This window comes from Bacillus cereus group sp. BfR-BA-01311 (assembly GCF_022664295.1).
Lineage (GTDB): Bacteria > Bacillota > Bacilli > Bacillales > Bacillaceae_G > Bacillus_A > Bacillus_A cereus.
This window is the reverse complement of record NZ_JAKUHC010000012.1, coordinates 1-57,671: the sequence shown is the minus strand read 5'-3', so window position 1 is coordinate 57,671 and position 57,671 is coordinate 1. Positions and strand designations below refer to the sequence as shown.

Genomic DNA, 57,671 nt, shown 5'->3' with positions numbered 1-57,671 from the left:
ACTTCCTTGTACTTTTTCTGGATGATTTAACAAATAAAATAACGCTACAAAACTTCCCCATGAATGTGATAGAAAATAGAAGTATTCGATTCTCAATTCATTTATTATTTCATTTAACCAATTTGCTAAATTGTGCATCTCATAATCTTCTGTTCTTTCAAATGGGGGTGTTTTACCATGTCCAGGTGCATCAACGGAGATAAATCTATACTCTTCTTTTAATTCCTCAGCAATTTCTATAAAACTTAAACTCGTACTACCTAATCCATGTAAACAAAAGATAACGGGCTTCTCATTATTCCCCCATTCAGTAATATGTACATTTATTTTTTCATTGCTAATATAGTAACGTTTCAAAACATTTATCCTCTATATTTTGATTTTTTAATTTACACTTTATTTATTTCTATTATTTTCAAGTATTTCCTGTATTCTTTTCCACACAAAAAGCTGCTTTTCTTTAAATGAAAAGCAGCTTTTACACTAAAATACATTATAATTTAACAGCAATAATCATAAATCTTTTTGAATTCGTACGAATCCCTTTTTCAGAACTATACGTATCAATGAACTTTTGTAAAATAGTAAAATCCTCTTCCTGTTCTCCGAATCTAGGAATAATAGGGGTATGTTTTAATAAGAAAATGAGATCTTCAGACCTACTGTAATAATCAGTAACATCATATTCACGTACTTGCACGAGATCAAATCCTGCACTAATAAGTTCATTCATATAATTTTCTTTTAAAGTACCATCCCGTTCACCTAAGCATTGTCCTCTACCAAATGCTTCTTTCAGGTTTAATTTATCATTCTCACTTACTTGTTGTGTTAAGAAAAAGGCACCCTTTTTCATTACTTTCGCTAACTCAGATGCCAGAAACGGGGCATGACAACTTGAAGCAATATCAAAATGTGCATGTGGAAATGTTAAAGCTTCAGAACCCATTTGAAGAAACTCAACATTTTGTACACCTGATTTTTTCAAGTTAGAATGTGCCGTTGCAATCATGCCGTTAGAATTATCAATTCCAATCAACAATTTAACTGATGATGCTATGTTAAGTACATTTTCTCCTCCACCTGTACCAACATCAAGTAAAATATGTGATGGTTTACACCTTTCTTTTACCTCACTATAAAAGTCCCATGTATCTCCTACAGTTTCACATTTTATTTTGCTAAAATCCCATCCATTTAATCTTCCTACTTTATCATAGAAGCTTTTATACTCTAATTCGTTCATCTTATTACTTCCCCTTTGTAAAAATAAATTAAATATGTATAATAACCTACGACACTCCTTAATTATATATTATAAAATACAAATTATTAAAACAATATTTCCCTTCACACCACAATAAGTTTACATAACATTTTTATGGTTTATCTTTATCTATATATTCTAAATGCCCTCTTCCCCAACTACACATACTATCCAAAACAGTACTGACTGTTTTTCCATGTTCAGTTAAGCTATATTCTACTTTAGGTGGTATTTCTTGATAAATTTCGCGTTTTATTAGTTGATCTTGCTCTAATTCACGTAATTGCTTCGCTAACGTCCCTTGAGATATATCTGGTATCAATCGCTTTAATTCACCAAAACGTTTCATTCCATCTGTTAGCAAAATAAACAAAATGAGTGGCTTCCATTTCCCACCGATTATTTGTAATGTTGCTATTACCCCTTTTAACTTCGGTTCTTGTAAATCCATTTTTCTCACCTCTCCTCAGATATCATAAAATGAAACTTTAATCAGTGGGGGTTTTGTTCATCCCACACTGATTATTAGTTGAACCAATCGGGCTTTTACGGGCTATTGATCTCTTACCTAACTTCCTTGCATTTTCCTAACTTTGAGGTGAGAGTTTTACTGCCCGTTAATGCCGGATAAACCATATTTAGAAATTTTTCCTATTACTTATCCGCATGTATAGCGATTAGTACGAAATTTGCGACTATGTACATATAAAGTGCGTACTTTTCACTTGCTCCCTTTTAGCGAATAATAAAAGCATAGCACAGTTAGTTATATTCTAAATTTTTTATTAAAGGAGTGGCTAAAATATGTCTATTACTACATTAAAAAATAGCCGTATTGTTATCATTGGCGGGAGTTCTGGTATTGGATTAGCAACAGCAACACAAGCAATTAAACAAGGCGCACATGTTATTATTGCCGGACGCTCGGAAGAAAAATTAAAAGTTGCTCGAGAAGTAATAAATAACAATCATCTTCAAACTTATATATTGGATAATCAAAATAAAGAGCAATTACAAAATTTTTTCAAGATAGTTGGGAACTTTGATCATTTATTCACACCGGGAGCCTCTTACACACTTGGACCGATTACCTCTACAGAGGAAATTGCTGAAAGTAGCTTCATCGGAAAGTTTTGGCCTCAATATTATGCCGTAAAATATGCAATTCCTTTTCTTTCAAACTCTGGATCGATTGTGTTAATGTCTGGTGCATTTAGTCAAAGACCACTTAAAGGCGCACCTGCCTATGGAGCTTGCAATGGTGCTATTGAAAGTTTAGGGAAGGCTTTAGCTGTGGAATTAGCTCCTATTAGAGTTAATGTGGTTTCTCCTGGAACAATACAAAGAGAAAATGAACAAAACGAAAATAGACTAGTTGCTTACAAAGCTTATAAATCTCTTTCACTTGTACAACGAGCTGGATATAATGATGAAATTGCACATACTGTCCTATATTTAATGCAAAATAGTTTTACTACGGGTAATGTATTGTTTCCTGATGGAGGATACACATACCATTAATTATTAAAAATTTAATGCCTCCTTGTATTAACTAGTATTAAGGAGGCTATTATTAACTAAAAAAGGGATATATTAATGTAGGATCTTCTTTCAAAAGTTCTGCTAACAACAATAATTGCGGAAAAGGTCATAAGATTAACTCTTTATCCAGCAACCCCTTTTGTTCTCGAATCATTCCGCCTCCTCGCATAAAAACCGCCCTAATTTCTATTCCCTACAATTTCATATAAAATCAATATTATAAAGTAGGATTCAACAACTTCTTACAGAATTCTATATTTAATACATATTGGACGGATTATTTTCAAATTCCTCTATAAAAAAGGGAGGTCATACAATTGTGAAATTTGTACAAGAACGAAGATTAACTGTCAAGACAACTTTTTCAAAAGAATACAAGATTTTTATTTTTGGTTTACTCATTTCACGAATCGGGGATTCATTATATACTTTTGCACTGCCTTGGATTGCCTATCAATTAACTGGTTCAGCTGTAATTATGAGTTCTTTATTTGCTGTTAACGTATTGCCAATCGTTTTATTTGGTCCTTTAGTTGGTGTAATAATTGATCGTTATGATCGAAAAAGGTTACTTTTGGTAGCGGATATTAGCAATATTATTTTAGTAAGTCTTGTTCCAATACTACATTCATTACATCTATTAGAAATCTGGCATTTATGCATAATTACTTTTATGTTAGCAGTTATGTCCATGCTTTTTGATGTAACAACAGTTACAGTCATTCCACACATCGCAGGTGCATCATTAACGAAGGCTAATTCTTTATATCAAATGGTTAATCAATTGGCTAGTTTGTTTGGTCCAATCATAGCTGGGCTTTTCATATCTTTTATTGGCGGCTTTCAAGTACTTTGGATTAATGTTCTTTCATTTATTGCTACATTAATTGCTGTGATTATATTACCTTCTATGAAAAACTTAAATAAAAAGAATACTGATAAAAAAACATTGCAAAATGTACTAAATGATTTGTTTGATGGATTTAAATGGCTGAAAAATGATCGGTTAAATATAGCTTTGTCACTTCAAGCAATGGTAGGTAACTTTGGAGCAAGTGCTGTTTTAGGTATACTTATGTATTATTTATTGTCGACATTAAATCTTACCTCCACACAAAGTGGCTATAATTATACTTTAATAGGAATAGGTGGGCTTTTAGGAAGCTTAATTGCCGTTCCTTTAGAAAAGAAATTCCGACGTGGTGTACTTATTCCTTTACTCCTATTTTTGGGAGCGCTTGGATTAACATTTGCTTTGTGGAGTACATATTGGCTCGCTCCCGGAATTGCTTTCGGAATCGCGATGACATGTAACATCACATGGAATACGATTGTTACATCAATTCGGCAGGAAACTGTTCCATCCAATTTGCAAGGACGTGTTTTAGGTTTTTCTCGTGTACTTACACGATTATCTATGCCATTGGGGGCATTAGTAGGTGGAATTATTTCAGCCTACAATCCTGTATTTATATTTGCTTTAGCTGCTTTTACTAAAATAATTGAAGTATTTATTGCCTTATGTAGTCCGATACGAAAACTGTAAAGAGGAAAAATTATATATTTTGAGATATTAATAAAATAAAAAAGGCATAAAACATGCCTTTTTTATTACTTATTTGTTTATTGGATAACAAACTTCTGTAACCCACTTATTAGGATCCGATTCCATCGCTGGGCTCACATGATAAATATTAAACATCGGGCCTGCTAATTTGTAACCTTCTGTCTCAATCCATTTTGCCGCAGCCTCATTTACAGCTATCATCTGTTCATAACTTCCATTAACTGTTATAGAAGCTACATTAGTCGATTCCATATTTTTAAATGTAACGTCTTTTGTATTTTCGTGCTTACCTAGAATACTTAGCTGTATTTCTATATCTACATCATTTTCTTTGTATTCACGATCATGGAAAACCGCAATACTATAACTCGGTTGGGCAATACTAATATTTTTCATTTGAATTTCTTGCATTAATACACTCCATAAATTACCTTCGCAATTATACGATGGAATAATCTTTCTAACACTAGCTACAGTTCTTTCTGGAATTTCTTTTATTGAAACATGATAATTCATCTCAACAACATCCTCTCTCATCGTTTTCATTGAGTCTTCGAGGAGACGTAATTGTTTTTGGAGGTTATTCATGTCTTCTTTAATTTGAGCACTACGATTTAAAAATTGCTCTTTTATGGTATCTATATTATCGCATTCTATTATTTCTTTGATGGTAGCAATATTAAACCCCATAGCTTTTAACATTTGAATTTGATTTACTTTTTTTAATTGGTCTGCTGAATAAAATCGATATCCACTCTGCTCATCGACTTTTACTGGTTGTAGTAATTCCACTTTATCGTAGTGTCTCAACATTCGTATACTAATGGAAGATAGTTTTGAAAAATCCCCTATTTTAAACATGATTTCCTCCTATAAGTTACATCTACTTTGAAGCTCAACTTTATCTTAAACAATGACATTGTGTGAGGGTCAACTATTTTTAACGATTTAAATAACAATTTAACATGTTATATTTATATAATTAAAAACCTATATTCCTGTTTTTATGACTACTGCAATTGACAATCCATCACTAGTTATTTTTCTCAAGACATTCATAAACCGCTATCATATCTCGTTTATCCAACTCACGTATGCGATTAAAAATTGGTATTTGTCCAACAGCTTCTGTTAATAAGCTTTCATTCACAACATCACTTACTTTTCCAGTTAACCACGTTTGTACATCCACGCCCTCAACAACTTCTTTTAACCCTTCGTCATTAATACCACTTGCATTACAAGTTACACATGGAATTGTTAGTTTAAAGACACCATCATGTAGATTATCTTCGGTTATCACTTTCTTACCTTTACAAAATGGACATGGATTACTCTTTTTAATTTTATTAATTTGGGTAACTAATTTTTTGTATCCAAACGCTTCGTATACATACGTAAGTTTTTTATATTTACCATTTGTGAAATACTTATCTATAATGGTTTCTCTCGTTTCATAAACATTAGGGAAATCACAAACAGTTACTTGATTATTAACACTAATGGATTCGATATTTCCTTTTATTTCACTCCAGAATGGTAAGACATTTTGTAACACCATTTCATAGTTTGAAAAGCTTGCTTGTTCTAATTCAAACATTTTCAATGCAACTTGTGCTTTTCTTGGCAATAAAGAAACATCTTCCGTCAATACCATATCGCCACCAACAATAGACTTCAATTTAACAAGTGCCGGTAAATCACCAACTGTTTTCAATACTTTATTAATAGGCTGATTGATTATTTCACGAATATCTACGTTACCAAATTTAAGTGGCTTATGATGATTTAAAACCGTCCCCTCACAAATTGGACATTTCATCATTTTTTTTGAACTCTTAATTTCTTCTTTAATAGGTGCTTTTGAAATAACAATATATCCACCAATAATTGTATTAAACCCTACCCATGTTCTGCGTGTCTTTCCTTTTTTATCATAAAATGATTTTTCAAAATATCCGTACCAAAACGTATGCTTTTCTTCTTCTGACATATCATTATAGCTCTTTGACAAATCGTGACCAAGCTCATTTTTTATTTCTTCGAATAGAAATTCTATTTTTTCATGCTGATAAAACTTTAATACCTTCATGATTTCTGGATCGAATAGCCCATCCCAAAATGGAACACTTTTATCTTGAATGGCAATATCTTTATCAAAAACTTCAATTTGAAGACGTCCAGAACAAGATGGACAATGATTGTCCTGTGAATAGAAATCAAAACTTCTCGTATCTTTATTAATTGGATGAGCAGCTACAATATGATTAATTAATCCACCAATCTCATATAAGAAACTATATTGACTATATAAATGTCTTTCAAGATCAATAGCAATAACAGGTGCGATTGTATCAGATTCATATTCACCATAAATTAACCTAGCCATTGATGATAAACTTTTTAAAATACCGCCCTTATAAACATTTTCGGCATTTTTAAAATAGTTAATATGATTTTCTTCTAAATAGTGAACTCCTTTTTTCTGCTTAAGCATTGAAGAGATATTTATTTTCTCTGTGCTATTCACATTACTTTTTTGACGATAGTAATCCTCATGATTAACAACATCCAAATGCTCTACAGATTCATTCTGCCTTTTTCCAAAATCAACTATATAATCAGAGCTTTCTAACATGTAACGATTATGCTCAATCATAATGATAGAAACTGATTCATCTTGCAGAATACCTCTAATACTATCGATAAATTGATTTAAAATATTTTGTGATAAACCTTTTGAAGGCTCATCAAAAATGAATAATGTATGTGGATTTCTAGTGTTTGCAAATAATTCCGAAACTAAATGAACACATTGAAACTCACCTGTCGATAATGTTTGTGTTTTTCTCTCTAATGTTAAATAGCCAAGTCCTAATTTAATTAGTAGGCTCAAACGTTTATAAGCGATATCTTCATTTGGAAGTTCATCAATAATATCCTCAATCGAGCGCTCAAAAATATCATCAATGTCTTCACTATACTTTGTTAGTTTCTTTTTAATATCTAGGAAAGTTGCTACAGTTGATCGACTTGTAATTGATTGATTTCGGTCTTGTCCCACCATAACTAATTTATCTTTTGGATATCTTTTCAAGAAATCTGTAGCTAGACATTCATTGACAAGTGTAGATTTCCCACATCCTGATTCTCCTGTAACCGTTACAAGCCTGTTTTTAGGAATTTGAAACTCCTCCATTTGGATATTACGGCAATATAAATCATAGAATGTATAATATTCTGTTGGTATTTCTTTATTTCGATCCCACAGTATTGACTTTGGTCTTGGTGATTCTTTCACAATTTTCCCGCCATATTTTCCGCTACCAGGTCCAAAGAACAATTGCTCATCAGTTGTATCTAGTACCGTATCTGAATGATCAATAAGCCAAATTTGATTTTTACACCCTAATCGTTTTATCTCTTCTAAAATTTGTAATAATGTTTCATGATCAAGTCCAACTGAAATCTCATCAATAATAATTACAGCATTTTCACTTACTGCCATGAATTCAGCCAAATAAAGTCGTGTTAACTCTCCACCTGACAACGTACCCATAATTCGATTTAATGTTAAATAACCAATGTTCATATTAATAATATTTTGCAGTATATGCTGTTTTTCTTCACTAATATTTAATTCTTTTGCTAGTGAAAGAATAGATTCAACACTTAAATCATTAATATTTGAAATTGAATGTGGCTTGGCCAACAAATCAATTTCATGTTGTTCAATTTCTTCACTATAACGTTTTCCCTTACATTTTTTACACTCAACATTTTTTGTAGTACCACGGCCTTTACAACCAGTACACCAGCCTAATTGATTATTAAATGAAAAGACCTCTGGAGAAAGATTAAATACTTCAGCAAGTTTTTCCCGAACCTCTGTAAAAACACCAGTATGAGTACCAATCGTTGAACGCGGATTAGACGAAATCGATGATTTTCCTAGAAAAAGTACTAAAGGCATTTCTTCCATCTTAATGGCACTAAAATTTGTTTCCATAATGTTAGGAAATAAATATTGATATTCAGCCTTTGGTAATAAAGAAACTAATCGTTTTTTTGATTCTTCACCAATTGTTTGGCAAAAAGTTGTTTTACCCGATCCAGATAAACCAGCAATTCCAAACGATTTATTAAACGGTATAGTTGCATCTAATTTATTTATGTTATTAGCAATTAATTGATTTACTTTCATATTAACCTCTATTCTTATTTATTCACAAAAGCATTTTTACAATATAATAATTACATAATGAATATTACCTATTATGCAATTATCCTCTCACTTCATGAATCTTATCCTTGTATATTTCAAACCATTGTTGCCATTCATCTTTAGAAAATCCTTTCTCTTCTCCTTTTAAAACGTAAGAAAAAAGATTTAAACAAATATGCCAACCAGCTATATCTCTCGGTGTATGATCTGTTAATTCATGAATGTACTCTTTAAGAAGTAACAAAGTACCATTCTCCTCTTTATGTATTTCAAATCGGACACGGTCTTTATCCCAAGTAAATTCAAGTACTGAGTTTAGTTTACACTCTAAAATATCAATGTTTATGAATGAACCGTCCATCATGTCGAACTTTATTATTCCACCAGTTTTAAGGCTTTCAATCTGTAAATTGGACATCCATTTTTTCAGCTTACTGTTTTCTGTTAATACAGACCAAACTTCCTCTACCGTATATGGAAATTCGCGTTCAAATTTTACAATATATCCATCAGTTAGTTTCCCAATTTCAGCTATCATTTTGATTGCCTCCTTATATAGAATGTATGTTCTCACTTCATTTTACACGAATATAAATATAAAATAAATATTTATAACAACGAAGTGTTAATTTAAAGTGAATGGTGCTGAGAAAAACTTAAATATTTTCTAAATCGAGTTATATAATATTGAAAATTAAATATAGATTTACGTACAAATAAAAAAAGACGCATTTGCGACTTATGAAATCATAGGATTAACTCCTTTTTTTGTTGAATGATTAGCGCTTAATCGCATCGACAATTAGCGATGGAAAACCAAGTTTATCGCCTTTATTTCTAGAATCATACCTTTTCGAACGGAAAATAACACCGTCGTTTGCATCCCATTCGTTGTAATAAAACCGACCATTTTCATCACAATATTCAAGTAAAACTACCTCGAATCCAGCAGTTTCAAACATTTTCGTTAATGTTATATAATTATGAACGATTTTATGACTTGCTGCTGGATGATCTTTCGGACCGGGGCCCCCTATTTGAACTATATTTTGATATGCCTCATCCTGAAAGAATGCATCAGGGACTCCGCACCGAATATGACCAGATGGTTTTAAAAATTCATAACAAATTTCAGCTGCTCTTACACCTTCTTCAAAAGTAAGGTGTTCCCATACATGCTCAGCTAAAATAGCTGAAATAGAGTTGTATTCAAATCTTTCTTCCCACGTAGCTTTATCTAGTAAGTTAAGTTCATCTTCTTGCGTTTGAATCCAACCTGGATTATTATTAAACACTCCAGCTCCGACAACTACTTTAATTTCGTCTTGTTTTATTGCCACCATGTTCACCTCTTAAATATTTTAATTCATTAATATATTCTATGTTTACTATTATCCTTCCTCCTTTAACAAATTTAGTACCATGAGTCCAGTACAATACCGAACTCATGTCCTAAAAACTCTCTAACGTAACGATCTGTCTAACTCTATAAAATTAGTTCATAATATACGATTTTTCTTACAGAAATATAGCACAGCAAACATTAGCATAATACCAATTACGTAAAAAATTGTTGTTCCGCTCCCACCAGTATTAGGAATTACCCAATTATTCTTCGCATTTTTCACTGTTATTTTTTGTGTCTTTACTGCTTCTGTAATTTCTATTTCTATTGGATCCCTAAGTAACATGTATCCGTTCGGTGCTTTTATTTCTTTAATCGTATACTTTCCAATTGCTAATTGGTTGGAAATCACCTTTCCTTTTTCATCCGTTATTAATCTACTAACTTCTTTCCCTTCTTTATCTAACACTTGAAATACAGCGCCTTTTAGCTTTAATTCACTATCCATATCATCAACTTTCTCAATTTCAAATTGTCCAGTCGGATCTGGTAATTTCTTATTTCCTATTTTAATTTCTACTACTGCATCTTTTTCTACTTTTACAGTTATTTTTTCTTTTAATAATTCGTAACCTTTAGGTGCTTCTACTTCCACTAAGGTATAGTTTCCTATTGCTAAGTCTTTTGATATTACTTCTCCTTCTTCATTTGTTACTAGTTCTCCAACTATTTTTCCTTTTGAATCTTCTATATGAAACTTTGCCCCTGCTAGCTTTTTATTTTTATCACTTATGTCTACTTTCACAAGCTTCATTTTCCCCATTGGATCTGGCAATTTCTTATTTCCTATTTTAGTTTCTACTACTGCATCTTTTTCTATTTTTACAGTTATTTTTTCTTTTAATAATTCGTAACCTTTAGGTGCTTCTACTTCCACTAAGGTATAGTTTCCTATTGGTAAGTCTTTTGATATTACTTCTCCTTCTTTATTTGTTACTAGTTCTCCAACTATTTTTCCTTTTGAATCTTCTATATGAAACTTTGCTCCCACCAATTTTTTATTATCATTATTACTATCAACTTTTTTTATTTTTACTTTTCCAGTACTAGGCTTGTTCCAATGTTGCCAGTTAAATTTGAAATTGTGAAATTCAAATCCACCAGTTTGTTGTACAGCGCCGACAAATGCTTGTCCATTAATCGAGCCGCCTTTTGTTTCTAATACAGCATTTGGGGCAAACACACTCCCAACGACACCATATCCCTCTGTTGTAATTTTTTTCGCATTTGGAAAAACCCAAATCACTTTCCCGTATAGCTCAGTAAACGGGGAATTAGAAGAATATGGTTGTGATGTAGGAATTATATCCGTAGCCCTTCCAATATTGTTCGTGTCATATAGAATAGCCCCATTTTTAAATGTAACCTCTGTTGCATCCGAATACATAACAATAAAATCTTTGTCCTTAGCACTCGGTAAAAATACATCTCTTATATCTAAATTAATTTTCCCTGTCAATTCTGATGAAACATAAATATTAGGATTGTTTATATCTTTTCCGATTCCATGACTCATATTTGGAATTGGGGTATTTGTTTTATATTGACCTGCATTTTTACTGACTTGGTTCACTATATTGCGAAATTCATTAAATTTCGCATCAATTTCTAGTTTTTCTTTATAAACGATACGATCATAAGAGGATTGTATGATGCGATCTGGATCACTCTCTTTTGTCATTACGACTATTCCGTTTTGAATGATAAAAGATTCTTCTCTTGATTTCTTAAATTTTCCAGACAATAACAAGGACGGATATCCCTCATCAACCCATTTTTCACCTACTATATTAGATGTTCCCGCTGCAGCACCTACAATTGTATACCCCGATGCATCCATATCACCTTGAACTGCAATTGCTCCTTCAATGTCGCCACCTATTGCTTTATGGTTACCAAAGACAACAGCATTATAGCGCGATATATCACCTAGACCTTCTAAGTTTGTCGTGGATCCATATACTTCTTTTGGTACATATATGACAAAACTTACACTTAACATTAACAAAACAATAAAATGAATACTTACCAACTTTAATCGTAGCCTCAATTCCTTTGTTCCCACCTTTACCGTATTTTTTCTATAGTCGAATAAAATGAAATTTTTATTAATGATGATTTACTTCAATCCCCTATATACCTTCTTTACTTATCTCTGAATTTACGGTCCCACTTCCCATTAATGCAGGATAAATACATACATTCTATCGAGTAAACCTTTTCTTATAAATTACGACTAGAAACACACATAACAATAGGATTGGAACTATTACAGTCCACTTATTAAATATAAATATCTCTGTACTCACTTTTTGTTTTTCTTTCTCGTTTAACTCCACACGCACACCTCGAACTAGCAATCTATTGGTGTTTACTCCATAAGGCGTACACGTAATTAAAGTTGTATAATCTTTATTTTCTACAATTTGTAGATCGTCCGTTTCGTGTGGTAACACTACTTTAATTTGATCTACTTTATAAGCAAGAACTTTGTCTAAAGAATGAATATAAAAAAGATCTCCTTCGCTCAACTTATCTAAATCTGTAAATAATTTTGCTGATGGTAAACCACGATGCCCTGTTAAAATAGTGTGCGTATTTTCTCCACCTATCGGGAGCGAAGAAAAATCTAAATGACCTATCCCGCGGCTCAATACTTCCTCAGATGTCCCTTGATAGATTGGCAGTTTTATATTAATTTTGGATATTTCAATATACCCCATTACATCTCCTAAATTTAACGCATCAGCATATGCTTGATGATTACTTTTTTTTTCAGAAAATGGATCAGTAAATGTTTTCGTGGAAGTGTGAACTTGTTTATTATATTCGGCTGCTTCTTTTTCCCTACGTTCGACTTCTTTCTTTTGTAGCGCTTTGATCTTCTTATCGTAAGAGCTAATCTCAGAATAATGTGCACGAGTCGCCAACCAATTACTAATAGTAGGATATAAAAAAATACCTAATCCAAATAAGAAAATACCTCCCAAAACAAGATTTCGTTTCATATTTCCACCTCTGTATACGCTTAAATATCGAAAAGAGGAAAGCATTTTGCTTCTCCCCTTTTCATATGGTTACATGTTCCTAAAATCTTAATTTCTAGCAAACTTTTTTCTAAAGAAAACAAATGCCGCTGTAAGCATTAAAGTAAGGCCTATTACAGTAAAAAGAGTCGTTCCTATACCACCCGTTACCGGAAGAATCCATCCACTTTTATTATTTTCAATCGTCAATTTAACCGTTTGATTATTTTCACTAATCTTTACATCAATGGGGTCTTTTAATAATTGATAAGATGCTTTTGTACCATCTTCTTTTGTATATATTGGTGCTTTCGTTTCAAAAATTTGATAGTCTCCATATGGAATGTTAGACCATTTAATAACACCATTTTCATCTGATACACCTGTTACTTCTTTTCCTGCTACGACAACTATTTTTCCATTATTATCTTTAAGTACAAACTCTGCACCTTTTAATTTATTCTTATTAGCACCATCAATTTTTGTTAACTCAATTATTCCAGTTGTCGGAATAACAACTACGGGTTTAGATTCCTTTTCTCCAATTACATCATTTTTATTTGTAAAATGTATTTTTGCTGTATTTAAAATTTCCGAACCAGATGGTACTCCTTCTTTTACTTGAGATTTAATTTGCAAATGAAATTCTTTTTTACCATCTAATTTTGTGAAATCTTTTACTGTAGCTGTTACTTTTTGACCTTCTATAGCTACCTCTACAATGCTTGCATTTACTTCTGCTCCATCAATTTTCACGATTGGCTTTCCTTGAATCACTAAACGATTATCCAAAGTATCTGTTACCACATATTTTTTGTATTCCTTAATGTCTTCTGGAATTAATATTTTAATATCATAATTATAATTAGTTAACGGATTGATTGGTAACGCTTCCAATTTTCCGTTAATCTTTTTATCAATTATTGGTTCTTCATAGTTTTTCACTTCTAATTTAACTACTGTACCAGAAGTAATAGTTCCATCTTCATTAATTGTTCCGGAGTTCTTAACAAAAAACTCACGTTTAGTTGGATCTATTACATAGCCTTTCGGAGCTTTTGTTTCTTGGAAATAGTATTCTCCATACACCAATCCTTGCACGCGAATATGACCATTAGCATCTGTTGCTAACTCTTTTTTCACTTCTGTACCGTCTTTTTTAAATAAAGAGAATACTGCACCTGCTAATGCTTTTTCATTTAAACCAGTTTTTATTAAATCCACTGCACCACGTTTAATCTCATTTTTTGGATACATGTGAACATCATAGTTTAGCACCTTACCCTCTTTATTCGTTAATGGAATATCCACTGTATACGTATTGGGATTTAGATTCACATGTGGAGGTCCTGCCACTTCTTTCACCTCATAACGTCCTAGCGGAAGATCTTTTAATACAGCTTGTCCGTTATCATCTGTTACTACTTGATTTGGAGTGGCTCCCAATACAGGTTTCACGTCTTCTTTTACGATTTTCCCATCGTTTGAAATTTTTTCAAAAGAAGCAACCCTTTTTACTTCAAACGTTACACCTTTTAATGGTTTCGCATCTTTTGGCACCTCTTGATTTGCAGAACCGTCACCTTCTAGTCCCTGTGCTCCATCTTTTTCTTGTTCATACTTATGAATCGTTAAAGTACCTTTAGATGGTGAATCCGCCTTTACTAATACACTAGACCATGTAGAAAATGTTAAGAAAAACAATAAAAGCACACTAAATATTTTTTTCATTTCTCTTATCCCCTTTACTACTTCTATCATTTTAAAAATCTCTTTATTACTATTACCTTCTTAAAAGCAATAGTGTGCCAAGTATCAGATTTAAACGAATAACATAAAACATAGTCGTCCAACAATCCATTGTTTACAATCACTTATTCACTTTTCTTATCTTCTATTATTACGTTGTCTCTCCACATGATATATGTAATTTTCTCCCCTAAATTACACGTATATCCCTATTTCAAGAATCATTACATTTGTTACATAATAGCTTTCACCGCTAATTTCGACTATTCACTTACTGTCAATCTATTCATTTCTCACTTCCTATCCCTATTTAAAATCCAATCTTAATCATTTTTTAATACATATAAGTAATAACCAACAAATAAGTGTGACGATTCATATTTTACGTTACTGTCCAAAACTATTACCTGTATATTCAAATAATATGTGCTATTCATGTTAAATTATGGTATTATTCTTAGAAGTTTATAACTTTTATTTATATTTTTTATTGATAAAGGTTTTCCGTATCTACTTATGAAAAAGGAATATATGTTTATTTAACTATTACGCATAACTGTAAGGAGGAAGAATATGACTAAAAAACTCAGTCTAGTTGAGATAGAGTACATTTGCAATATGTTTTTTCAATCTTTCGAAATTCCAGTTTGTTTTTTAGATTGTAACAAAAATATTCTTTTAGAATTTAAATCAAAAAATGATTCACATTCGTTATATACATCAAAAATAGAAGAGTTACATATGCTTTTTCAGAGAAATGATACATATAATTCCCCCATCTTCAGAACTCACGAATATCTAGGGCACTTTATTTTAATTCACATAAAGAGCGATTATATGGTGAACGGTACTCTTATTATTGGGCCCTTGACACATGTGAATTCTTCTACAAGTAAAGCGGATAGTAACCTTAATTTTATTCCAAATTATAAAAGAACAAGAGACCATTATTTTTCATTGTCAGTCAAAGATCAAAATTTCTTTGTAAATATAGCGATATTGTTCTATAACATTCTCTATAAAAAAAATTCAGATGTAAGCACCTTTTCAAATAACAGTGACTCACTTCATATAAGTCATAGCAGCATCTTAAACGAAGATGTATATATTTCAATGCAAAAAGACGAATCCATTTATCATAATTTATATATAGAGCAGCAACTACTTAGTTCTATAGAACACGGGGATAAAGAAACCGTACTCAAATATTATTACGAATTCCAACAAGAGACTCTTTCATCTTTATCTTCATTCCATCAATTAAGACGTCATAAAAACATTTGTATTTCATCCATCACGCTCGCTACTAGATATGCGATAAAAGGGGGACTTCCATCTGGGATTGCTTACAAAATTTATGATTTACATATTCAAAGAACAGAAGATTTAAAAGACAAAGAATCTGTTTGGGATTTATTAAAAAATGCTTTTTGTACCTTTGCAGACCGTGTAAAGGCACAAAAAACACAGCAACATTCACAGACTATTGCTATTTGCAAAAACTACATTTTTAAAAATATTTACAATCCAATATCTGTTAAACAACTTGCTAAATTTGCAAATGTGAATTCAGATTATTTATCTATATTATTTAAAAAAGAAGTCGGTATTTCATTAATTGAGTACATTCAACGTGAACGAATCGAAGAAGCAAAGAAATTATTAACTTTCACCACCTATCCTTTATCAGACATATGCGCTTCGCTTAATTTTAGCGATCAAAGTTATTTCACTAAAATTTTTAAAAAATTCACCAATGAAACACCTGGTAAATATCGAAAATCTCATGTTGTCATTTAGAGTGAAACTTCCATTAAAACAAAATGTTTTCAGTAACTCATCAATGGCAGATTAGAAGCACTCCCAGATTCATGAACTATAGGATTTATGCTTTTCCAAACCAAAAAACACGTTACTATTCTTTTATTTTAATGAGAATAGTAACGTGTTTTTTATGTAATGTAATTTTGTAGACAGAACATGATCCAACTACAAATTTTTATAGAAGCCAAATGCACCGCTTAACTACTAAAATCTTATTAAGTAAAAAATCCATATTTTGTTTTACTTACTTTCTACTTTATTTCTTTTGAATAATGAACTCTTTTCTTCAAACGAATGATCCCTACTATTATTTTTGTATCTTTCTAAATTTGCGAACAAAAGTGAGTACTGTGCCTGTAATAATCATCAATATGCCGATTGCTGCACTGTTAGTTGTACTTACACCCGTCTTTGGAAGCTCCTTATATGTATATTCTTTTTTATCGCTATTACTGTTGTTTGAGATATTACTCTTATTTTCCTTATTAGCAAGGCCATTAGCTTTGCTAGTTTCTTTATCTTTCACTAATACTTTTTGTATTGCATTTACCTCATTACCCACGGAATCTCTAACACTATATATTATTTCATAAGTACCAGCTTTAGTTGTATCTATAGTTCCTTCATACGCTACTTTAGAAATAAGGTCACCGTCCTCTTTATCAGTAGCTGATACCCCTACCAATGGATCAAATTGATCACCCTCAGTAATTGAAGTTGTAGCAGGTACTTTTAGTATTGGTTTATCATTTTTTACTTCTTCTCTAACTTTGACCGTTACAGTTTGCTTCGCCGTTACTTCATGACCTTTAGAATCTGTAACCGTGTACGTTAATACGTAAGTACCGGCTTTAGTTGTATCTACTTCACCATCAACTTTGATTTTAGAAGTGAGATCACCGTCTTCTTTATCGATAGCTAATACTTCTGCCATTGGAACAAATGAATCTCCAACATGAATTGTCGCTCCAACAGGCACTATTAATTTAGGTTCTAAATCTGATGTTTCTCCATTTCCCTCTACAATTACAGTCTGTCTAGCCGTTGTATTTCTCCCTTGGGAATCAACGACCAAGTATTCCACAATGTATGTACCTGGTTTTGAAGTATCTACATCGCCTTTATGCTTTACTTTATTTGTTAAATCACCATCTTCTTTATCAACAGCTTTTACATTTCTCATTGGATCAAACGTATCACCTACACGTAGTGTAATCGTAAACGGTACAGTTAACTCTGGAGCTTGGTTTTCTGCTGTTTTTTCGTTCTCTTTCACCGTTCCTGTAATTTTTGCCGCATCAAAAGCATTTTGGACTGCTTGAACTTCAATTGAGTTCGCTCCATATTTATTAGTTGCCACTTTAAGGCATGCCAATTTCAATTCAGAGAAATTAGAAGTCATATTTAATTCATCAGTATTTGCATAATAGAAAATATCAAACATTCTATCTTCACCAATACCATTTACATTTACACCGTTATGAGTACCACCTTGTGCCATTAAATACGCAACTTTATTAATAATACTTGAGTTAAAATGAACGCCTCCATAATCCTCTCCATTTAAATCATTATATTTACTATAATCATCCGGATACGGTAGTCCTTCTGAAAAATTAATTGCAGTTGGATTTTTCATATTACGAAAAATCGATCCAGTTTGTTCTCCTATTGTCCAGTTAAATTCCTCATTATTTATGTATTTCTCTATAGCCGTTCCCATAATATCCGATAATGCCTCGTTAATTGCCCCAGATTCTCCTGAAAATTCAAGGTTAGATTCACTTGATGTAACTGCATGTGTAAATTCATGACCGGCTATATCGAACGCTTTTACCATGGGATCTCCATATAAAAGCATACTAATGTTATTAATATTAGTACTAAATGCATTCTCCCAATTTTCAGGATCATTTGTTCCTCCAGAATCCCATGCATGTACAACTGAAACTACTTTTTTTCCTTTATTATCAAAACTATTACGCTTATATTTTTCTTTATAAAAATCGTATACCTTTGTTGCTAAGAAATGAGCGCTTACCGCCTTTGGATCATTAAATGTTGTTGAAACACTAGTTGCTAGTATACCAGGATAATAACTTTCTTCATTTGTAATATCTCTATAATTTACATCATATGTCTCAATTCCTTGTCCTCTTGTGTAATCAGCAAGCGCATAATTCCCACTGGTCTGTTTAGAAATACCAAATGTACGAGTTACGCCTAAATCATCTTTTCCTGTTCCAGTTAATGATGTAAAATTGCTAGTTTTATTTTCCTTAACGGATTCAACATACTCTTCACTTATTTTCAAACTTGATTCTTGTACCATATCTTTTAACATTTCACCATTATGAGCATTCACTAAATAGGTTCCAGATACATAATTTGGTGTTGTAGCAGCAAATGTAACTTGATATGCATTGCTAGCCTGCCCATGATTTTCATCAACAAAAATAACTGCCTTAACTTCTGGCTCAGAAATAAATTTAGTATCGTTTCCGTACTTTTTATAAATATATTGTTTTGCTTCTTCTTTTGATAAATTAATAGGTTTCTTTAAATCTTCTTGTGTTAAATTTTGTGCGCTAGCTCCTGAAATGCTTTTAATAATACCTTTTTTATCTACGTGAGCAGTCAACTGGTGGCCATATACTTCTTTTCCTTCATATATTTGTTGCATGCGCACAAGTGTAGTTCCATCATAAGAACCACGTTTTTGAAGAACCTTGTAATCTACTCCTGTTTCTGCACTAACTTGTTTTGGAGACAAAGCATGCTCCGTATTTTCCTTAAGTGCATCTTTCACTACATTCTCTGGTGCCTTTTTTGATGGTTGTGTCAGATCACCTGTACGGAACGAATCCTCTTGAATTTCAACTTGCATTTGACCAGGTTCCTCTGCATGCCCTACTCCATATGGTGTTACACTTGTTAAAACGAATCCTGTTGTTAATGCAACTATAGCTATTTCTTTTTTATTTCCCATGATATTTACCTCGTATAAATTTCTATTATTTATATGAAACTGCTAAAATGTATACAATCTATTCCTAACATAAAAAGATGACTTTTGTAATCTACAAAAGCCACCTCTTCAATATGTAATATCCCTAAAATGTTTTTAATACATAATTTCTATACGAACAGAAAAAAGCATTCATTAACGAGCATTTTGCAATACTTTTATTAAGTCATTTATATTTTCAACTTTCTGCTGAAACTGATCAAGTCTGCTATGTAACAATGAAGGATTTTTATCTTCAGTTGAAATAACTTGTTTTAATTCGTTTTCTAATTTATCATACATATCAAAGAAATTATCAAATTCTACACTTACAAGCTCTTCATTTTCGCGATAGAATCTTTTTGCTTCTATATAAGTCATATATGATTTATTTAAAAATCCTAATGAAATTAAATATTTAGAAGTGTTTTCTTGATAAATAGCAATATCACACGCTATTTTAATATCAGAATAAGTCTTTTGAACGAGACAATGCAATTCAAAAATCTTAAACTTTAATCCATTATTCATTTCATCCCCTCCCATCGTATCTATTCTACATAAAATTAGAATATTATACAAAGAAAATTATTAGCATGAAATTGACAATTTAAAAAATAACTTAAGGATAAACAAAATCCCTCTCATTATAAATTATAGTTGCGGAGCATTTACCAACATAACAGCAAAATAAAAAGCGAAAAGAATAAATCTTTCCGCTCTTAGAGTAATAAATACATTTCATATTGCGCTAAAGAATTCTTTTCAAATCCACATTTCTTAAGAAAACCTTCCAGTAAATTATTGTTAGGAAACCCAATTGATAAACTTGATAAATTTAATTCTTCTCTTGCTACTTGTAATAATTTCATCCCAACACCAATATTTCTATAATCTTTGTCTACGAAAATAAAACTAATTTTACCTTGTTTATTTACACATAGAGAGCCTTTTAAGTCATTATCGACATATGCACCATAAAATACATGATTTGTTTTTTTGATATAATCAATATCATTTTGCCAATTTATATGGAAGTTTAACCATTTCTGAATTTCATCTTTAAAAGTTGGAAATTCTAATTGTTTTACTTCAATATCCTTACAATCTTTATTCATTATTTTAGTCAAATCATTTAAATTATAATAAGAAAGATCGTACACTTTTTCATAGCCCAACTTATTATAAAAATGAATCGCTCGGTCATTTCCTACAATGACTTCGAGAAAAAGTTGCTTACATCCATGTTGAATCGCCTCTTCTTTATGCAGTTCAAATAATTTTTGACTCACACCAATACCGCGGTAATTAGGATGAACCGCTAATGTTCCACAGCGCATAGTCTTAATACTTTCATAATCCTTTATACCACCTAGTATTACGCCAACAGGTTTGCCTTCTTCTAAAGCAAGAAAAGAATGTTCTAGCAAATTACCTTCTGGTCCCAAAAAACGTTGTATAAAATCCCCTTTTGAAACTTCCATTTTAATAATGTAATCTGAAAATCCAACTTTAAAAGCTTCATATACTAAATCAATATTTACATCACTACACCTTTTATATTGAATCATATAAAATTGTCCTCCATTTGCTTGTATTAAACTCAACATGTAACCATGTAATAAATTCCATCTATTATTAATTTTATCTCTTAATTTGAAATGAACGGACATTTCCCTACATATAACCCACTATTAATTTGTTTTATAACAAACGGTGCAATATCTCCATTTTGAATTTTAATCCCTGGCATATCCACTAAACTCTCTTTTATATTTCCTATACCATTCCCCTCTATAACAAATGGTAATCTAACGACCGTCCAATCTACATCGCTACTTTGGAGAATTTGTAACTCTTTATATTTATCTTGCATCATTTTTGGTAAAAATAATTTAAACAAGTTAGCCCCCATTTTATTTACAATCCCTTTCTGATCTCCAACAACATTTATAGAGCCACCAGAAATAAGAATATAACGTTTTATTTCATATTCCTTCATTACTTTTAAAATATGCTTTGTAACTGTACTAAAAATATAAGATTCATTTTTCGGTTGACCGACAGCATTAATCACAGCTCTACAACCTTGAAGTAATTCCTGGATTGAAGAAAAATCACGGGCATCTCCAATGATAACCTCTATATTCTCATTATTTATCGGCATATTTTTAGAATTTCTCGTTAATATTTTCACTTGAAATCCCTGTTCTAAGGCTTCATTTATGAGGAATTTCCCGACTTTTCCATTCGCACCCAAAATAGCTATTTTATTTGTAGTTTCCAAGCTTAAAACCCTCTAACTCTCTATTATTTACTACATTAATCTCATAAACACGTAAAAAAGCAATTAAATGCTCACATGCTCTTTCGCATGCTAGCATTTTAAAGATTTTTTGTTCTTCTTTCGTTTTATCATTTGCTTGATCTGAAGCAGCTTTTAAACATAGAAATGGTTTTTTATTTATTTGGCATACATAGGCGAAAGCTGCTATTTCTTGATCAACTGCCAATGCTCCATATACGGTATGGAGTAAATATCTCATTTCCGAACTACGAATACGTTGATCTCCTGATAAAAATGTGCCGAAATGTATTGGATCATATGATCGTATTTTTTTTATTCTTCTTACAAGTGATTTTGTTGTTTCAATAGGTGCTGTTCTACCGTTATATAAATTAAAAACATCTTCCCCTGAGCCAGCTGCAGTAACATCGTGTTGTATTGCGTTTAGTGCCACTACAATATGACCGTTTTTCACCTTGTTTGATAAACTTCCGCATATTCCTGTCATAAACAACTCATCTGGCTGAAACTCACTAATTAACAATTGTACACAACTAGCGCAGCTTACTTTACCGACACCAGTAACAACTGATATAATTTCCAGCTCATTAATAGTATGAAAATGAAATTCCCAAGCTGCTCTTTTTTCAACACGTTCACTCGGATAATGTTGATGCAAATACGTCAGTTCTGGTTCCCATGCAGATACAATTGCAATACGTTTCATTACACGCTTCACTTCCCCTATTGTCATTTAAATAAGTTATCTATACTTTCTCGTTCATAATCTGGAATCCATTCTTTGTATTTCTTATATGAATCTCGTATTATTTCTTTATTCTTCGCAATTACTTCACATCCTCTATCATCATACATAAACATCACAATATCTTTCTTTGCATTTATGAGAAATACATCTGGATAAGAGATTTCTTTTTTTCGTCCAAATCGAAGATACAGATCAGAAAAATCCTCATGATTAGCAGCTTGTATCAGCGGTTCATATTTAATATCTTCCGCAAGACATTTAAAAGAAAATTGATATGTACAATATAAAGTGAAACTTTAATCAGTGGGGGGTCTTACTGCCCGGCAAATAGCGGGATAAATCTGCTTCTTCATCTTCAAATAAAAACGGTAACGTTTCTTATCTTATATGAAATCTTAAATCTCTTTTCTTAATATATTTATTGTATATATTTATTTTCTGTGAAGTTTTTATGTTTTCCTTTTTAAATCTATAAACATTTGTCACTACAAACACTACATCTTCTTTTGAAAATATGTCTTCAAAGTTGAGAAAAGTATTCCATATTTAAATCGTCGGTTCCTTCTACAATTTGATATTTATCTTTTCCGAAATCAAAATGTAAATGATTTTCCCACTGAGAATATAAGTAGGGTCCTAATGTAACTCCTGGAAATGTTTGATTCATATATTCTTTTAATTGCATTTCCTTGTCCTTTCTACTGTACAATTCTTTTTAAATCCCAATATGCTTCTTCTAGCCACGGATGTATAACTTTCAATGTATCTTTCCTTTCCCACAAATATGAAATATATACAAAAGCTGCTTTTTCCAAAGATTTTCCCAATTCTTTTTTTATTTCTATTAAATATGGTGGTGTCCCTTTTTGATCCCATTCTATTTTATCTGCAACAAATAATACTAAATCCATCTTCGTTGCATGTTTACGCAACGTTGTATGGCAACAAATTGCATTTAAAATCTCTTCATCTTCGACTTTAAATATTTCTTTTGCGATTACCCTCGATAATTTTTGATGAATAATCATAGGAAACTTTCTTTCCGCTTCCACTATTTCTACACCAAATTCTTCAGCAACTGCAATCCGCTCCTCGTTTGGAAAAATGCTACTAATATCATGTAAATATCCTGCAATTGCTGCTTTTTCTTTATCTACGTGAAACTTTTCTGCAATCTTTTTTGCCTCATTTGCCACACGAATTGAATGTTTATATGTAAACTCTTTATTATATTTTAGTAGAAAAGCTTTAATATCATTGTCTATTTTTCCAGTTGGAGTAAATGAATATATATCATTACATAACATAGAAAATCCCCCTTATAACTAACTTTCATTATAATGTAGAATCTAAATATCCTTGTTATTTTATATTCGTTATTAATCTTTTTACTCCTTTTTAATACGTTACATGAAATTTTATACATAATCATCGCTACAAGTACATAAATGTTTGATATTATAGTAATGTTGATGATTTGTAAGGAAAGGAACTACACAATGAATAAAAATATATTAATTATTGATGATGATAAAGAAATTGTTGAATTACTTGCTGTTTATTTGCGAAATGAAGGCTATAACATTTATAAAGCTTATGATGGCGATGAAGCATTGCAAAAGGTTTCTACATATGAAGTTGACCTTATGATTTTGGATATTATGATGCCAAAACGAAACGGATTAGAAGTTTGTCAGGAAGTGCGTGAAAATAATACTGTACCAATTCTAATGCTTAGTGCAAAAGCAGAAGATATGGATAAAATATTAGGCCTTATGACAGGTGCTGATGATTATATGATCAAACCATTCAATCCATTAGAATTAGTAGCTAGAGTGAAAGCTTTATTACGAAGATCCTCTTTCCAAAATGCTACTTCGCAAAAGAATGAAGATGGTATTATTCGTATTCGCTCTGTTGAAATACACAAACATAATCATACAGTTAAAGTAAATGGAGAGTACATTAAACTAACCTCTATTGAATTCGATATTTTATATTTACTTGCGAGTAATACAGGAAGAGTATTTAGTTCAGAAGAAATTTTCGAACGCGTTTGGAATGAAGATGGTTATGGTTCAAATAAGACGGTAATGGTCCATATTAGCAACTTACGAGATAAACTTGAAACAGTAATAAATGGAGAAAAATTTATTCATACTGTTTGGGGAGTTGGCTATAAAATTGAGAAATGAAGCATTTGATATATTAAAAGATATTCCTAAATGGAAACTTATTTTTTGGCTTTTATTAGCTATCACACTCACTCCTATTACTGAACTAATTATTTATCGCCTCGTTACGAGTGTAATTGAAAGTTCACTTACTCTAACCGAACTCGGTAAAGAATTCATTCGAATTTTTGGTTATGAAAAGTATAAAGGGATTAAAGAGTCTTTATGGATGATGATTGTATCTTATTTGTTTTTATTTTCTATTTTTTCATCCTATCTTTACATTTTTTATCGTCACGAGAAAAAACTTTATTATGAAACTTGTATAAAAAAAATGATAGAAGAAATTCGTTATATTGCAAATGGAAACTTCAATCATAAAGTTTCTATTGTAAATCATAATTATCTAGAAGAATTAGCAATCGGGGTCAATGAAATTGTTGAACAATTAAAAGTCTCAATTGATGAAGAAAGACAAGCGGAACAAGCAAAAAGTGAACTTATTACAAATGTATCACATGACTTACGCACTCCCCTTACTTCTATAGTTGGATACGTAAATTTAATCCATCATGATAATTATAGAGATGAAGTGGAATTGCGATACTATATTCAAGTCATTTACGATAAAGTAACTCGTCTTAATGCATTAATGAATGACTTGTTCGAATATACACGTGTTCAAAATAAAGAATTAAGCTTGTATTCTGTTCCTATTGATATTGTAGAGTTACTTGGACAATTAACTGTTCAATTCCGCATACAGGTTCAAGAAGCTAATATAGAATGTCGGCCTTCTTTCCCGTCTCAAAAGCTCATGGTATTAGCTGATGGTGACAAATTAGTGCGTGTGTTTGAAAATCTTATTATAAACGCTATCGCTTATGGAAGCGAAGGTCGCTATATTGACCTTACTGCTTATGAAAGTAATAATATGATTACAATTGATATAACAAATTACGGACAACCTATTCCTAGTACGGATTTACCTCATATTTTTGAACGTTTTTATCGCGTTGAGAAATCTCGCTCTACAAACACTGGTGGATCTGGACTTGGATTAGCAATTGCAAAAAGTATAGTCGAATTGCATAAAGGAACAATTGAAGTATATAGTGATGACGAAAAAACAACATTCACTGTAAAACTACTCCCATACAAATGTTAATATTACAAATAAAAAGTTCAATTTCTTACCATATAAGAAATTGAACTTTTTCCATAATTACCCTAAATTTAATAATCCTTTATAATTCTTTAGAAATTCTTTACCTTTTCTTTCTTCCTAATTAAGCATTCCTTTTTACAATACTATTATTGATGTCATAATAGGAGGATCGCTTATGCAATTCTTAAAGAAATTCGCTATTTTATTATTATCTTTTTTTATTACTGCACTTATCGTTTTATATTTTTATCTTTATGTAAATGGTCCGATTATTCAAGCTAAATCAGCTATTTTAATAAATGCTAATTCAGGTGAAATTGTTTATAAAAAAAATGAAGAAACCCCAGTACAATCAGCTGCTTTATCTAAATTAATGACAGAATATATCGTATTGGAGCAACTAAATGATAAAAAGATACAGTTAGATGACTTCGTACAAATAAGTAACGAAGTTTTCCGAGTAGAAACAAGCCCTATACAAGTAACATCGAATGATAAAACAACGGTTCGTGATTTACTTCATGCATTGCTACTGGCAGGGAATAATCGTTCTGCACTCGCTCTAGCTGAACACATTGCTGGAAATGAAGATAACTTTACAGTATTAATGAATAAAAAAGCAAAAGAACTAAAGTTATTACAACCATCTCCATTTCTAAACTCTACTGGAATTAATAATAATACAAATAAACAATCAACTACAACAGCGATAGACGCAGCTAAACTAGCAGCACGATTAGTAAAAGATTTTCCAGATGTATTGAATATTACGAAACTAACCTCTTACCAATTTACCTTCAAAGATTCCCAGGTTTTCAATACGAATAAAATGATATATTCCCTTAATGAAAACATTAAACTTCAAGGTGTTGATGGCTTACAAACTAGTTTTTCAACTAACGGTAATTATAGTTTTGTCAGTACAGCAAAACTTAGAGATACTAGACTAATTTCAGTAATATTAGATGCAGATGAAGAAAACATTTCATTTATTGAAACAAAAAAGTTGCTACAGTATGGTTTTGATCCTTCCTCGTACTCTGCACTCCAAGCTTTTAAAGACGCCCTTACATCTTGGACAATATTGCTTCAGTTTAAAAATTTAATTATACAAACTATAATGATTTTTTTAATCATTACCACCTTAATGTTTTTACATATACGTCAGAAAAAATCCGAGGATTTCAATTAAGAAATCTTCTTATATATATAAAACCGACTTGCGCTTGAGATGCAAGTCGGTTTTTAATTCTATCATCCTCTTCCAATCAAGTTTGCTGAAACTAGTTGCAAGTTTAACTCTCTCGCCCATATAGATAACTGACCAATATGATGAATTTCATATCCCATTACATGTCTTAAAACCTATATTTTTTGAGGCATACATCCATCTCTGTTTCCTTTCGTTGTGTTCGTTTGTTTAGTTTAAATGGGTTAATCTATTAATTCTATTAATTCTATTAATTCTATTAAATCCAACAATTGAACTATTACACTTTAAAGTTCTACTCATATACTATAGTAGATTACTAGAAAGGAGGCTTAACTATGGATAGTTGTGTTGTATTTGTAAACGGACAACCTTTTTTAGTTCTTTCAGTAGCTGGTATTGAAATTGCTAGATTAGAGATTTCCCTTCAAGTAGCATTAGCTCTAAGAGTGCTTGGGATACCAATCTGTGATTAATTACCAAATTAAAAGAAAAAGCGGGCATTAGCCCTCTTTTTCTATTTTTTTAACAACTAACAAAATTTTAATTTTTATATTGTAATGAAAATCCGAAAAATTAACCCATTTTATTCAATAAAAAAGAGCTCCACCCATACCTCATTATCCGTTTCTAAAAAATTAGAATTCGATTAATTACAAGAAAATTTAAATATACGAACGTTACATAAAATACTTGTTAGAATAGCTGTCCCTCACACTATTTATTTCGCCGACGTTATATAATCAAAGCACACAATGATTAACTTTTTATACGGCTTATTTTAAGTGTGCTAGCATTCTAGGCTAGATGATCATGACTGCAAAAAAAACTTCAAGTTCTCGTTTATATAAATCAGATAACGCTTTCACTTTTTGAATTGATTGATAATCTTTAAATTGCGGTTCTCTATCTTCTTATCCTTGAAGAGCACTAATCCAACTATACTCTACATCTACAATATGAAATAATGTTTCTAACATACCCCCAGTTTGCAAAGTAAATCTTCCTCTGAAAGTTGTTCACACCACTTAAACCAATCATCTCTTACTTGCCAATTATATTGAAATAAAGTGTACACATTTATCTCTCTTACTTCAATTATCCACCTAACAGCATCTGTTATACATTTAACCATTGACAATCACTTCTCTTCGGCCAAGTTCCTCTACAGCGTGATTAATTATTTCACTTACAGATAAAGAACCATCCAATATGATATCTGAATTCGGCTTAACAGTATGAATTGCCTCTAAATAAGCTTTTCTCGCATATGTCATGTAATGTTCCAAATCATTATGTATTTCATCTATTGTACCTTCCTTAAAATCTCGCAAAATCCTTCTAGCCATCGCAATATCTAAAGGCGTATCAATAAATATAGTTACATCAATGAATTTTCGCATCTCACTATTTAAGTATGCAAAAGGATAATCTACAATAATATAGTCTAAGGTATTATTTTGTATAAGTTGCTCAATATCATGAATTAATGGTGTTAATACCCACTCGTCATAATTCGCCCCATCATCAATCCATTTACAAATATCAGCAGGAGAGTTATCAAATGTATAACTATCAAAATATAGAGCTTTTGAGTTTTTAAACTTATGCTTTAATCTTTCTGTAATTGTAGTTTTACCTCCCCCCGAAACAGCTGCAATTGAAATTATTTTTGTTTTATTATCCACTATACCCACCAAGCCCCTTTGTTAACATAATATAATTATAAATTACTATTGTTGCTACTTCTTCCATTCATATTCTAACATACTCATTTCCCATAAATTCCAATACGTTTCTCCTACTCTTTTTGACTCTCTTAATAAGCCTTCTTTTACAAACCCTATTTTTTCGTAACATGAAATGGCCGATGTATTAAAATCATACACACCAAGAGTTACTCTATGTAGTTTTAATTCGTCAAAAGCAATATGAAGTACTGCTTTCATCATATGTTTTCCTATAGAACGTCCTCTCATCTTCGTATTACCAACTAATACTTTTCCAATTCTAGCGGACTTATTAATATTATCTATTTGCCCAAGCGAAATATGACCAATAACGTCTGAAGTCTCTTCATCTACCACTTTGAAAGCGAGTGTATTTGCACTTTCTATATACTTCTCTAATTGCTGTTCGTCTAAAGGGAATGTGAATGCATTTCCTGACCATTGTATTAGAAATTCTTCGGAATTAATCCAATTTATTAATTGTTTAAAATCAGATTTTTTAAAACTTTCTAGTTTAATCACTTCCTTGCTCCTTTCGTACATCATGCTTTATAACCTCAAACTTATTTCTATATAAAGAATATATTCTCCTTTTATATAAAATTAAAATAAAGCCATTCATGTGAATGGCTTTACAAAAAAGCAGCATAATTATGCTTTGTTTGCTACATCAATACCATTAAAATCAAAGTCAGCAGTAACCGTTGTAACCGGTGGGAAAATTGCTTCAATTTTGCAAATGGAAATAATTACTCCAACCGATCCAGGAATAGCCGCAAGCCTAACTACATCACAACTTACAGACGAAACAGTACCTACATAAGTACGTCCCTCTGTATTAATTTGAACTGTTCGATTAATTAATTTCTTAAGTTCATCTCTAATTCCTTGTACACAAGAATTATCACATTTCTCATGCTGTTCTTTTTTACACTCTTCGAATACTTCCCAACAATCATCTTGTTTACATGTACACTTCTTTTTACAATTATTAAATCGAGAACCCAATACCTCACCCCCTAATCCTTTCTATTAGTAAAGTATGTCCACTAGCTTAAAAGGGTACGAGGCAAACACATAAAAAGAAAAAAACAAACAATTGTACCAAACTTTCTTTTCATTATTCATTATAAAAACAGACTTCTCCTAATTAAAAGCTTTTTAATGAGCGGCCGTGAATTTAGTCCTACTCCATTTAATGTTTAGACACCACTTTCTAAAACAAACCTTTTTTCTTTTAAATAAGACGCCCCTTAAAAACACACTAGATTTCCCCATTAACTCACATATACATAGACTTTATTTGTGGATTTCCCATTTTTCATTGTGAAATATACATTTAAAAAGCGTACTCGAAAATAAGATATTATTTGTAATCAGAACATTTTCTTCAACAAGTGTTTATTGAAAAATACCATAACTAGTAGTAGTTCTCTCCACTTTCTCTTAAAAATTAGCATAGTTTGTATGAATTCTATATCGAGTAGAAGACACTCTATCATATAAAGATAAAATAGTAGGTTAATAAACAAGCCATTTTTTTATTAAAACATAGAATAATATGAACACTATTGAAAGGAGGTAGAAATAAATGTCCTGGAAAAATGATTGCTGGAGTTCTCAGAAAAAGCATTGTTGTGATGATTGGTGGAAATCTAAAGAAAAGCATCATTGTGATGATAATTGGAGTTCTCAGAAAAAGCATTGTAATGATGATTGGTGGAAATCTAAAGAAAAGTGTCATTGTGATGACGATTGGAGTTCTCAGGAAAAACATTGTAATGATGATTGGTGGAAATCTAAAGAAAAGTGTCATCGTGATGATGATTGGAGTTCTAAACGAAATAAGTGTCGTTGTAAATGTTTCTTTATTTGTTGCCATTGTAAAAGAAAAAATTGGTAATATTTTTAATGTCAACGTAAAGGAAAGAATATGTCTTTTGGAACCAATCGGGCTTTTCCGGAAAGTTGATCCCTCACCTACTTCCTTGCTTTTGCTGAATTTTTAGATGGGGGCATTACTGCCCGGCAAATACTAGAATGTAATATATAAAAAGCTGACTGCTTATAGTCAGCTTTTTATATATTAACACGTAAAGGTTTAAACAGACATATAAGCAGTCACGCTTTGTCATCACCTTGTTGTTGTAAATTAGTATTTCTACATTGAATAGACATTCCATAATATCGTATTTTGATTAAAACTAAAAAACATACTTAACACTAATAGTAAAATTTTTCTTCTTCATCAAATTCACTTCTTTTCTTTTTATAAACATAAAAAAAAGGATCTCTATTTATATAGAGATCCTTTCTAACTTTATAATTTACTAGACTGTAACCCCTGAATAAACGGAACTACTTCAGGATTTACAAGCGATGATAAATCACCTAATTCTTTTCCTAAGTAAGCTGCTTTAATAACACGGCGCATTACTTTAGAATTACGTGTTTTCGGTAAATCTTCTACAACGTGGATGTCTTTAGGACACAACGCTTTTCCAATATGAGAGTTTACTAAACTCATTAATTCTTTCTTTAATTCTCCTGTGAATGTTACATGATCTCTTAACACTACAAAACAATGACAAACTTCACCTTTTACTTCGTCAGGTACACCAATTGCAGCAGCTTCGATTACATCGTTATGTTTCACAAGAATAGATTCATATTCAGCAGGTCCAATACGTTTACCTGCAATATTTAACGTATCGTCTGAACGCCCTGTGATGATATATTGTTCACCATCGTAAATGACCCAGTCACCGTGGACCCATTTATTTTCAAAACGCGACCAATATGTGTTTACGTAACGTTCATCATCTTCCCAGAAGCTTTTCGTCATACCTACCCAGGGTTTCTCTAAGCATAATTCTCCGACTTCATCTCGAATTGGTTTACCTTGATCATCCAGTACGACAGCTGCCATTCCTGGTAAAGATGCGTTAAAACTAATCGGTGCTATTGGCTTAATAAGAACATTACCGAAAATCCCACCAGAGATTTCAGTTCCACCTGAGTAGTTACAGATTGGGACATTTCCTTTTCCAACTGTTTCAAACAGCCACATCCATGGATCAGGATTCCAAGGTTCTCCTGTTGATGCGAATACTTCCAAACTCTTTAAAGAATGTTTATTGACATACTCATCACCTTTTGCCATCAATGCTCGGATTAACGTTGGCGAAATACCTAGATGAGTAATCTCATATTTATCAACTGTCTCCCATAACCGGTCTGCTTCTGGGAAGTCTGGAACACCTTCGTACATAACCATCGTTGCTCCATTAATGAGTGAACCGAATAATAGAAACGGCCCCATCATCCAGCCCATATCAGTTACCCATAATACACGATCACCTTGTTTAATATTCATTCCAAATCCTGCATCAAAAGCTGCTTTCAAAGGAAATCCTGCATGCGTGTGTACTGTTCCTTTCGGCTTACCAGTCGTTCCTGATGTATAAATGAGCATTAATGGATCATCACTTTGCATTTCCTCGGCATGTATGAATGGTTTTTCTTTTTCTAGCGTACTCCACGAAAAATCATAGTTATGTGGTGTAAAATCATTTCCTGCATGACGAACGATAACAACTTTTTCAACAGTTGGGCAATACTCACAAGCTTTATCTACTTCATCTTTTAAAGAAACAATTTTACCGCGACGTGAAAATCCATCTGCGGTAATAATCATTTTTGAACCTGCCGCTTGCACACGTGTCATGACTGCATCAGACGCAAAGCCTGAGAATATTGGTGAAATAATTGCTCCGATTTTCATTACAGCTAGCATCGCAACAACTGTTTCTGGAATCATCGGCATATAAATTGTTACACGGTCACCTTTCTCAATACCCGCGTGTTTCAAACCATTTGCAACACGACTTACCCAGTTGTCAAGCTCTTCATATGTAAATGATTTTGAAGTTCCATTTTCCCCTTCGTACTGAAGTGCTGGCTGTATTCTCGTCTCTTCATCCGCAAGCCAGCGGGATAAAGCTGATTCTACAACGTTACATGTTCCGCCATTATACCACTGTGCAAACGGTGTACCATTTTCTAAATCTAACACGTCTGTATAAGGTTTCATCCATTGATAGCCTACTGCCTTTTCTGCCTCTCCCCAAAACCAAGCTGTTTCCTCGATAGATTTATTATAAAAAGTTTCATAATCTTCATATCCCAATGATTTCATCCAACCATATAAACGTGTTTTTTCCTTGTACTCTTCTGTTGGAAACCAAACTGCTTGTTTCAATGTTTTCCCCTCCTTAACTTTTTGAGCAAGAAAGCCCTAAATAGGGCTTTTAAACTGGATATACAGGATGTTTACGATCCGTGAATACTTGATATTTACTCATATACATTTCGAAACGTCCTTTTAATTCTTCACGTAAATTGTTTGGATGAACAATACCATCAATCACCATCTCTGATGCTAAATGATAAATATCAATATCTTTCTTATACTCTTCACGTTTTTCAGCAATGAAGCTAGCACGCTCTTCTTCTGGTAAAGCTGCAATTTTATTTGCATATACAGCATTAACCGCAGCTTCTGGACCCATTACCGCAATAGAGGCTGTCGGTAATGCCAGGCAACAATCTGGTTCAAATGCTGGACCTGCCATCGCATATAAACCAGCACCATATGCTTTACGAACAACGATAGAAATCTTCGGTACAGTTGCTTCACTCATTGCAGAAATCATTTTTGCACCATGGCGAATAATACCAGCACGCTCTACTTTTGTTCCAATCATAAATCCTGGTACATCCGCAAGGAATAATAATGGAATATGATATGCATCACATAAATTAATAAACTTAGCAGCTTTATCAGCTGAATCATGGAATAATACGCCGCCCTTCATACGCGGCTGATTTGCAATAATACCAACAGGCTTACCATCAATACGTGCTAAGCCTGTAATTAGCTCTTGAGCAAATAATTTTTTCACTTCATAGAAGGAACCTTCATCAATAACTCTATTAATGAGATCTTTCATATTGAAAGGAGCATTTTGATTTTCTGGAATGATTTGTTCTAACGTTTTATCGAATTGTTTCGGTTCTTGAGGTGTAACCAATGGAGTCTTTTCTAAGTAGTTATTTGGAAAATATGAAATGTATTGTCTTGCTTGTGTAATCGCATCTTCTTCTGTCTTGCATAAAACATCTCCGCATCCTGATACAGAGCAATGCATACGAGCTCCGCCCATCTCTTCTAAAGTTACCTTCTCACCGATAACCATCTCAGCCATACGAGGAGATCCTAAATACATAGATGCATTTCCTTCTACCATCATTACAACGTCGCAAAAGGCTGGAATATAGGCACCACCAGCTGCAGAAGGTCCAAATAATAAGCATACTTGAGGAACTTTACCTGATAATTTCACTTGATTATAGAAGATTCTTCCTGCACCACGGCGCCCTGGGAACATTTCTACTTGATCTGTAATGCGCGCTCCAGCAGAGTCGACTAAATAAAATAACGGAACACGTAGTTTTTCAGCTGTTTCTTGAATACGTAAAATCTTTTCAACTGTGCGTGATCCCCATGATCCAGCTTTTACAGTAGAATCATTGGCCATTACACATGCAGTACGACCATGTATTTTACCCGTTGCCGTTACAACGCCGTCCGCAGGTAAGCCTGTTTGTTCACAGTTAGCAAATAATGCATCTTCTACATATTCGCCATTATCAAATAGAAGCGCTAAACGATCTCGAACAAATAATTTTCCTTTTGCTTTATTTTGTTCATGATACTTTGGTGCGCCGCCTTGTTTAATCGTTTCAACTCGTTCTTCAAATGAATTAGATTGTTGTTTTTGATCTAACATATTTACTCCCCCTTATACGTTGGTGTGCGTTTTTCCTTGAATGCTTGTAATCCTTCTAATCTATCTTTCGTATGGATTACACCTTCATACGCTTGTTTTTCCATTTGTAATCCGGTATGTAAATCAACTTGAATACCATTTGAAATTGCCTCTTTTGCTAATCGAACAGCAATAGGTCCATTACTAGCAATTTTCTCTGCTATTTCAATCGCTTTCTCTTCAAGTAAATTAGCTGGTACAACAAATTCTACTAAACCATATTCTTTTGCTTCTTGCGCTGAAATACGTCTACCTGTATAAATTAATTCTTTCGCTCTACCAACACCAATTAATCTCGGTAAGCGCTGTGTACCACCCGCTCCTGGTATAATTGCAAGTGTCGTTTCAGTAAGACCAAGACTTGCAGATTCAGCAGCAATTCTAAAATCACAAGCTAAACTTAATTCCGTACCACCACCAAGTGCGATTCCATTTATAGCAGCAATAACTGGCTGTGGTAATTGTTCAACCATCTCCATAGTCGTGCGAATCATACTAACAGCATGGCGAACTTGTTCCTCATTCATACCAGCACGTTCTTTTAAATCAGCACCAGCACAAAATGCTTTTTCACCAGCACCTGTTAGAATAACTACACGCGTATTGGACTCTTCACTTATTTGAGTTAATATGTTTTGTAACTCTTCTAATAACGCTAAAGATAATGAGTTTGCTTGTCTTTCACGATATAACGAAATCTTTACAACGTGAGGTGTTACATAATCAACTGAAATGTTTTGTAATTGTAGCATCTTCTCACCTACTTATCGTTTTATGTTGAAGCGCTCTATACACATGACTCGGTAATTGGATATTTAGCTTACTTTGAATAAATTGACTAGCTCGCAATAACTTTTCTTCGTCTATATTCGTTTGAACTCCTAATTTATGGAGCATATGTACTAGGTCATCAGTAGCAACATTACCTGATGCTCCTGGTGCATAAGGGCAGCCCCCGAGTCCACCACAAGAACTATCAAATGTTGTAATACCGTATTCTAATGATTTAACTACATTTGCTAGAGCCATTCCATACGTATTATGAAAATGCATGGCAAACTGCGAAGCATCATACTTCTTTAATAGATGTTCTAATACTTGTTCTACTTGTAATGGATTCGCTACACCGATTGTATCCCCAAGAGAAACTTCATAAATGCCGTATGAAAATAGTTGATTACATAATTCGTCAACTGCTGTGACACTTATATCCCCTTCATAAGGACATCCAAATACAGTAGAAACATAGCCTCTTACCTTTTTCCCTTCGAATAATGCCTGTTTTGTTATATCTTCGATTACAACTAACGCTTCTTTAATCGATTTATTAATATTACTTTTATTATGAGATTCACTTGCTGATAAAAAAACATTCACCTCATCTACATTTTGCAAAAAAGCTCGTTCCAAACCATTTTGGTTCGGAACAAGCGCAGCATATGTAACATTCGGATCCCTTTTCAGCTCAGAAAACACATCATTTGCATCCGCTAATGCTGGGACCCATTTTGGGTGAACGAATGAGGAAACTTCAACATACGACAATCCTGCTTCTGTAAGTAGTTGAATCCATTTTACTTTATCTTTTGTGCCAACAATCTTTTTTTCATTTTGTAAACCATCACGTGGTCCTACTTCTTTAATGACAGCAAAATTAGGTAGTTTCAATTCGCTTCCCCCTATATCTCCCTATTCAATTTCTAATAATACATCTCCTTCATTTACAAAATCGCCTTCTTGCACATTAATTTTCATAACTGTGCCGGCTTCTTCTGAAATGATTGGAATTTCCATTTTCATAGATTCTAAAATGACGACATCCTGCTCTTCCTCTACTGTATCTCCTACTCCTACAACAATCTTCCAAACGTTTCCTGCCATCGATGCGTATACTTTCGTCATCATTTTTTCCCCCTTAATATTGTTAGATCTTATTTTTTAACGAGTTGTTTCGTTACAAAACCCGTTGTATAAATACCCGCTTTGAACACTTCGTCTTCCAAAACTTGCAGTAGCATTGGCGTGTTCGTTTTAATACCTTCCACTTTTAATTCTTCTAGAGCATCATGTAATTTCGAAATTGCTTCTTCACGAGTCTCGCCATGTGCAATGACTTTCGCAATCATTGGATCATAGAAAGGTGTAATCGTTACATGATTTTCTAAGAAGTGATCAATTCGTACATTTGACGGTAATGTTAAATCTGTAATTTTCCCAGGTGACGGGAAGAATGTTTTCGGATCCTCTGCATAAATACGAGCTTCAATGGCATGACCACTACGTTTTACATCATCCTGAGTAAATGATAGTTTCTCTCCACTTGCGATAAGGAGTTGCTGTTCTACAAGGTCTAATCCCGTAATTTCTTCTGTCACTGGATGCTCCACTTGTAATCTCGTATTCATTTCTAAGAAATAGAAATTTTTCTGATTATCTACAAGAAACTCAACTGTACCTGCATTTGTATAGCCAAGTGCTTTGGCAGCTTGTACAGCAACTTCTCCCATCGCCTTTCGTGTACCTTCATCTAAAAATGGTGAAGGTGCTTCTTCGATTACTTTTTGATTTCGGCGCTGTACCGAACATTCACGCTCCCATAAATACACTGTGTTACCATGTGTATCTGCTAAAAGCTGAATTTCAATATGATGCGCATCTGCTATATATCGCTCTAAATACATTTCCCCGTTACCGAAGAAGTTTTGCGCTCTTGTTTTATTACTTTCAAACGCTTTGGTGAGCGTTTGCTCAGTTTCCATCAACTGCATACCAATGCCTCCGCCGCCTGCGGATGCCTTAAGCATTAATGGATAACCAATTTGTTTTGCAATTTCAATTGCTTCTTCAGCAGTTTCAATATTTGTAGTAATACCTGGGACTACTGGGACATCTGCTGCTTGCATTGCGATACGTGATTCAATTTTACTTCCCATCTTCGTAATGATTTCTTCTGAAGGACCGATAAATACGATTCCTTCTTCTTTGCAGCGAACCGGAAAAGACGGATTCTCTGATAATAAACCATAACCCGGATGAATGGCTTCTGCATTTGTCTTCTTAGCTATTTCAATAATTTTTTCAAGGTTTAAATAGCTTTCTTGAACACGCGGTCCACCTACTAAGTAAGCTTCATTTGCCATTTTCACATGAAGGGCATTTTCATCTGCTTCAGAATAAATAGCAACAGTGCGAATGCCAAGTTTTTGACAAGTTTTCATAATACGAACAGCGATTTCCCCGCGATTCGCAATTAATATTTTTTGAAACATAGTGATTCCTCCCTTTTATCTACATCCTAAATGTCTAGCAATTACGAGACGTTGAATTTCAGAAGTTCCTTCACCAATTTCTAATAGTTTCGCATCACGAATATGTCGTTCAACTTCATATTCACGCATATAACCATATCCACCATGAATCTGTACTGCTTGATTCGCAATACGGCTTGCTGCTTCCGATGCAAATAGTTTTGCCATTGCCGCTTCTTTGCCGAAAGGTTTATCGTTATCTTTTAACCAAGCTGCTTTATGTACTAAATTGCGTGCTAGCTCTACTTCAGTCGCCATATCAGCTAATTTAAATTGAATCGCTTGGAAATTAGAGATTGACTTTCCAAATTGTTGACGTTCTTTCGCATATTGTAATGCACGTTCAAAGGCTGATTGCGCAATACCAACTGCCAATGCTGCGATTGAAATACGCCCTCCATCAAGTGTATATAAAAATTGTTTAAAGCCTTTATTTACATCACCAAGAATATTTTCTTTCGGTACACGAACGCCATCAAGTACGATTTCACAAGTATTAGAAGCGCGAACACCCATCTTATCGTAAGGACTTGAAATCGTTAATCCTTCACTCGTAGTAGGCACGATAAATGCAGAAATACGTTTTCTACCATTCTCTTCAATACCGTTGACAGCGGTTACAATAATTGTATTTGCATACTCTGCGTTTGTAATCCAACACTTCTCACCACTGATTACATACTCATCACCATCTAATACCGCTTTCGTTTGAGTACCACCTGCATCTGATCCAGCATTCGGCTCCGTTAATCCGAAGGCACCTAATGTTTTACCTGACGCCATCGGAACTAAATACTTTTGTTTTTGTTCTTCTGTACCGAAATAATAAATTGGAGAAGCACCTAATGAAATTGTTGCAGCATAGCTTAAACCGGTGCCACCACAAGCGCGACCAATTTCTTCAACTGCTAACGCATACGATACCGTATCGCCACCTGAACCTCCATACTCTTCTGGGAATGGGATGCCTAATAATCCTAGTTCGCCCATTTTTTGAAATGTTTCATATGGAAACTCTGCAGTTTTGTCATAATATACAGCTTTCGGTGCGATTTCCTTTTCAGCAAAGTCACGTACCATTTCTTTAATCATTTGTTTTTCGCGAGTTAGAGTAAATTCCATTCCGCTACACACCCCTTATCGAATATTGAGTTTCGACAGCGTGCGAGTTTCTACTACAAACATAACAACTTAAAAGACAAGAATATTAGTTAGACAATTGCTACAATTCTGTCATAACTTAATTTTAAAACAGATTCTGTACTAATGCACAAAAAAATTCCTACATTGTTCTACAACAACATAGGAGATTTTGTGTCGAATTATGTAATTTATTGTTTAATAATCTCTACCTTTTCCCGAATCAGAAATTTCTACTAATGCTTCAGGGTATGGTTCGAAATACGTTTGTCTTAATAAATACTTTTCATCAAATCGAATAGCCCATGATTTTAATATTGTAAGTAAACTACTAAGTGGTATTTTCTTTTCTGCATACTTTTGTAACAGTTCTATAAAATGATCTTTTTCTTGTTTTTTTAACTTTGTTTTAAAATATCCAAAAATGTGCTCGCATACATTTACATTCGATGTATAACGGGGCGCACGCATAAATAATTCATATAAAGTCTTCTCATAGTTTTCAAATACCACTTCAATCTTTTCATTTTTTTGATTTGCAATTATACGACCTAATTCCTTTTGTTTCACCTGATTATATGCCATAAATAAATATTTATTGTCCGACTGAAACGATACAAGTTCTTTCATATTTTTATTGTGTTTAATCATTTTGTAATATGCGATTGTAAATAACCTTGTAAAGAAATGCTCTCTAATAATAAAATTCGACAATCTACCTTCCTCTTCAATAGGAAGATGCGAAAAATTTTTTACTACTGCTCCGCCGAATAAGCCAGCTCCTTTTCCTTTTGCTGGCGCTTTTTCAAAACCAGAATAAATTTTCACATCACGCGTACCACAACTTGGTGAACGATTCTTTAAAATAAAACCATCCACATCCGGTATCGTTTGTAAAAAGTCATTTGAAAACTGCTCCATTTTTTCAGTTACATCTTCTCGTGTCGACGGTTGCACAAGTCTATTCTCACCATTTTCTTCTACAATTCGTATCGTTTCACGAGGAGTCCCCAATCCAATCTCCACTTCTGGACAAACAGGTATAAATGTAACAAATGGCTGCAAATTTCGTATTGTTACATCTGGAATCATCTCTCCATTATAACGACAAGCATCAAATTCTAAACACTTACTTACGACGATTGTAGGTTTTGCAAATTGTCGCATCTTATTACCTCCTTATTGCTAGTCCGTATAATATAAATTGTACTAAGATTAACATTTTAAGCAAAGTTTGATTCATTTATTTTTATAAGAAATATATATCCAATGATATATTAACAATCATTCAACTCTATTTTCTATAAATGTGCGCTCTATAATGATGGTTTAGATACTGTGAAACGAATAATATACACATACTCTGGAGAATTTAATACGTAAGAAAGGAGGGAGCTTTATGAAGAAGAAATTATCATCTATTTTAAGTGTTTTAGCACTATCTATAATGTTTTTAGGTACATCTGCACAAGCTGAATACGATGGAAATAATATGAATAGAGTTAATAACACTGACATTTCAACTCGAGTTAATGACAATAACTTAGACAGAGTTAATAATGATGTGAGAACTAGAAATGTAAATACGACAAATGATTTAAATGATGATCGTGATAGAAATAATAATTGGGCTTGGCTCGGTTTATTAGGACTAGCAGGATTATTAGGTCTTAGAAGAAGAGACAAAGAAACACGTTAATTTAGAACATTTTTAGTAAACAAGTACTTATTTTATAATGAATGTAACTCGCCTTTTTAAAGGCGAGTTATTATTTTCTTAAATGTAAAATATGTAATTCACACTTCAACGATTAAATTCGTGGAGTTAATCCATACAATATAAATTGAATCGTATTTTCAATTTCCGCTTCATCATCCCATTTCTCTTCAGGCAATAATAAAAATCGTGTTAATAATAAACCTAATACAGCTGATAAAGTAAGACGTAATACGGCAGATGGCGGTATCTCAATAATTTCCCTTTCTTCTTGAAATTTCACAATTAACTTTTTGAAATGTGAAAACAGTTCTGTTTCTATTAATTGCTGTATTTCATTTTTTAGTTCTGGTTGAAATGGCACTTCTTGAATTAATATTTTTATCATAGGGAAGTGTTTTTGAGCAAATTTAAATCTATTATGAATTACAACCCTTAAAAGTCCTTCATACGATTCATACTCCGATTTAAATATTTCTTTTGCAAAGGTTTGTACGAAAAATGGTGCAGCGAACTTAGTTAAAGTTGGCATTACGACCGCTAGTAATAAATCTTTTTTTGTTTTATAGTAGCGGAAGATAGTTCCCTCCGCTACACCAGCACGCTTTGCAATTTCACTTGTTGAAGTTGAAGCGTATCCTTTTTCTCCAAACATATCAACAGCCGCCTCTAATATACGCATTTGACGTTCATTTCGTTTGTCCGTGTTAGTTGCAGCTATTAATTCCTCCAGCCAATCTTTCTGCATTTATAAAGCTCCTTTTTATCATTATTATATTTTGCGATGTTTCTTTAAAGCAAATACATTTCCTACTGCAAATAATATTGAAAAAAGTAATAATACAGTAAGATCTAATGCAATCTCTGTAAACCCTTGATTCCGAATCATCACTTGTCTCATTGCGTCAGCGCCGTATGTGAGTGGAAATACTTTCCCTAACATTTGTAGGTTCATAGATTCCATTGGAAACAATCCAGAAAAGAAGATTTGTGGCACAATAACAAGCGGTATAAATTGAATCATTTGAAATTCATTATTTGCGTATGCCGATAAGAACGTACCTAATGTTAGTGCAGTTAAAGAGAGCATACATGTAATAAGTAGCGTTAACCATATGGAGCCAGCTACATATAAATCTAAAATATAAACGGAAAAACTTACGATAATAATGGATTGTATAAAGGCAAAGATTCCAAAACCAATAATATAACCTGCGACTATTTCCCATCTTCTTACTGGGGTGGATAATAACCTTTCTAGCGTACCACTTAAACGTTCTCTTACGAAGGATACACCTGATAATATAAATACAAAGAAAAATGTAAAGAAACCAATTAATACAGGACCAAGCCCATCAAACATCGTAAAGTCTTTAGAGCCATGTAAATAATTTACTTCAGGTTTCATAATCGATACATCATTCTTCTCTGCGCTTTTTTGCAATACTTGAAGTACAGCACGATTTTTTGACGAATCACTACCTTCCAACAGAAGTTTCATTTTTCCATTCTCTATTTGAAATACTGCATCTACCTTTTGTTTTTCCAACTCAGAAATCGCCTTTTCATTACTGTATTCATAAATTGACGCTTCTTGATTTTTCATCACTTTTACTATTTGAGCGGGCATATCAACAACAGCAATTTGCGGTATATAGTCTTTCTGTGTAAACACTAGCGATAATAGCCAAAGTAATAATATTGGTGCCCCAAACATCATCGCTAACGAACGCTTATCTCGAAAAAATTGGCGAATAATACGAATGATTACACCAGTAACTCTCATGATGACACCACCTCTTCCAACAAAAAGACATCTTCAATCCGTCCAGATGACACGCGTTTTTTCAATTCTTCAGTTGTTCCAACCGCAACTAGTTTCCCTTCTCTAATTAATCCTAGACGCTCACAAAATTCAGCTTCATCCATAATGTGCGTCGTTACAATAATCGTTGTGCCTTTCTTTTTAAGATCATAAAATTTTTCCCAAATCGTTTTTCTAAGAAGCGGATCTATCCCCACTGTAGGCTCGTCTAAAATTAATATTTCTGGTTCGTGAAGGAGTGCTATTGCTAATGATAAGCGTTTTTTCATTCCACCTGAAAATTGTTGTACTTGCTTTTTCATATACTGTGACAATTGTACAAGTTCAAAAACCTCTGCAATTCTTGTCTTTTTACGTTTTCCCTTTAGTCCATACATCGTTGCTATAAAATCTGCATTTTCATATGCTGACAATTCTTCGTATAATGCATCCGCCTGGGCCATATAACCAATTCGTTTCATTTCATTTAAATTAGGCATATTAGTATTATTAACAAGCACTTCACCTTTCGTTGCCTCATTAATACCTGCAATCATTTTAATGAGCGTTGTTTTCCCCGATCCAGAAGGTCCAACAAAACCAAAAATCTCTGCTTTTTCAACTTGCAATGAAAGATTGTGTAACACTTCTTTTTTTCCAAAACTTTTTGATACAGTCCGTAAAATAATTGAAGGTTGTTGCACGTTTCATCCTCCTTTTCCAATAAAAATGAGTGAGTACTCACTTTTATTTTACTCTTGCTTAATTATATGTCAAACTTCGTTGATTAGTATGTATGTTCAATCACCGATATTAAACAATGAAACAGAGTCGACATTAGAATTTCATTTCCTAAAGTCGACTCTGTTTCATTTAAACTATAAATTTCACTTTACGTTTTTAAATTCATATACTTCCGAATTCTAGCAACGTCTAAAGAATATTCGATAACTAATTGCTGTAACGGTAAAATAACTGTGTCAGGATATAAATGTGCATATTGTAATGTTTCTGCATATTTTTCTAACCTTTTTTCTAAATACTTTATTATTTGATCAGGATGACTTACTAATAAACATTTACAATAATAATGGATTTGTTCCTCAATCGCCGTGTATTCTTCAATTTCATATTCTTTATGCATGTGTACACCCCTTTAAGTTTTTTATATGAATTACTTATCACAATTTTCACTCGACAAATTTTAAGTTTTTTGATTATTTACACTATAACAAACACTGAGGGTCAAATTTTGTTACTTTATGTAACGTAGAAAATTTTTAACAAAATTGTAATGTTTACTCCTGCAAAATACAGAAAGCCCCTTTACTCATTTTTGTATAAAAAAAATCGTACAGCTTAATTTAGCTGCACGACTACAATTTCTGGCCTATTCAAAATCCTTTGCGGAATGATACTATTTCCTAATCCTCTACTCACTACCATTGATGTATTTTGTTCTACATATAAACCCGCTGTATATTTAGGTAAAACACCTTGATTTGGCGCAACTAATCCTCCGATAAATGGCAATCTAACTTGCCCTCCATGAGCATGTCCCGATAAAACCAAATCCAACCGCTCATTCGTATATTCCTTTATAAATTCAGGCCGATGGGATAATAATACATTATATTTATCTGGCTGCATTTCAATTTTCGCTTTTTTAATTTCATCTATTATAATATTTCCTTCATCACGGTTTCCAGTACCAAACTCTGGATCATCAATACCTAGCAAGTTTATTTCTTGCTCACCCTTTCGAATGCCTACATGTTCATTCCTTAAAACATTGACACCATATTTCTTCAACTCTTTTTCTAAACTGTTATACTTTCCAGACCATTGTTCATGGTTTCCTGTCACAAAATATACAGGATATTTCTTTACAATTTCTCGTATTAATTGCATACTAACTTCTGCATCGTATGATTTACTGTCAATTAAATCACCCGTAATCGCAATAATATCTGGGTCTATACTTTTTATTTTTTGAATTAACACATCTTGATTATCGCCAAATTTTTTATTGTGTAAGTCTGAAATTTGTAGAATTTTATACCCTTTAAAAGAGGATGGTATTTTACTAGAGGTTATTTTAACCTCAGTTATACTTATTAAATTGTTCTGTAAATATAAAAAGATTGTAAAACCTACTAATATACAAATAATCATTACAATTCTATTAATCTTCTTTTTCATATTTTCTCCTTTACATTCTCATCAAACACTTCTATATGCTAACTGAATTATATTATACTTTCTTGAAATTTATTTAAATTAATAAAATAATACAGTACATGAAATTTCATATGAGATATGTCATATATATTCGTTATATTTTTACTTTTACCTTTTTAATAATAAGAATACAAAAACGACTCTTATCACAAGAAAAGAGTCGTTTTCTAACTTTATACTTTTAATACTTTCATGTTAAAAATGCGAAAACTAAAATACTATTACCTAAGAGCCTTAACTATAACTTTAGTTGCCTCTGCAATGAGTTGATTATCATAAGTTGCCTCTTTCTCATCTTTACTAGATAAAATTGCGATGATAATTGGTGCTCTATTTGGAGGCCAAACGATAGCAATATCATTTCTTGTCCCGTAACTGCCAGCACCTGATTTATCTCCAACTACCCAGTCAGTTGGTACGCCTGCACGAATAAGTTTGTCTCCTGTAGCATTTCCTTTCATCCACTCTGTAAGAATTTTACGTTTTTCAGCAGGAAGTGCATTTCCGACCGTAAAAGCTTTAAGATTCGTAGCAATAGCTTTCGCTGTACTAGTGTCACGAATGTCTCCTGGAATAGCTTCGTTTAATTCTGTTTCAAAGCGATCAGACATAGTAATCCGATCCCCCATATGCCTAAGCGCTTTTTCATATCCTTTAGGTCCTCCTATTTTATTAAATAAAATGTTCCCTGCAGTATTATCACTTGAACGAACAGCTGCCTCAGCAATTTCTCCTAGTTTCATTCCAGTATCTACATGTTTCTCTGTAACAGGTGAATAATCCACTAAGTCTTCTTTCGTATATGTGATTACTTCATTTAATGAATCAATTGAGTTTTGCTGTAGTAATACTCCTGCTGCTAAAGCCTTGTAGGTTGATGCGAAGGCAAATCTTTCGTTAGATCGATAAGAGATTGTTTGATTTGTACCAGTATCAATCGCATATACACCTAATCGAGCATCAAATTTTTTCTCAAGTTGAGAGAACTCTTTATGCGTCGCCTGATTTTTATGTTTCACTTGTCCAGTCTTTTCTTTCGCTTCAACTTGCAGTGCCCCTCCTGTAAAAGCTTCTAGGCTTGTAATACTTAAACCTAATATACCAACGCATATTCCTATTTTTAGCATCCTCTTATTTTTCAAAATCATCATTCCTTCCAAATTTTTAGTACCTTTTTATACGTACACATAATAGACAATCACCGAACCAAATTTGTTCCATAAACTGAAAAAATTTTTATAGCTAGTATGAGAGTTATTAACAAAATAAGAGATAGTAGCTATGATCGCCGCTATCTCTTATTTCACATTTCATTTTTTTCTTATAAATGGCTTTATACAAACAGGTTCTCTTCCCTGAGAAAAGTATCTTAATTTTGCTTAGAACTACCTGTACTAGTAGATTCACCATGTATACGTTGCTGTTTCAAATAAAAGTATACATCTAAAACTTCCTTTCCAATTATAGAATTAATTCCATTTTTATCATCATGAAGCCATGGAACTACTACAGAAAATGCTACTTCTGGATTATCATATGGAGCATATCCAATTAACGTTAAGTTGTAACATTCCATACGTTCTCCTTTTGCATTTCTGCCAATCGGGTCATCTCCACCATATACAGTTTGGGCTGTTCCTGTCTTTCCTGCTGGTTTATATGGCGCGTTTTTGAAATACTTCACGCCAGTTCCATCACCTTCTTGGAATACCCATCTAAACCCTTCTTTTATCCGATCAATATGTTCTTTCTTCATATCAATTCGATTTAATACGACAGGCTCTATGGACCGTATAACTTTGCCAACCTCTTCTTTTATTGATTGTTCTCGTATTTCTTGTACAATTTGAGGTTGCATTCTATAACCACCATTCGCAATCGTTGAAATATATTGCGCTAATTGCAACGGCGTATACGTATCATACTGACCGATAGAAAAATCTAGTAAAAAACCAGGTTGACTATCTACTTTTCTCGTTTGTCCAATTATTTCATTCGGTAAATCAATACCTGTTGGGACACCTAAACCAAATTGCTTGAAATAATAGCGCATCGTATCAAATGCTCCTTGTTTAATATCCAATGAGCCATTTGGTACGTAATTAACTCCCGCAATTTTTAAAGCTGTCTGGAACATGTATACATTCGAAGATACTTGTAAAGCTCGTAAATCATTAATATTACCAAATCCGGATACATTCCACGATTTTTTAGCTTGTGTACCTTTAAATTTCATCGGCGCGTCATAAAATTGATCTCCTGGATGTATTGCCCCTGTCTCATATCCAGTTAATAAAGTAGCACCTTTTACAGCTGACCCTAGCTCATACGAAGTTGTCATGTTACCTAACGCCAAATCCTCAACCTCTATTTTCCCTTCTTTTTCTACAATCTTTTTGCCTGCCATAGATAAAATTTGTCCGTTATTTGGATTTGTCATGACAACAAAAGCTCGATCGAGCAGTGGCTCTGAACTCTTAAAAGCTCTCAAGTTTTTCTCTATACTTTCTTCCACTTTCTTTTGTAATTCCATATCAATCGTTAATGTTAAACTATTACCACTTTTTCCTTTAGAGATTATTTCTGTGCTAACAATGTTTCCTGATTTATCAGTAATATTTTTCACTTCTTCTTTTGTGCCGTGTAATACATCTTCATATCGTTGTTCAATATAACTTTTTCCAACACGATCATTACGGTTATATCCACGTACTAAATAAGAATCTAAATTTTCTTTCGGTAATCCTTCTTCACTACTCGTAATATTTCCTAATATAGAACGAAATAAATTACCATTTACATAATTACGTTCCCAATCAACAGTGGCATCTACTCCTGGAAAATCTCCAAGATTTTCGCTTATCCGCGCATACTCTTCATCTGTTACATCTTTTTTTATAATTTGTGGTGTTAGTTGATAACCTGAACTCATTTTACTTTTAATAGCTAACACCTTTAAATCTTGTGCTGTTAATTCTGCTAATTCTACCTCTGTAACGCGACCTCGTCTTAAGTCTTCTATTTTTTTATCTAACTCTTTCCCCTCTATACCCTTTTCTTTAAACTTTTCTATATCTTTCTTAGTAATCTTTGTCTCCGCACGTTTCGAATTCAACTGCATCCAAAAATCTTTTTTATCGATATCTGTTAATTTATTTATATCTTGTTCAGGCATTTCAAGTACTTTCGCCAAGTCATTTGCTGTTTTTAAAATATCTTCATTCGTAATCCCCTTTACCCTTGTATACGTAATTGTGCGAAGAGATTTATTATTAACGACTGTTTTCCCTTCTCGATCTAAAATTTGTCCACGCGGAACTGGAATACTAGTTATTGCATTTTGACTACTTTCCACTTGGTTCTTATAAGCCTCTCCCTCAACGATTTGTACTTTTCCTAGCTGCATAATAATAGCTGAGAATAGTACAAATATACAAAGGAACATTATATTTAATCGAATAGATATATATGTCTTCTGCTTCTTGCCTTTTTGTTCTTTCATAAATCCTCCATATAATTCTTCCGGAACTCCTCACTAATACTTAAACGTTCCCTATATATTTGAAACCATTATTCGGTTATAAATAGTGTCTTATCTTTTTTTCTAAATCTTTGTAAGTATTAATTCCTTTTTGTATAACCGCGTAATTGATAAATCTCCCTTCCTTTTTTCTCACTTGTTTTTTGTCGCTTGCAATGTGACTCATATTATATTTTACACATAGGCTTGCTAGTAACTTTTCATATTGATTATTCCTTTCTTCATGCTGTAATACTTAATAGACAACCTAAACAATACAGTTGTTCCACATTTACAAAAAAAATAATTAAATATAAGATGAAGTAGGCTACATAAGGGAGGGTTATATGTTACATACAAAAAGATGGAGATTATTTGCGGTTCTTTCTATTGTAGGTTTGATTTTACTAATTTTATTAAAAATCAACTTCATTTCAATTACTATCGCAACTTCTTCAGCTGAAAGAGGAAAGATTTTTGATCGAAATGGTGCAATACTAGCTACAAATAAGAAAGTTAAGTCTCTATATTGCACTTCTAATGATGAAAAGCTATCGAAACAAGATACATCAAGCACATTAGCTTTTTTTAATCAATTTTCAAGCGAGTTTCAACATGATATTTCTACAGAGAACATAAAATCTCAATTACAACAATCTTGTAAAAAGCAGACTATGAATGATATACCGTTATACTCTGATATAACTGAGAATGAACTTGCATTCATAAACAAAAACAAACCCAATAATGTAATAATTAAAGATGAATGGATTCGATATTATCCTAAACACGAAATTGGTTCACAAGTAATTGGGTATGTAGAAAATGACCTTAATTCAAAGCATATGGCTGTTGGAAAAAGCGGGATTGAGCTGCAATATGAAAATGATTTAAAAGGAAAACCAGGTAAAACTCTTATTTTTAAATTGAATAATAAAAAGTTCTTATGGAACATTCAAAAAGTACAAAAAGGAAAAGATGTACGGCTAGCTTTAGACTCTGAGTTGCAGCAAAAGGCAGAAGAAGCATTAAGATCGCAAATTAAGAAAACACCTGATGCTAAAGCTGGTTATGCTGTAGTGAGCGATGCAAAAACTGGCGCGATTTTAACTATGGTCAACTCGACAGTTTTTGATCCAAATATATTAAATACACATGTATCTTCTAGAAAAGAAAATATTAAATCTCTTTCGCAAAATAAAGCGATTCAAAAATTAAAGTATGGTGAATCTTATGTAAATATGGCTTCTACTATAAAACCACTTACTATTTTAATTGGATTAAACGAAAAACTTTTTCAACCCGAAGATACTTATTTAGATAAAGGTACTTTTCAGTATGATAATCAAAATAACATTACAAATGCACCTGGAACACCAACAGGTGAGATTACACCGAGGCAGGCTATCATTAATTCATCTAACACATTTATGACAGCAAAAGTTGCTCTACCATTATTTAACCAAAATAATGGAAATGTAGAAAAAGTGGCACATATATGGACAGATTATTTAATGCAATTCGGCCTACGTTCTAAAACCGGGATTGATTTACCCTTTGAAGAAGACGGTAAGTATGAATTCCATCCTTCTAATAAGTTTGAAAATGGAATCTCCGCTTTATTAAATGCCTCGTGGGGCGGAAATGAAGTGCATACTCCTCTTCAACTCGCTCAATATGCAGCAACATTGGCAAGTAAAGGTGATAAATATAAACCTCAAATCGTAAGTGCGATTATTGGTCAAGATGGTAAGGAAACCAAAAAGTTTAAAACCATTTTAGAAAGTTCAAATCGTTACCCGATGAACTTTTGGAGTGTCGTGCAAGGTGGAATGAGTCAAAATATAGAGGAAATTAAAAAGTTGCCCTTTGACGTCGCAGGTAAAACAGGTATTACAGGTTTTCCAAATGAGCAAGAAAGAATGATAAATCATTCTCTTTTCATTGCATATGCTCCTACTGAAGATCCACAAATTGCCGTTTCTGTCGTTATTCCTGGCAGTAATTCCGAAAAAAACATTGCCGCTCTCGTTACATCAGAAATTTTAGAGTACTGGAATACTCTTCAAAAAGAGAATAAAAACAAAGAGGAAGGTTCATTAAAGTGAACCTTCCTCTTTTACCATATAGAATCTATATTTATTATTTTCCATATACCTTCATTATTCTTTTCGAACATAAATGAATATTTAATATCAGTTAAAATGTACTCTTTCTGTACATATCCAGTATTACCGTTAATTGTCGATATTTTTATATATCCATCATTCTGCACTTTTTCTGGAATCCAAGCTTTTACCATTTCATTAGATACTTCATATAAAACTTGTGATTCTCGCTTTGGTTCTGCTAAAATTTTTGTTTTATTTCCAGTAACAGTTGCATATATAAAATGTGCTTGCTTTGGTTGGTTACTTTCCGTCAATCCACTTGGTACTTTATATACTTGCTTTGTATCATTTCCAAACTCTCCCCCCATTGTAAGGGCGACTTGCAACTCATGAAAAATATCTTCATCAAACTTCAGTTCATCCTTCTTATAACTCTTCCCTTTGAATAGAACTTCATCATTTAACGCTTTGTACAAGTCATTTTCATTTTTTGAGTTCGTACTTTGATATAGTTCATTCATAAATTGTTTTAATGATGGATCTTGAGCAGACTCATCTTTTGTTTTAGGCTTAATTTGAGTACTACTTTGTACTGGTGATTTATTATCATCAAGCCAAGGTTGTTGAACAATGAAAAATAACATTGTACAAACTAAAACAACTACAATAGGTAATGCTTTTTTATGAAATGGTCTTTTATGTTTTACAAAATCCACTTCATTATTTTCGTATATAGACTGCTTTATTTTAGAAATAAATTCTTCTTCATCTTTACGATTCTCCATTGGGCCTTTTTTTATTTTTCTATACCAGTCAGGATTTTGTTTATTGTTCATCACTACTACCCTCCCCTATTAATTTTGAAACCTTACTTCTCGCTCTACTTAATCTCGATTTTACAGTTCCAATGGATACTCCTAATGTTTCAGCCATTTCTTCATATGATAATTCATATTTTGCGTCCAATATAATTATTTCACGGTGCTTTTTAGGTAGTTTTAATACAACCTTCCACACCTCATTCATCTCTTCTTGGTTAAAAAATTCTTGTTCTGCTGACAGGGATTGCTTATCGTCACTAAAAAATCCTATTAAAGATATCCTTTTAAAATAGGAGGATTTCAAATAGTTTATTGCCGTATTTCTTGTGATTTTTAAAATCCACGTTTTAATAGATGACTCCTTTCGAAATGAATTCCAATTTTTAAACACCTTTATAAATACATCTTGCGTGATATCATCTGATAAGTGTGGATCTTTCGTAATAATAAATGAATAATTCCATACATCTTGCCAATAGTCTTCTATAACATAGTCCAGCTCATCATGATTACACTTTTCAATAAACGTCTGTTCCATTTCCACACCTCAAACTTATTTGAATAAACATAAAAACTGCCCTCACTTTTATTATGGTTTCAATATATAGACAAGATACAAGTTTCATTTGTTCCATTGTTTATCTTTTTTCAAGCAGAATAATACTACTAAAAAACAAGTAAAGCATACAATGATAAAATTCTACTCATGAAAATCTGTTTTTTGAATTTAACGTAACACTCCACTTGTCCATTTCAACTTGCTATACTCTTCTATTTACCATTAGCAATGCCAACTTTTCAGAAATGAAAATTAAGATAAGGTATTAACTTTCTAGAGTCGCAGCAAAAAAGCATTCTCGATTAGAAAGAATGCTTTTTTGAAATTTCATTGCTCTATATTTTCCCCAATTTATATCTTTGAGTTAAGCAAACATGTAATAAATGTAGTCAAAAAATTCACCTTATAATTAAGTATTATTTCTGAAATACATGTTTTACTTTTTCACCTGGAACGTTACTTCCCCCTCTTCCTTTTACATCTTCAATCATCATTGTAACAATCATGTCTGGCGCATTTGCATCGAAAGCTGCGAACCATCCCAGTTCTTTTCCGTCTGCTTCTTTCGACTCTTTCAGTTCTGCTGTACCAGTTTTACCAGCAAGCGTTACACCATCAACCTTTGCAATTCTCCCTGCACCATCAGGGTCATTAATGACTTTGATTAATGCACTCTTTAATATTTCTTGATTCTTTTTAGAAACCACATTTTCTTTCCAATTCCCTGCTACTTTTGCTTCTTTTAAAAGATGTGGCGACGGAATATTCCCTTCATTCACAATCGGTGCATATGTTAATGCTAAATGAAGTGGTGTCATTAATACTTGTCCTTGTCCATAGCCTGTGTCTGCTAGTTGGATATCGTTTCTTATCCCATCTCTTGCAATGATTGAAATAGGAAATTCGTATTCGATTGGTAATTTTTCATGAAAACCGTATTTCTTCAGTTCATTTACATACTGATCTTTTCCTATTTTCAAAGCTTGTTGAGCAAAATAAATATTATCAGAGTACTTCATTGCCTTATCAAAATCAATTGGACTTGCATCCTTTACACGCGTTACATAGTAATTTCCCCAAGATGAATCTTTTGTCCACTTCAATCCTTGAATTTTAAATTCTTCCTTCGGATTTATTGTGTTTGTTTCCAAACCAATTGCACCTGTGATCGTTTTAAATACGGAACCTGGTACAAATGCTTGTGTAAAGCGATTCGTCATTGGTAGTTTCGAGTCGTTACTCCATGCTTCTCGTTGGGCTTTCGATGCTCCTCTAACTATTATATTTGGATTATAAGCAGGGCTACTTACAAGTGCGATTGTTTCACCTGTTTTAGGATTAATCGCTGCACTAGACCCTGCTTCAGTTTTCATCTCATTAAAGATTTTTTCTTGAATTGCAGCATCAATTGTTAACGTAACATTTTCTCCTTCTTTTGCTTCTTTTTTTGCTACGTTTTTAATCTCTTTCCCCTTCTCATCTTCTATAAATACGCGTCCACCCTTTTCACCACGCAATTTATTTTCTAACACTTTCTCTAAACCAGTCTTACCTACTAAATCATCTGCTTGATAACCTTGTTTTTGAAGTGATTTTAACTCCTCCGCATTCACCTTTCCTATATATCCAGTTAAGTGTGCCGCTGCTTCACCTAATGGATACGTACGAATATTTACTGGGTGAGATGAAACTCCTTCTAATTCAATATAATCATTCTGTCTGGTTCCCTCTTTTAAAATGCCAATTGGTACAAAGGAGTCTGGTTTTATCCATTTCGCTGTGAGCTTTTGTTCGACCTCTTCTATAGACATATCAAGTAATTGTGCTACTATTTCTTTCGTTTGCGCTGCTGTTTCGCCTAGTTTCTCTGGAATAATTCCAACCTCAGTTGCTTTACCATTCGTTGCAAGCCCTTTTCCATTTCGATCATATATTTCTCCGCGTTTTCCTTGCTCTATTTGCATACGTACTTTGTAATCTTTTTTCATACCTGGGAAGATGAAGTCTGGTGTCCAATCTATTTCCCAAGACTCTTTATCTTTCACAAGTTTTGCTTCATGGATGAATGAAACTGGTCCTACATCCGTATCCATCTTAACTTCAAAAAGAAAAAGCTCTTTATCTTTCGTATTCTCTCCTTTCATTTTAACTTTTAAATTATTAGCTCCAATCCCCTCATAGATTTTTTGATATTTTTCTGTGAATTCTTTTTTAGAAATCGATTTTTTGGCATGGTCTGATAAATGATCATACATATTTGCAAATTTTCTATCATTCCATAAATTGATATATTCTTCAAATGCTTGTTTTGGTGGTTCGTTTTTATTACATCCTACCAACAAAACTGCGAAACAAACGAAAAGCAGCATCCATAATTTTTTCAATTCAATCTTCTCCCTTAGTTAAAAATGATGATTCCTTTCGTAATTTATTTAATAAAAAATGTTTTAACGCTTAATAGACAGTGTAAGTAATGACATTGTTCCATATTTACAAAAAAATTAATATCTATGTTCATTTTAATACAAAAAAGGCAGGCATAAATATATGCCTGCCTTCCGTTCCCAAAATCAATTACACCCTAAAACAACGTGTGGTTAACCAAATCCAGATACTCTTCTACACCCTATTTTTTACTTTTCTAAAATAATTCCTGCTATTTCATTAGCATATTTTTTAGAGTCAAATCCATCATAGTTACTTAGTACTACAACAGTCAAATATTCTTTTGGAAACCGTATGAAGTATGAACGATAACCTGCCCAGCTACCTGAATGTTCCAAGTATCGACAGTTAAAACCTTCTGCAAGCCTTAGCCCAAAAGCATAATCTTCATTGTCAATAATCGTTTCCCTAGTTGGAGAAATTTCCGGACCTATTTCGCTCATTCTTTTAACAAGTTCTTTTCCGCCAACGGTACCTGTAGTTAAATTTTCTCCCCACTTTACCAGGTCTTCGACTGTTGCATGAACTGCCCCATCACCTGTATGTTCCCAAGGGCTTTCATAGACCATATATGCTCCTTGTTCATTCTTTGAATACCCCCTAGCAATTGATATAGTAGTTGGGTAGCAATCTACAATTGTTGTGTCTTTCATATTTAAAGAATCAAAAATACGTTCTTTTGCAAACTGACGTAAAGACTTCCCGCTTACCTTCTCTACCACCAATGACAATAAAAAATATCCTGTATTGCTATACTCAAATTTTGTGCCAACAGGGAACCTTGCAATTTGATGACCATTAAGGTGTTTTAGCGATTGTTCCACAGTTAATATATCAGTAAATTTAATATTTTCTGCATGAGCCAATTCCATATAATCAACTAGTCCGCCAGTATGATGAATTAGATGCCTCAATGTTACTGGTTCAGCATATGTTCCTATAGAAGGGACAAACTTTACAATTGAATCATCTAAACTCAATCTTCCCTCTTGTTCTAAGAGTAATATAGAAAACGCTGTAAATTGTTTAGAAACTGAGGCGATATTAAAAACGCTCTTTGTGGTTATCGGTAGATTTTCCTCTATAGAAGCTAAGCCAACTGCACCTTTATACGTTACTCCGCTATCAAAACTGGCCATATATGCAAAGCCAGGAACTTTTGGTGAAAACTTTTTTAATAATTGTTTAATCAATGTATGCGTCTTTTCATTATATGTATTATTCACCTTAATCACATCCCCTTCTCTTTGAATGGTTAGGAATACAATAAAAAATACTATATATATAAAATGTCAAATTCTCCTTTCAAAATTTAAACTTTTTAATGCATTATGCCAAGTACTAAAGGAAAGCAAAAATTATTAAAGAAATTAATAGTCTACCTTAGGATTGCTCTTAACAGGTTAAAAGCTTTTACAAACAAATTTTAGCAAACAATGTCTTCCCCCTCTTTTTTTATGACAGTTTTTTGATTGGAATGAAAGCCAATAGAATTAATTATTGAAATATACAAAAAATCTTAATATAAACAATATTTTACAGCGCTTCTTCTATAACGTAAATATTCATTTTACTTTATTTTCCACATAACAAAATATTCTACTTGAGAAATTATTGTTCCGTGGAAATTTTTTCCTTCTCACCAAATGGAAGAAGAATCCTGACTGTTAGCGCTTTTCGTATTACTCAAACCTGATAACAAGCATGCGTCCTCCGTCAAGTGTACTTCAGCAAAAGTACTAAATCCTGGAGTGTCACCTGTATGCCTCCCAATCGGAACACAGGTTGGAAGCTTAGTTTCATCCTTATAAATAAAAAAATAGGGGGAGCCTATCGTGACAGACTCCTCCTAAAATACAACTCTCGTATACATATCGGAAATGAATTTATTTTACTAATAGTGAATATTCACCATTTTTATCATCAAATTTATACACATTCAGATAATATTTCCCTGGTTTCGCTACGAATTTTCCCTTTATAGTATTTCCTTCATCTTCACCACAAGCTACATAATTTTGCATATCTGATTCATGATAAAGTACCCATGTCATCCCAATATTTTGTTCATTTACCACAGAAATCTCTACTTCTTTTGGATCTGTAACATTAAACGTATAAACATCTGTTTGATCAGGAGTAACCAGATTTCCTTTTACAAGCGTATTAAACGGGAGTATCTTCTCTTCTTCAAGGAACCCGCCTGTTTGCGGATCTTGTTTTACAGTAACTTTTGTCTGTTCTATACTTTCTTTTCCTCTACTATCTTTCACAGTTAGTTCCACAGTATATGTTCCTTTTTCTCCATATATGTGGGTAGGATTCGCTTTTGTACTTGTTATACCATCCCCAAAATTCCATAGATAAGAAATAACTTTTCCATTTTCACTTGTTGTACCATTGCTATGGAATTGAATTTCTTCATTTACTATCCCGCTGTATGGTCCATTCATATTTACTATAGTAGTCGTTTTTTCTTTTTCCTCTGTCGCAACACCATGGAAAACAATATCATATTCAAATTGATTAGCTGCATTCACACGATAGTTTACAAAATAGGCTGTAACTGTTTTATAACCGCTCCACCCTTTTTGGGATAACTGCTCTAAAGTTTGATTTACTTGTTTACTCATCGTTTTCCAATCTTCAGACTCACCTTTTGATATCCCACCAACGTACGTGCCTTCCACGCTAAATGTGTTAAAGAATTGCGACTCATGTTTTGTAATTTTTGCATCTTTTATATTTGCTACATCTACAATTTCGTTTTTCACTTCAGCTAACGGCTTTGGTGCGTGTTGAATTAAATAATCATTTGTTACTTGAGGTACATTATATTTATCTTGATTATCAGTCAACTGCTGCATATATGCTTGATATTCTGCATTCAATTGTGTATTTTTGCTTAATAATTCACGATACGCATCATAATTTTTCACATCGTTTGCACGGATTAAATCTTGAAGCTTATCAAATGTATCAAATTGATGATTATACAAATAAGACTGTAGTGCAAAGGAATACTTATAAAAGTCCCAAGATCCATATTTGGCGAACAAAGTTTGCTTTGCTGTATAACGGCTTGCTGGATCAGATGATAAGCCACTTATCATACTTTTACGCGGAACAACATTATTTGTACGTGTAGATCCTGCAAAAAATTC

General features: G+C 32.8%; 49 protein-coding genes and 3 pseudogenes (1 of these 52 running past the window's edge). 10 read left to right on the top strand and 42 right to left on the bottom strand.

Annotation, left to right across the window (positions count from 1 at the left end; all coding sequences use genetic code 11):
• The 3 genes from MR136_RS22295 to MR136_RS22285 all read right to left on the bottom strand — a co-directional run.
• Window positions 1–357, bottom strand: the 5' end (the start) of a protein-coding gene (locus MR136_RS22295) for an alpha/beta fold hydrolase (protein WP_000833454.1). Its footprint begins 477 nt before the window's first position; 357 of the gene's 834 nt are visible here — the first part of the coding sequence; it begins with the start codon at window positions 355–357; the stop codon falls past the left edge of the window.
• Between the two features lie 136 nt (window positions 358–493).
• Window positions 494–1,246 carry a class I SAM-dependent methyltransferase gene (locus tag MR136_RS22290; protein WP_136363418.1) on the bottom strand — a complete coding sequence of 251 codons (753 nt, stop codon included), beginning with the start codon at window positions 1,244–1,246 and terminating at the stop codon, window positions 494–496.
• Window positions 1,247–1,379: 133 nt separating this feature from the next.
• Complete coding sequence (locus MR136_RS22285; protein ID WP_000365520.1) at window positions 1,380–1,718, bottom strand: winged helix-turn-helix transcriptional regulator; 339 nt, start codon at window positions 1,716–1,718, stop codon at window positions 1,380–1,382.
• 353 nt (window positions 1,719–2,071) lie between these two features.
• Between MR136_RS22285 and MR136_RS22280 the strand changes: the two genes are divergently transcribed.
• A complete protein-coding gene (locus MR136_RS22280) occupies window positions 2,072–2,788 on the top strand; it encodes an SDR family oxidoreductase (protein WP_242259602.1) in 717 nt (238 codons plus the stop codon).
• A gap of 340 nt (window positions 2,789–3,128) precedes the next feature.
• Window positions 3,129–4,355: an MFS transporter gene (locus MR136_RS22275; RefSeq protein ID WP_242259601.1), complete on the top strand. Its 1,227-nt coding sequence runs from the start codon at window positions 3,129–3,131 to the stop codon at window positions 4,353–4,355.
• A gap of 69 nt (window positions 4,356–4,424) precedes the next feature.
• Here MR136_RS22275 and MR136_RS22270 read toward each other — a convergent pair whose 3' ends face one another.
• From MR136_RS22270 to MR136_RS22240, 7 genes are all read right to left on the bottom strand, one after another.
• Window positions 4,425–5,237, bottom strand: coding sequence for a MerR family transcriptional regulator (locus MR136_RS22270; RefSeq protein WP_103622062.1), 813 nt, complete (start codon window positions 5,235–5,237; stop codon window positions 4,425–4,427).
• Window positions 5,238–5,409: 172 nt separating this feature from the next.
• Window positions 5,410–8,580, bottom strand: a complete 3,171-nt coding sequence (locus MR136_RS22265) for an ATP-binding cassette domain-containing protein (protein WP_078421661.1) — start codon at window positions 8,578–8,580, stop codon at window positions 5,410–5,412.
• Between the two features lie 79 nt (window positions 8,581–8,659).
• Complete coding sequence (locus MR136_RS22260) at window positions 8,660–9,139, bottom strand: SRPBCC family protein (protein ID WP_078421660.1); 480 nt, start codon at window positions 9,137–9,139, stop codon at window positions 8,660–8,662.
• A 241-nt stretch (window positions 9,140–9,380) separates the two neighbouring features.
• On the bottom strand, window positions 9,381–9,944 hold the full coding sequence (locus MR136_RS22255) for a class I SAM-dependent methyltransferase (protein WP_000225721.1): 564 nt from the start codon (window positions 9,942–9,944) through the stop codon (window positions 9,381–9,383).
• Between the two features lie 156 nt (window positions 9,945–10,100).
• Entirely contained in the window at window positions 10,101–12,056 is a 1,956-nt protein-coding gene (locus tag MR136_RS22250) for a SpaA isopeptide-forming pilin-related protein (RefSeq protein ID WP_242259600.1), read from the bottom strand.
• Between the two features lie 154 nt (window positions 12,057–12,210).
• Window positions 12,211–13,014 (bottom strand): class C sortase, encoded by an 804-nt coding sequence (locus MR136_RS22245; RefSeq protein WP_078421599.1) that lies wholly within the window; start codon window positions 13,012–13,014, stop codon window positions 12,211–12,213.
• Window positions 13,015–13,101: 87 nt separating this feature from the next.
• Entirely contained in the window at window positions 13,102–14,763 is a 1,662-nt protein-coding gene (locus MR136_RS22240) for a SpaA isopeptide-forming pilin-related protein (RefSeq protein ID WP_078421586.1), read from the bottom strand.
• Window positions 14,764–15,354: 591 nt separating this feature from the next.
• Here MR136_RS22240 and MR136_RS22235 point away from each other — a divergent pair.
• Entirely contained in the window at window positions 15,355–16,581 is a 1,227-nt protein-coding gene (locus MR136_RS22235; RefSeq protein WP_139365899.1) for a helix-turn-helix domain-containing protein, read from the top strand.
• Between the two features lie 331 nt (window positions 16,582–16,912).
• Here MR136_RS22235 and MR136_RS22230 read toward each other — a convergent pair whose 3' ends face one another.
• The 7 genes and pseudogenes from MR136_RS22230 to yqeK all read right to left on the bottom strand — a co-directional run bounded on the left by MR136_RS22230 (window position 16,913) and on the right by yqeK (window position 23,975).
• Window positions 16,913–19,594 carry a M4 family metallopeptidase gene (locus MR136_RS22230; RefSeq protein ID WP_078421587.1) on the bottom strand — a complete coding sequence of 894 codons (2,682 nt, stop codon included), beginning with the start codon at window positions 19,592–19,594 and terminating at the stop codon, window positions 16,913–16,915.
• Between the two features lie 174 nt (window positions 19,595–19,768).
• Window positions 19,769–20,143 carry a hypothetical protein gene (locus MR136_RS22225; protein WP_001059022.1) on the bottom strand — a complete coding sequence of 125 codons (375 nt, stop codon included), beginning with the start codon at window positions 20,141–20,143 and terminating at the stop codon, window positions 19,769–19,771.
• A gap of 191 nt (window positions 20,144–20,334) precedes the next feature.
• Window positions 20,335–21,183: a GNAT family N-acetyltransferase gene (locus MR136_RS22220; protein ID WP_000617038.1), complete on the bottom strand. Its 849-nt coding sequence runs from the start codon at window positions 21,181–21,183 to the stop codon at window positions 20,335–20,337.
• Window positions 21,184–21,263: 80 nt separating this feature from the next.
• Entirely contained in the window at window positions 21,264–21,899 is a 636-nt protein-coding gene (locus MR136_RS22215; protein ID WP_063536403.1) for an SDR family oxidoreductase, read from the bottom strand.
• Window positions 21,883–22,653, bottom strand: a complete 771-nt coding sequence (locus MR136_RS22210) for a phosphorylase family protein (protein ID WP_139365900.1) — start codon at window positions 22,651–22,653, stop codon at window positions 21,883–21,885. The genes MR136_RS22215 and MR136_RS22210 overlap by 17 nt, the downstream gene beginning before the upstream one ends.
• Window positions 22,650–23,353, bottom strand: a pseudogene (locus MR136_RS22205) (DUF3885 domain-containing protein). The gene MR136_RS22210 and the pseudogene MR136_RS22205 overlap by 4 nt, the downstream one beginning before the upstream one ends.
• 13 nt (window positions 23,354–23,366) lie before the next feature.
• Entirely contained in the window at window positions 23,367–23,975 is a 609-nt protein-coding gene (gene yqeK, locus MR136_RS22200) for a bis(5'-nucleosyl)-tetraphosphatase (symmetrical) YqeK (protein WP_078421589.1), read from the bottom strand.
• A 192-nt stretch (window positions 23,976–24,167) separates the two neighbouring features.
• Here yqeK and MR136_RS22195 point away from each other — a divergent pair, with 192 nt between their 5' ends.
• The 3 genes from MR136_RS22195 (at window position 24,168) to MR136_RS22185 (ending at window position 27,202) form a co-directional block, all read left to right on the top strand.
• A complete protein-coding gene (locus MR136_RS22195) occupies window positions 24,168–24,863 on the top strand; it encodes a response regulator transcription factor (RefSeq protein ID WP_001038807.1) in 696 nt (231 codons plus the stop codon).
• Window positions 24,853–26,010, top strand: coding sequence for a sensor histidine kinase (locus MR136_RS22190; protein ID WP_001243312.1), 1,158 nt, complete (start codon window positions 24,853–24,855; stop codon window positions 26,008–26,010). The genes MR136_RS22195 and MR136_RS22190 overlap by 11 nt, the downstream gene beginning before the upstream one ends.
• Before the next feature lie 175 nt (window positions 26,011–26,185).
• Window positions 26,186–27,202 (top strand): D-alanyl-D-alanine carboxypeptidase family protein, encoded by a 1,017-nt coding sequence (locus MR136_RS22185; protein ID WP_078421590.1) that lies wholly within the window; start codon window positions 26,186–26,188, stop codon window positions 27,200–27,202.
• Between the two features lie 62 nt (window positions 27,203–27,264).
• Here MR136_RS22185 and MR136_RS28780 read toward each other — a convergent pair.
• Window positions 27,265–27,375: pseudogene (locus tag MR136_RS28780) on the bottom strand (DinB family protein); the annotation flags it as partial.
• Window positions 27,376–27,558: 183 nt separating this feature from the next.
• Here MR136_RS28780 and MR136_RS22175 point away from each other — a divergent pair.
• Window positions 27,559–27,696 (top strand): DUF3956 domain-containing protein, encoded by a 138-nt coding sequence (locus MR136_RS22175; RefSeq protein WP_000376554.1) that lies wholly within the window; start codon window positions 27,559–27,561, stop codon window positions 27,694–27,696.
• Between the two features lie 339 nt (window positions 27,697–28,035).
• Here MR136_RS22175 and MR136_RS22170 read toward each other — a convergent pair.
• The 4 genes and pseudogenes from MR136_RS22170 to MR136_RS22155 form a co-directional block, all read right to left on the bottom strand.
• Window positions 28,036–28,298 (bottom strand): annotated as a pseudogene (locus MR136_RS22170) (DinB family protein); the annotation flags it as partial.
• Between the two features lie 49 nt (window positions 28,299–28,347).
• Window positions 28,348–28,917: a nucleoside/nucleotide kinase family protein gene (locus MR136_RS22165; protein WP_000513268.1), complete on the bottom strand. Its 570-nt coding sequence runs from the start codon at window positions 28,915–28,917 to the stop codon at window positions 28,348–28,350.
• A gap of 45 nt (window positions 28,918–28,962) precedes the next feature.
• On the bottom strand, window positions 28,963–29,496 hold the full coding sequence (locus tag MR136_RS22160; RefSeq protein WP_000990082.1) for a GNAT family N-acetyltransferase: 534 nt from the start codon (window positions 29,494–29,496) through the stop codon (window positions 28,963–28,965).
• Between the two features lie 105 nt (window positions 29,497–29,601).
• Complete coding sequence (locus MR136_RS22155) at window positions 29,602–29,958, bottom strand: hypothetical protein (RefSeq protein WP_000535577.1); 357 nt, start codon at window positions 29,956–29,958, stop codon at window positions 29,602–29,604.
• Between the two features lie 563 nt (window positions 29,959–30,521).
• On the opposite strand from MR136_RS22155, the gene MR136_RS22150 reads away from it, so the two are divergent.
• The gene (locus MR136_RS22150) at window positions 30,522–30,959 is read left to right on the top strand and encodes a hypothetical protein (RefSeq protein ID WP_170879447.1); all 438 of its coding nucleotides are present in this window, start codon (window positions 30,522–30,524) and stop codon (window positions 30,957–30,959) included.
• A gap of 311 nt (window positions 30,960–31,270) precedes the next feature.
• On the opposite strand, the gene MR136_RS22145 is transcribed toward MR136_RS22150, so the two are convergent.
• The 8 genes from MR136_RS22145 to MR136_RS22110 all read right to left on the bottom strand — a co-directional run bounded on the left by MR136_RS22145 (window position 31,271) and on the right by MR136_RS22110 (window position 40,456).
• Window positions 31,271–33,211 (bottom strand): AMP-binding protein, encoded by a 1,941-nt coding sequence (locus MR136_RS22145; protein WP_017673448.1) that lies wholly within the window; start codon window positions 33,209–33,211, stop codon window positions 31,271–31,273.
• A 49-nt stretch (window positions 33,212–33,260) separates the two neighbouring features.
• Window positions 33,261–34,802: an acyl-CoA carboxylase subunit beta gene (locus MR136_RS22140; protein WP_000886744.1), complete on the bottom strand. Its 1,542-nt coding sequence runs from the start codon at window positions 34,800–34,802 to the stop codon at window positions 33,261–33,263.
• Window positions 34,803–34,804: 2 nt separating this feature from the next.
• Entirely contained in the window at window positions 34,805–35,593 is a 789-nt protein-coding gene (locus MR136_RS22135; protein ID WP_000939818.1) for an enoyl-CoA hydratase, read from the bottom strand.
• Between the two features lie 4 nt (window positions 35,594–35,597).
• Complete coding sequence (gene mvaB / locus MR136_RS22130; protein ID WP_000775436.1) at window positions 35,598–36,509, bottom strand: hydroxymethylglutaryl-CoA lyase; 912 nt, start codon at window positions 36,507–36,509, stop codon at window positions 35,598–35,600.
• Between the two features lie 21 nt (window positions 36,510–36,530).
• Window positions 36,531–36,746 (bottom strand): acetyl-CoA carboxylase biotin carboxyl carrier protein subunit, encoded by a 216-nt coding sequence (locus tag MR136_RS22125; RefSeq protein WP_001987345.1) that lies wholly within the window; start codon window positions 36,744–36,746, stop codon window positions 36,531–36,533.
• A 26-nt stretch (window positions 36,747–36,772) separates the two neighbouring features.
• Window positions 36,773–38,110 (bottom strand): acetyl-CoA carboxylase biotin carboxylase subunit, encoded by a 1,338-nt coding sequence (locus MR136_RS22120; RefSeq protein ID WP_000486749.1) that lies wholly within the window; start codon window positions 38,108–38,110, stop codon window positions 36,773–36,775.
• A gap of 15 nt (window positions 38,111–38,125) precedes the next feature.
• Window positions 38,126–39,271: an acyl-CoA dehydrogenase gene (locus MR136_RS22115; protein WP_000397279.1), complete on the bottom strand. Its 1,146-nt coding sequence runs from the start codon at window positions 39,269–39,271 to the stop codon at window positions 38,126–38,128.
• 216 nt (window positions 39,272–39,487) lie between these two features.
• Window positions 39,488–40,456 carry a YbgA family protein gene (locus MR136_RS22110; RefSeq protein ID WP_001248640.1) on the bottom strand — a complete coding sequence of 323 codons (969 nt, stop codon included), beginning with the start codon at window positions 40,454–40,456 and terminating at the stop codon, window positions 39,488–39,490.
• A 232-nt stretch (window positions 40,457–40,688) separates the two neighbouring features.
• Here MR136_RS22110 and MR136_RS22105 point away from each other — a divergent pair, with 232 nt between their 5' ends.
• Entirely contained in the window at window positions 40,689–40,988 is a 300-nt protein-coding gene (locus tag MR136_RS22105; RefSeq protein WP_017673447.1) for a WGxxGxxG family protein, read from the top strand.
• A gap of 112 nt (window positions 40,989–41,100) precedes the next feature.
• On the opposite strand, the gene MR136_RS22100 is transcribed toward MR136_RS22105, so the two are convergent.
• From MR136_RS22100 to MR136_RS22070, 7 genes are all read right to left on the bottom strand, one after another.
• Window positions 41,101–41,754 (bottom strand): TetR/AcrR family transcriptional regulator, encoded by a 654-nt coding sequence (locus tag MR136_RS22100; protein ID WP_078421591.1) that lies wholly within the window; start codon window positions 41,752–41,754, stop codon window positions 41,101–41,103.
• Window positions 41,755–41,778: 24 nt separating this feature from the next.
• On the bottom strand, window positions 41,779–42,792 hold the full coding sequence (locus MR136_RS22095; protein WP_017673446.1) for an ABC transporter permease: 1,014 nt from the start codon (window positions 42,790–42,792) through the stop codon (window positions 41,779–41,781).
• Window positions 42,789–43,514, bottom strand: coding sequence for an ABC transporter ATP-binding protein (locus MR136_RS22090; RefSeq protein ID WP_016081571.1), 726 nt, complete (start codon window positions 43,512–43,514; stop codon window positions 42,789–42,791). Before MR136_RS22090 ends, MR136_RS22095 begins: the two co-directional genes overlap by 4 nt.
• A 188-nt stretch (window positions 43,515–43,702) precedes the next feature.
• Window positions 43,703–43,954 (bottom strand): hypothetical protein, encoded by a 252-nt coding sequence (locus MR136_RS22085; protein ID WP_000548621.1) that lies wholly within the window; start codon window positions 43,952–43,954, stop codon window positions 43,703–43,705.
• Between the two features lie 215 nt (window positions 43,955–44,169).
• The gene (locus tag MR136_RS22080; protein WP_078421592.1) at window positions 44,170–45,012 is read right to left on the bottom strand and encodes a metallophosphoesterase; all 843 of its coding nucleotides are present in this window, start codon (window positions 45,010–45,012) and stop codon (window positions 44,170–44,172) included.
• Between the two features lie 260 nt (window positions 45,013–45,272).
• On the bottom strand, window positions 45,273–46,199 hold the full coding sequence (bla, locus tag MR136_RS22075) for a class A beta-lactamase Bla1 (RefSeq protein ID WP_002164538.1): 927 nt from the start codon (window positions 46,197–46,199) through the stop codon (window positions 45,273–45,275).
• A 221-nt stretch (window positions 46,200–46,420) separates the two neighbouring features.
• The gene (locus MR136_RS22070; RefSeq protein ID WP_078421593.1) at window positions 46,421–48,553 is read right to left on the bottom strand and encodes a peptidoglycan D,D-transpeptidase FtsI family protein; all 2,133 of its coding nucleotides are present in this window, start codon (window positions 48,551–48,553) and stop codon (window positions 46,421–46,423) included.
• 365 nt (window positions 48,554–48,918) lie between these two features.
• On the opposite strand from MR136_RS22070, the gene MR136_RS22065 reads away from it, so the two are divergent.
• Window positions 48,919–50,679 carry a peptidoglycan D,D-transpeptidase FtsI family protein gene (locus tag MR136_RS22065; RefSeq protein ID WP_078421594.1) on the top strand — a complete coding sequence of 587 codons (1,761 nt, stop codon included), beginning with the start codon at window positions 48,919–48,921 and terminating at the stop codon, window positions 50,677–50,679.
• An 11-nt stretch (window positions 50,680–50,690) separates the two neighbouring features.
• Here the strand turns inward: MR136_RS22065 and MR136_RS22060 are convergent, their stop codons facing one another.
• The 5 genes from MR136_RS22060 to MR136_RS22040 form a co-directional block, all read right to left on the bottom strand.
• The gene (locus tag MR136_RS22060; RefSeq protein ID WP_074553476.1) at window positions 50,691–51,518 is read right to left on the bottom strand and encodes an SH3 domain-containing protein; all 828 of its coding nucleotides are present in this window, start codon (window positions 51,516–51,518) and stop codon (window positions 50,691–50,693) included.
• Window positions 51,508–52,041 (bottom strand): RNA polymerase sigma factor, encoded by a 534-nt coding sequence (locus tag MR136_RS22055; protein ID WP_139365901.1) that lies wholly within the window; start codon window positions 52,039–52,041, stop codon window positions 51,508–51,510. Before MR136_RS22055 ends, MR136_RS22060 begins: the two co-directional genes overlap by 11 nt.
• A gap of 437 nt (window positions 52,042–52,478) precedes the next feature.
• Entirely contained in the window at window positions 52,479–54,446 is a 1,968-nt protein-coding gene (locus MR136_RS22050) for a penicillin-binding transpeptidase domain-containing protein (RefSeq protein WP_078421596.1), read from the bottom strand.
• Between the two features lie 249 nt (window positions 54,447–54,695).
• Window positions 54,696–55,733, bottom strand: coding sequence for a serine hydrolase domain-containing protein (locus tag MR136_RS22045; protein ID WP_078421597.1), 1,038 nt, complete (start codon window positions 55,731–55,733; stop codon window positions 54,696–54,698).
• Window positions 55,734–56,393: 660 nt separating this feature from the next.
• Window positions 56,394–57,671 (bottom strand): PKD domain-containing protein (locus MR136_RS22040; RefSeq protein ID WP_242259599.1); only part of this gene is annotated, 1,278 nt, incomplete at its 5' end.

Bases quoted from the DNA above. Each gene is read 5' to 3' on its own strand.
- MR136_RS22290 (WP_136363418.1), bottom strand. From the start codon at position 1,246: ATGAACGAATTAGAGTATAAAAGCTTCTATGATAAAGTAGGAAGATTA.
- MR136_RS22285 (WP_000365520.1), bottom strand. From the start codon at position 1,718: ATGGATTTACAAGAACCGAAGTTAAAAGGGGTAATAGCAACATTACAA.
- MR136_RS22280 (WP_242259602.1), top strand. From the start codon at position 2,072: ATGTCTATTACTACATTAAAAAATAGCCGTATTGTTATCATTGGCGGG.
- MR136_RS22270 (WP_103622062.1), bottom strand. From the start codon at position 5,237: ATGTTTAAAATAGGGGATTTTTCAAAACTATCTTCCATTAGTATACGA.
- MR136_RS22265 (WP_078421661.1), bottom strand. From the start codon at position 8,580: ATGAAAGTAAATCAATTAATTGCTAATAACATAAATAAATTAGATGCA.
- MR136_RS22260 (WP_078421660.1), bottom strand. From the start codon at position 9,139: ATGATAGCTGAAATTGGGAAACTAACTGATGGATATATTGTAAAATTT.
- MR136_RS22255 (WP_000225721.1), bottom strand. From the start codon at position 9,944: ATGGTGGCAATAAAACAAGACGAAATTAAAGTAGTTGTCGGAGCTGGA.
- MR136_RS22245 (WP_078421599.1), bottom strand. From the start codon at position 13,014: ATGAAACGAAATCTTGTTTTGGGAGGTATTTTCTTATTTGGATTAGGT.
- MR136_RS22240 (WP_078421586.1), bottom strand. From the start codon at position 14,763: ATGAAAAAAATATTTAGTGTGCTTTTATTGTTTTTCTTAACATTTTCT.
- MR136_RS22235 (WP_139365899.1), top strand. From the start codon at position 15,355: ATGACTAAAAAACTCAGTCTAGTTGAGATAGAGTACATTTGCAATATG.
- MR136_RS22230 (WP_078421587.1), bottom strand. From the start codon at position 19,594: ATGGGAAATAAAAAAGAAATAGCTATAGTTGCATTAACAACAGGATTC.
- MR136_RS22225 (WP_001059022.1), bottom strand. From the start codon at position 20,143: ATGAATAATGGATTAAAGTTTAAGATTTTTGAATTGCATTGTCTCGTT.
- MR136_RS22220 (WP_000617038.1), bottom strand. From the start codon at position 21,183: ATGATTCAATATAAAAGGTGTAGTGATGTAAATATTGATTTAGTATAT.
- MR136_RS22210 (WP_139365900.1), bottom strand. From the start codon at position 22,653: ATGACAATAGGGGAAGTGAAGCGTGTAATGAAACGTATTGCAATTGTA.
- yqeK (WP_078421589.1), bottom strand. From the start codon at position 23,975: ATGTTATGTAATGATATATATTCATTTACTCCAACTGGAAAAATAGAC.
- MR136_RS22195 (WP_001038807.1), top strand. From the start codon at position 24,168: ATGAATAAAAATATATTAATTATTGATGATGATAAAGAAATTGTTGAA.
- MR136_RS22185 (WP_078421590.1), top strand. From the start codon at position 26,186: ATGCAATTCTTAAAGAAATTCGCTATTTTATTATTATCTTTTTTTATT.
- MR136_RS22175 (WP_000376554.1), top strand. From the start codon at position 27,559: ATGGATAGTTGTGTTGTATTTGTAAACGGACAACCTTTTTTAGTTCTT.
- MR136_RS22160 (WP_000990082.1), bottom strand. From the start codon at position 29,496: ATGATGTACGAAAGGAGCAAGGAAGTGATTAAACTAGAAAGTTTTAAA.
- MR136_RS22140 (WP_000886744.1), bottom strand. From the start codon at position 34,802: ATGTTAGATCAAAAACAACAATCTAATTCATTTGAAGAACGAGTTGAA.
- MR136_RS22135 (WP_000939818.1), bottom strand. From the start codon at position 35,593: ATGCTACAATTACAAAACATTTCAGTTGATTATGTAACACCTCACGTT.
- MR136_RS22125 (WP_001987345.1), bottom strand. From the start codon at position 36,746: ATGATGACGAAAGTATACGCATCGATGGCAGGAAACGTTTGGAAGATT.
- MR136_RS22120 (WP_000486749.1), bottom strand. From the start codon at position 38,110: ATGTTTCAAAAAATATTAATTGCGAATCGCGGGGAAATCGCTGTTCGT.
- MR136_RS22115 (WP_000397279.1), bottom strand. From the start codon at position 39,271: ATGGAATTTACTCTAACTCGCGAAAAACAAATGATTAAAGAAATGGTA.
- MR136_RS22110 (WP_001248640.1), bottom strand. From the start codon at position 40,456: ATGCGACAATTTGCAAAACCTACAATCGTCGTAAGTAAGTGTTTAGAA.
- MR136_RS22105 (WP_017673447.1), top strand. From the start codon at position 40,689: ATGAAGAAGAAATTATCATCTATTTTAAGTGTTTTAGCACTATCTATA.
- MR136_RS22100 (WP_078421591.1), bottom strand. From the start codon at position 41,754: ATGCAGAAAGATTGGCTGGAGGAATTAATAGCTGCAACTAACACGGAC.
- MR136_RS22095 (WP_017673446.1), bottom strand. From the start codon at position 42,792: ATGAGAGTTACTGGTGTAATCATTCGTATTATTCGCCAATTTTTTCGA.
- MR136_RS22085 (WP_000548621.1), bottom strand. From the start codon at position 43,954: ATGCATAAAGAATATGAAATTGAAGAATACACGGCGATTGAGGAACAA.
- MR136_RS22080 (WP_078421592.1), bottom strand. From the start codon at position 45,012: ATGAAAAAGAAGATTAATAGAATTGTAATGATTATTTGTATATTAGTA.
- bla (WP_002164538.1), bottom strand. From the start codon at position 46,199: ATGATTTTGAAAAATAAGAGGATGCTAAAAATAGGAATATGCGTTGGT.
- MR136_RS22070 (WP_078421593.1), bottom strand. From the start codon at position 48,553: ATGAAAGAACAAAAAGGCAAGAAGCAGAAGACATATATATCTATTCGA.
- MR136_RS22065 (WP_078421594.1), top strand. From the start codon at position 48,919: ATGTTACATACAAAAAGATGGAGATTATTTGCGGTTCTTTCTATTGTA.
- MR136_RS22060 (WP_074553476.1), bottom strand. From the start codon at position 51,518: ATGAACAATAAACAAAATCCTGACTGGTATAGAAAAATAAAAAAAGGC.
- MR136_RS22055 (WP_139365901.1), bottom strand. From the start codon at position 52,041: ATGGAACAGACGTTTATTGAAAAGTGTAATCATGATGAGCTGGACTAT.